The organism is Pseudomonas brassicacearum, assembly GCF_003732265.1.
GTDB lineage: Bacteria > Pseudomonadota > Gammaproteobacteria > Pseudomonadales > Pseudomonadaceae > Aquipseudomonas > Aquipseudomonas brassicacearum_D.
The window spans coordinates 1,219,500-1,277,170 of sequence record NZ_MOBK01000001.1; the positions used below are offsets into that span (position 1 = coordinate 1,219,500).

30 protein-coding genes and 1 pseudogene (1 of these 31 only partly in view) are annotated in these 57,671 nt (G+C 61.8%); 15 read left to right on the forward strand and 16 right to left on the reverse strand.

Annotated features, from left to right (window positions below):
- Nucleotides 1–166: 166 nt before the first annotated feature.
- Both BK660_RS32565 and codA read left to right on the forward strand, forming a co-directional pair.
- Nucleotides 167–343, forward strand: a complete 177-nt coding sequence (locus BK660_RS32565; protein WP_185044974.1) for a hypothetical protein — start codon at nucleotides 167–169, stop codon at nucleotides 341–343.
- 210 nt (nucleotides 344–553) lie between these two features.
- Nucleotides 554–1,798, forward strand: coding sequence for a cytosine deaminase (gene codA, locus BK660_RS05825; RefSeq protein WP_123432467.1), 1,245 nt, complete (start codon nucleotides 554–556; stop codon nucleotides 1,796–1,798).
- Nucleotides 1,799–1,918: 120 nt separating this feature from the next.
- Here the strand turns inward: codA and BK660_RS05830 are convergent, their stop codons facing one another.
- Complete coding sequence (locus BK660_RS05830) at nucleotides 1,919–2,911, reverse strand: diaminopimelate epimerase (RefSeq protein WP_123432468.1); 993 nt, start codon at nucleotides 2,909–2,911, stop codon at nucleotides 1,919–1,921.
- A 165-nt stretch (nucleotides 2,912–3,076) separates the two neighbouring features.
- Between BK660_RS05830 and BK660_RS05835 the strand changes: the two genes are divergently transcribed.
- Complete coding sequence (locus BK660_RS05835; protein WP_123432469.1) at nucleotides 3,077–4,228, forward strand: MFS transporter; 1,152 nt, start codon at nucleotides 3,077–3,079, stop codon at nucleotides 4,226–4,228.
- Nucleotides 4,229–4,325: 97 nt separating this feature from the next.
- On the opposite strand, the gene BK660_RS05840 is transcribed toward BK660_RS05835, so the two are convergent.
- The 4 genes from BK660_RS05840 to BK660_RS05855 form a co-directional block, all read right to left on the reverse strand.
- Nucleotides 4,326–6,749 (reverse strand): TonB-dependent siderophore receptor, encoded by a 2,424-nt coding sequence (locus BK660_RS05840; protein ID WP_123432470.1) that lies wholly within the window; start codon nucleotides 6,747–6,749, stop codon nucleotides 4,326–4,328.
- Nucleotides 6,750–6,857: 108 nt separating this feature from the next.
- A complete protein-coding gene (locus tag BK660_RS05845; RefSeq protein WP_123432471.1) occupies nucleotides 6,858–7,832 on the reverse strand; it encodes a FecR family protein in 975 nt (324 codons plus the stop codon).
- A 40-nt stretch (nucleotides 7,833–7,872) separates the two neighbouring features.
- Nucleotides 7,873–8,373, reverse strand: coding sequence for a sigma-70 family RNA polymerase sigma factor (locus BK660_RS05850; protein WP_123432472.1), 501 nt, complete (start codon nucleotides 8,371–8,373; stop codon nucleotides 7,873–7,875).
- A gap of 255 nt (nucleotides 8,374–8,628) precedes the next feature.
- Nucleotides 8,629–8,991 (reverse strand): DUF6124 family protein, encoded by a 363-nt coding sequence (locus BK660_RS05855; RefSeq protein ID WP_123432473.1) that lies wholly within the window; start codon nucleotides 8,989–8,991, stop codon nucleotides 8,629–8,631.
- 586 nt (nucleotides 8,992–9,577) lie between these two features.
- On the opposite strand from BK660_RS05855, the gene BK660_RS05860 reads away from it, so the two are divergent.
- From BK660_RS05860 to BK660_RS05875, 4 genes are all read left to right on the forward strand, one after another.
- Nucleotides 9,578–10,162, forward strand: a complete 585-nt coding sequence (locus BK660_RS05860) for a hypothetical protein (RefSeq protein WP_123432474.1) — start codon at nucleotides 9,578–9,580, stop codon at nucleotides 10,160–10,162.
- Between the two features lie 199 nt (nucleotides 10,163–10,361).
- The gene (locus BK660_RS05865) at nucleotides 10,362–11,711 is read left to right on the forward strand and encodes a GntT/GntP/DsdX family permease (protein ID WP_027925460.1); all 1,350 of its coding nucleotides are present in this window, start codon (nucleotides 10,362–10,364) and stop codon (nucleotides 11,709–11,711) included.
- Between the two features lie 140 nt (nucleotides 11,712–11,851).
- A complete protein-coding gene (locus BK660_RS05870; RefSeq protein WP_123432475.1) occupies nucleotides 11,852–13,177 on the forward strand; it encodes an OprD family porin in 1,326 nt (441 codons plus the stop codon).
- A 366-nt stretch (nucleotides 13,178–13,543) separates the two neighbouring features.
- On the forward strand, nucleotides 13,544–15,220 hold the full coding sequence (locus tag BK660_RS05875) for an MFS transporter (protein WP_123432476.1): 1,677 nt from the start codon (nucleotides 13,544–13,546) through the stop codon (nucleotides 15,218–15,220).
- Nucleotides 15,221–15,263: 43 nt separating this feature from the next.
- Here the strand turns inward: BK660_RS05875 and BK660_RS05880 are convergent, their stop codons facing one another.
- The 5 genes from BK660_RS05880 to BK660_RS05900 all read right to left on the reverse strand — a co-directional run bounded on the left by BK660_RS05880 (nucleotide 15,264) and on the right by BK660_RS05900 (nucleotide 20,949).
- Complete coding sequence (locus tag BK660_RS05880) at nucleotides 15,264–16,277, reverse strand: GlxA family transcriptional regulator (protein WP_185044976.1); 1,014 nt, start codon at nucleotides 16,275–16,277, stop codon at nucleotides 15,264–15,266.
- 121 nt (nucleotides 16,278–16,398) lie between these two features.
- Nucleotides 16,399–17,172: a hypothetical protein gene (locus BK660_RS05885; RefSeq protein ID WP_123432478.1), complete on the reverse strand. Its 774-nt coding sequence runs from the start codon at nucleotides 17,170–17,172 to the stop codon at nucleotides 16,399–16,401.
- Between the two features lie 337 nt (nucleotides 17,173–17,509).
- The gene (locus tag BK660_RS05890; protein WP_123432479.1) at nucleotides 17,510–18,397 is read right to left on the reverse strand and encodes a helix-turn-helix transcriptional regulator; all 888 of its coding nucleotides are present in this window, start codon (nucleotides 18,395–18,397) and stop codon (nucleotides 17,510–17,512) included.
- Nucleotides 18,394–19,812, reverse strand: a complete 1,419-nt coding sequence (locus tag BK660_RS05895; RefSeq protein WP_123432480.1) for an aminotransferase — start codon at nucleotides 19,810–19,812, stop codon at nucleotides 18,394–18,396. The genes BK660_RS05890 and BK660_RS05895 overlap by 4 nt, the downstream gene beginning before the upstream one ends.
- Before the next feature lie 30 nt (nucleotides 19,813–19,842).
- Nucleotides 19,843–20,949: a polyamine ABC transporter substrate-binding protein gene (locus tag BK660_RS05900; protein WP_123432481.1), complete on the reverse strand. Its 1,107-nt coding sequence runs from the start codon at nucleotides 20,947–20,949 to the stop codon at nucleotides 19,843–19,845.
- Between the two features lie 229 nt (nucleotides 20,950–21,178).
- Between BK660_RS05900 and BK660_RS05905 the strand changes: the two genes are divergently transcribed.
- Together BK660_RS05905 and BK660_RS05910 are read left to right on the forward strand one after the other, a co-directional pair.
- Nucleotides 21,179–21,958 (forward strand): enoyl-CoA hydratase, encoded by a 780-nt coding sequence (locus BK660_RS05905; RefSeq protein ID WP_123432482.1) that lies wholly within the window; start codon nucleotides 21,179–21,181, stop codon nucleotides 21,956–21,958.
- Nucleotides 21,958–23,139: an acetyl-CoA C-acyltransferase family protein gene (locus BK660_RS05910; protein ID WP_123432483.1), complete on the forward strand. Its 1,182-nt coding sequence runs from the start codon at nucleotides 21,958–21,960 to the stop codon at nucleotides 23,137–23,139. The genes BK660_RS05905 and BK660_RS05910 overlap by 1 nt, the downstream gene beginning before the upstream one ends.
- Nucleotides 23,140–23,227: 88 nt before the next feature.
- Here BK660_RS05910 and BK660_RS05915 read toward each other — a convergent pair whose 3' ends face one another.
- The gene (locus BK660_RS05915) at nucleotides 23,228–24,349 is read right to left on the reverse strand and encodes an MFS transporter (protein ID WP_123432484.1); all 1,122 of its coding nucleotides are present in this window, start codon (nucleotides 24,347–24,349) and stop codon (nucleotides 23,228–23,230) included.
- A gap of 99 nt (nucleotides 24,350–24,448) precedes the next feature.
- Between BK660_RS05915 and BK660_RS05920 the strand changes: the two genes are divergently transcribed.
- The 3 genes and pseudogenes from BK660_RS05920 (at nucleotide 24,449) to BK660_RS05930 (ending at nucleotide 27,806) form a co-directional block, all read left to right on the forward strand.
- Nucleotides 24,449–25,213 (forward strand): AraC family transcriptional regulator, encoded by a 765-nt coding sequence (locus BK660_RS05920; RefSeq protein ID WP_123432485.1) that lies wholly within the window; start codon nucleotides 24,449–24,451, stop codon nucleotides 25,211–25,213.
- Between the two features lie 96 nt (nucleotides 25,214–25,309).
- Nucleotides 25,310–25,507 (forward strand): annotated as a pseudogene (locus BK660_RS05925) (HlyD family secretion protein); the annotation flags it as partial.
- A complete protein-coding gene (locus BK660_RS05930) occupies nucleotides 25,482–27,806 on the forward strand; it encodes a TonB-dependent siderophore receptor (RefSeq protein WP_259698482.1) in 2,325 nt (774 codons plus the stop codon). The pseudogene BK660_RS05925 and the gene BK660_RS05930, both read left to right, overlap by 26 nt.
- Nucleotides 27,807–28,055: 249 nt before the next feature.
- Here BK660_RS05930 and BK660_RS05940 read toward each other — a convergent pair whose 3' ends face one another.
- The 5 genes from BK660_RS05940 to BK660_RS05960 form a co-directional block, all read right to left on the reverse strand.
- On the reverse strand, nucleotides 28,056–29,012 hold the full coding sequence (locus BK660_RS05940) for an alpha/beta hydrolase (protein WP_123432488.1): 957 nt from the start codon (nucleotides 29,010–29,012) through the stop codon (nucleotides 28,056–28,058).
- 133 nt (nucleotides 29,013–29,145) lie between these two features.
- Nucleotides 29,146–40,908: a non-ribosomal peptide synthetase gene (locus tag BK660_RS05945; RefSeq protein ID WP_123432489.1), complete on the reverse strand. Its 11,763-nt coding sequence runs from the start codon at nucleotides 40,906–40,908 to the stop codon at nucleotides 29,146–29,148.
- Nucleotides 40,908–51,875, reverse strand: coding sequence for a non-ribosomal peptide synthetase (locus BK660_RS05950; protein WP_123432490.1), 10,968 nt, complete (start codon nucleotides 51,873–51,875; stop codon nucleotides 40,908–40,910). Before BK660_RS05950 ends, BK660_RS05945 begins: the two co-directional genes overlap by 1 nt.
- Nucleotides 51,876–52,149: 274 nt before the next feature.
- The gene (locus BK660_RS05955; protein ID WP_123432491.1) at nucleotides 52,150–52,884 is read right to left on the reverse strand and encodes a thioesterase II family protein; all 735 of its coding nucleotides are present in this window, start codon (nucleotides 52,882–52,884) and stop codon (nucleotides 52,150–52,152) included.
- Nucleotides 52,885–53,055: 171 nt separating this feature from the next.
- Nucleotides 53,056–54,228, reverse strand: a complete 1,173-nt coding sequence (locus BK660_RS05960) for an MFS transporter (RefSeq protein ID WP_123432492.1) — start codon at nucleotides 54,226–54,228, stop codon at nucleotides 53,056–53,058.
- A 256-nt stretch (nucleotides 54,229–54,484) separates the two neighbouring features.
- On the opposite strand from BK660_RS05960, the gene BK660_RS05965 reads away from it, so the two are divergent.
- The 3 genes from BK660_RS05965 to BK660_RS05975 form a co-directional block, all read left to right on the forward strand.
- A complete protein-coding gene (locus BK660_RS05965) occupies nucleotides 54,485–56,323 on the forward strand; it encodes a glycoside hydrolase family 15 protein (RefSeq protein WP_259698483.1) in 1,839 nt (612 codons plus the stop codon).
- A gap of 404 nt (nucleotides 56,324–56,727) precedes the next feature.
- Complete coding sequence (locus BK660_RS05970; RefSeq protein WP_123432493.1) at nucleotides 56,728–57,117, forward strand: hypothetical protein; 390 nt, start codon at nucleotides 56,728–56,730, stop codon at nucleotides 57,115–57,117.
- 46 nt (nucleotides 57,118–57,163) lie between these two features.
- A protein-coding gene (locus tag BK660_RS05975; RefSeq protein WP_123432494.1) for an alpha/beta fold hydrolase crosses the window boundary here: on the forward strand, nucleotides 57,164–57,671 show its 5' portion. The gene runs 395 nt beyond the window's last position; the window shows 508 of its 903 coding nt (coding positions 1–508); its start codon is at nucleotides 57,164–57,166; its stop codon lies beyond the right edge, outside the window.

Consider the following 57,671-nt stretch of genomic DNA (forward strand, 5'->3'; position numbering starts at 1 on the left):
TCGCGAAAGCGGTGTGTCAGATACCAATGATGTTGACTGACACACCGCTTTCGCGAGCAAGCCCGCTCCCACATTGGAACTGCGTTTTGTCAGTGAATGATCAAGCCACCTTCAGCGGTGGCTTTTTTATGCCTATGCTTTTTGCCTCGCCCAAGAGGACACGCACATGGCTGACTGGCTGCTGGACCGCCAATACCGCTTCAACGGGCACCGCATTCACTACGCCGTGCACGGCGACGGCCCGACGCCAAGGATTACCGCAGCCTGTGCAGCCGTGGCTGGGAGAGCCGAGGCCATCGTCGCGGCATTATTACGGTTCCTGCCCCTACACCATTCCCCCTGAAGAAACCGGATCAAATGTGGGAGCGGGCTTGCTCGCGAAGGCGGTATAACAGTCGACATATTTATTCAATGTCAGACCGCATTCGCGAGCAAGTCGGATCGCCGCACCGCCGCTCCCACATTAGGGCTGTGTCGTGTTTCGTCACACGGCACTGGCAAGGATCGCCACTGCCGCGCTAATTTAGAGTCATCAACCCAAAGGACTCGCCTCATGCACATCATCAACGCCCGCCTGCGCAACCAAGATGGCCTGCATGAGTTGCACCTGGAAGACGGCCTGATCCGCACCATCGCCCGACAGACCGAAGCCCCGACCCTGGGCCCCGAGGATCTGGACGCCGGCGGCAACCTGGTGGTGCCGCCCTTCGTCGAGCCGCACATTCACCTCGACGCCACCCTGACCGCTGGCGAGCCGCGCTGGAACATGAGCGGCACGCTGTTCGAAGGCATCGAGTGCTGGGGCGAGCGCAAGGTCACGATCACCGAAGAAGACACCAAGACCCGGGCCAAGAAAACCATCCAGACCCTCGCCGCCCACGGCATCCAGCATGTGCGCACCCACGTCGACGTCACCGACCCGCAGCTGACTGCACTCAAGGCGATGCTCGAAGTGCGCGAGGAAAGCCGTCACCTGATCGACATGCAAATCGTCGCGTTCCCGCAGGAAGGCATCGAGTCGTACCGCAATGGCCGCGAGCTGATGGAAGAAGCCATTCGCATGGGCGCCGATGTGGTCGGCGGCATTCCGCACTTCGAGTACACCCGCGATCAAGGTGTCAGTTCAGTGAAGTTCCTGATGGACCTGGCCGAGCGCACCGGTTGCCTGGTGGACGTGCACTGCGACGAAACCGACGACCCACATTCACGCTTCCTCGAAGTGCTGGCCGAAGAGGCGCGGAGCCGCGACATGGGTTCGCGGGTCACCGCCAGCCATACCACGGCAATGGGCTCTTACGACAACGCTTACTGCGCCAAACTGTTCCGTTTGCTCGGGCATTCGGGGATCAGTTTTGTCTCCTGCCCCACTGAAAGCATTCACCTGCAAGGACGCTTCGACAATTTCCCGAAACGCCGTGGCGTGACCCGGGTCAACGAGCTGCTTGAGGCGGGGATGAACGTGTGTTTCGGCCAGGACTCGATCGTCGACCCGTGGTATCCGCTGGGTAACGGCAACATCCTGCGAGTGCTCGAAGCCGGGCTGCACATTTGCCACATGCTCGGGTATCGCAACCTGCAAAGTGCGCTGGACCTGGTGACCGACAACAGCGCCAAGGCGATGAACCTCGGCGAGCGTTATGGCCTGGAAGCGGGACGGCCGGCGAACTTGCTGGTGCTGTCGGCGGACAGTGATTACGAGGTGATCCGCAGCCAAGGCTTGCCGCTGTATTCGGTGCGCGGGGGCAAGTTGCTGATGAAGCGGACGATGCCGGTGGTGGAGTTCAGTGGTCTGAACTGAAATCTTTATCGAATGTTATGGCCCCTTCGCGAGCAAGCCCGCTCCCACATTTGACCGCATTCTTCTGGGAGAACTCGGTCAAATGTGGGAGCGGGCTTGCTCGCGAAGGCGGTCTGACAGTCAACCCATCAACCGAGCCGCACCAAACAGCCTGACACGACTCAATTCCCCCTCCACTTCCTCCAGCAAAATCGGCGCCGTGCCGCCCGGCATCACCACTTTCACCTCCCCCGCCGAGACCCAACCGACCCGCCAGGCCGCACACGCCACCGCACTGGCACTGGTGCCCGACGACGCCGTCGGCCCCTCCCCGCGCTCAAACACCCGCGCAACGACCAGGCCTTCGGATTCAAGCATCGCCCACTGCACATTCACCCCCGCCGGACACGGTTTACCGGCCCCGGCCGGCATGGCGTAAGCAATCCGCAGCAACCCTTCAGCCAGTGGTGATTCACGCATCTGCGCATTGTTCGGCAACGCAGCAGCGTCCGCTACCAGCGTCACGCAATGTGGATTGCCGACACGCACAAACTGGCTGTGGTTCCAGGCCGGGTCCAGCGCCGACAATGGCGCGACATGGCTGACGTCCCGACCGTTCAACAGAACATCTTCAACTCCCCGCGCGCCCACGGCTTGCGGCCCGAACGTTGGCTTTCCCAGGTCCAGCCAAAACCCTTGCACGCCCTCAATCCCGGCCGGTTTCACGGACGTTTCCCCCGGCGAAACCGTGTCTGTCTTGTCGTGATGAACCCGCAGCAGGCACGCCCCCTCCTCCGGCATCAATCCCTGCTCACTGAGCGACTGGGAGAAAATCGTCAGCCCATTGCCACTGCGCTCGGCCAACGTGCCGTCGGTATTGACGATCAGCAGGTCATAGGGTGGCGCCGATTGAAACGGTCCGACCAGTAAACCATCGCTACGATGGTCCTTGCTGCCGGGCGGCTGGGTGCCGGGGGCCCAGGCACAGAACGCCTCGATCGCGGCCAAGGCCCACTGCTCGCGGGTTTGCGCGGCAAGGTCAGCCTGTTCAGGCAAATCAATGCCGCTATCGCGCACGGCCTCAGGCGCCACGACGATATAAATATTGCCCCGTGCATCGTAAATCCGCGTCATGTCGCCTCCTGTCTGGACAATCAATTGGTCGACGATATCGCGAAACCGCGACAGGCCGTGCAAGGATGTAGCCCTGCCTCACCGCGAATTGCTGCGGACACTGATCGAACCCGAGGGATCATTCAGTGTCCTTGGGGAACGCGACGTTTTTTGCCAAGGATTGATATGACCAGCCTCAAGACCCCAACCTCATTTGTTCCCGGCCGTCTGGAGCAGATGTCCACCCGCATCGCCTTCTTCATCGCCGGTCTCGGCATCGCCGCCTGGGCGCCGCTGGTGCCTTACGCCAAGGCTCGGGCCGGGCTGGATGAAGGGACGCTCGGTCTGCTGCTGTTGTGCCTCGGGGTCGGGTCGATTCTGGCGATGCCGATGGCCGGGTTGCTGTCATCACGCTTCGGCTGCCGGCGCGTGGCGGCGGGTGGGACGTTGCTGATCTGTGCAGCTTTGCCGTTGTTGGCGACGGTGTCGTCAGTGCCGGCGTTGATCGCCACGTTGTTCATGTTCGGCGCCGGGCTCGGTACGGTGGATTCGACGGTGAACCTGCAAGCGGTGATCGTCGAACGGGCCAGCGGCAAGAACATGATGTCGGGGTTTCACGGGATGTTCAGCCTCGGCGGGATCGTCGGCGCGGCGGGGGTCAGTGGCTTGCTCGGCCTTGGAATTTCACCACTGGGCGCGATGTTGGTGGTGATTGCCGTGCTGCTGCTGGCCCTGCTGAAAGCGGCGCCACACCTGTTGCCTTACGGCAGCGAAAGCACCGGCCCGGCGTTTGCGGTGCCCCATGGCATCGTGCTGTTTATCGGCGGAATGTGCTTCATCGTGTTCCTCGCCGAAGGCGCGGCGCTCGACTGGAGTGCAGTGTTTCTGACGCAGGAGCGCGGGATCGATACGGCGTATGCGGGGCTGGGGTATGCGGCGTTTGCGTTGACCATGACGGCCGGGCGTTTGACCGGTGACCGGATTGTCAGGCGCCTGGGTTCCACGCGGGTGATGGTGTTCGGCGGGCTGACGGCTGCGGCGGGCCTGGCGTTGGCCACGTTCGCACCGGCCTGGGAGACAGCGCTGGTGGGGTATGCGTTGTTGGGTGCGGGGTGTTCGAACATTGTGCCGGTGCTGTACACCGCTGTCGGCAAACAGACAGTCATGCCCGAGCACATCGCCGTGCCGGCCATTACTACCCTTGGCTATGCGGGGATCCTCGCCGGCCCGGCGTTGATCGGGTTTATCGCCCATGGCAGCAGCTTGAGTTTTGCCTTTGGGTTGATGGCGTTGCTGCTGGTGGCGGTGGCCATTGGCGGCAAAGTGTTGAGAGCCTGATAAAGCTATCGCCAGCAGGCTGGCTCCCACACTGGTTTCGTGTCGTTCACAAATCCTGTGGGAGCCAGCGTGCTGGCGATGGGGTCACCTCGGTCTATCAGAACCCCACACTAGCCTGCACAAAAAACGTGCGCGGCGCCCCCACATACATCCCCGAGTTGTTGTCGCTGGACCGGGTGAAATACTGCTTGTCGAAGATGTTCTTCACCCCGGCACCGAGCTTCAGGTTCGACAACTGCGAACCAAAGTCATAGCCACCGCGCGCGTTCCAGGTCACGTAACCCGGAATATCACCAAACTGTCCGTCCGCCGAACCTTCGGTGATGTAGTTGCCGTTGAAGCTGCCATCGGCGTTCACACCTGTGCCCGGCGAGCGCTGCTTGGATTGCGCAAACGCATCGAGGTTATAGGTCCAGCGATTGATGTCGTAACGCAGCCCGGCGGTGGCCACCTGACGCGAGTAGAACGGCAGGTCACGGCCCTTGAAGCCCGGAATCTCACCTTCGTAAGTGGCACGGGTATAGGTGAAGCCGGCGTTGGCGGTCAGGCCATCGAGCATCGGGTTGAGCGCGGCCATGTCGTAATGCACGGAGGTTTCAATCCCCTGGTGCTTGGTCGCGCCGAGGTTAGTCCAGCCGACGTCGTTGCTGATGTATTGCAGTTCATCATCGAAGTCGATGTAGAACAGCGTCACTTCGCCGCCCCACACGTCGTTGTTGTAGCGCGTGCCGACCTCATAGGTCTTGGCCTTTTCCGGCTCCAGGCCGTTGGCGGTGTTGTCGCCGATACCGCCCTGGCCGAGCTGGAAATACTGCAGGCTGCCAAACGACGTTTCGTAGTTCGCGAACAGCTTCCACTCTTCGGACAGGTGATACATCACGCTCAGGGCCGGCAGCGGCTCGTTGCTTTCGATGCTGCGGTTCTTCTCCGGCACACGCTTGCCGGCGGTGTCGAGCACGGCGCGGTCGTGCCAGTCGGTGCTGATGTGTTCGAAGCGGATGCCCGGGGTCACGGTCCAGTTGCCGACGTCGATTTTGTTGTCGATGTACACCGAGTTGGCTTCAGTGCCGCCGGTACGGTCCTGGAACACATGACCGTCAGAGGACGGCGTCAACACCGGCTGATTGTTCACCAGCGCGACACGGCTCGATTCTTCGTGCATCGCTTCTTTCAAGTAGCGATAACCGACGCTGACTTCCTGCGTGGTCGGGCCTACGTCAAACACATGGGACACCCGTGGCTCGATGCCGAAGGTGTAGTAAGTGCGCGGGTACGAGCTAAGTGTTTTCTGATCGCGGGCGGCGATGTTGCTGCCGCGAAAACTGTCGGTGTAGTACGTCAGCACCTCGGCCTGGGTGCGGTCGTCGATCTGCCGCGCCCACTTGAACGACACGTCCTTGCGGCGGCCGCTGAAGTTGTCGTAGTCGCGCACGGACTGGAACGGATCGGCGTCGTATTGCGCCTGCGTCAGGCCGCCGGGCATGTCGGCGCTGGCGTCGTAGTAGTGAAAGTTGAGGCTGAAATCGTCGACATCGGTCGGTGCCCAATGGGTCTTGAGGATGACGTCGTCGATGTCGTTGCCGTTGTTGCTTTCGCGGTAACCGTTACCGTTGACGCCGGAATACAACAGCGCCATGCCGATGCCGTTGTCCGCCGTGCCGCCGACGAACGCGGTGTCGATGTGTTTCCAGCCACCGTGCTGCGAGGTTTCCAGGGTGGTGCCGATTTCGCCGGTGGCTTTTTCCGGGATCGCGCGCGTCACGAAGTTGATCACGCCACCGACGTTTTGTGGCCCGTAACGCACGGAACCGGCGCCACGCACCACGTCGATGCTGTCGAGGTTGCCCGAGGAAATCGGCGCCATCGACAATTGCGGCTGGCCGTACGGCGCAAACGCAGCCGGTACGCCGTCGATCAACACGGTGGAGCGTGGCGACAGGCGCGAGGTCAGGCCGCGCACGCCGACGTTCAGGGAAATATCGCTGCCGCCGGTGCCGTTGGCGTCCTGCACTTGCACGCCGGGCACACGTTTGAGCACGTCACCGACGTTCATCGCGCCCTGCTCGATCATCGCTTCGCGACGAACCACCGTTCGCGCGCCAGGATGGTTCTGCACCACGGTGGCGTCGGCATCGCCGAGCCAGTCGCCGACCACGTTGATGTCGGTCATGCCCAGTTCAATCGGGCCGTTGGCGGCGGCAGTGGCTGCCGGCGTCAGGGTCACCGAGCCTTCATTGATCTGGTAGTCCAGACCGCTGCCTTGCAGCAATTGGCGCAAGGCCTGTTCCGGCGAGATGTCGCCGTCGACGGCCGGAGCCTGTTTGCCGGCGACCAGATCAGGACTGAAGAAAACCTGCAACGAAGACTGCTGGCCCAACTCACTCAAGGCCTCACCCAATGGCTGCGCCGGAATGTGGATGCCACCGGCGGCGAACGCCTGGGGCAACGCGGCGCTGACCGCCAAGGCGAGCGCCAGCGGCAACCAATGGGATTTTTTGTTTTTGGCAGAGGTGTTATTCACGTCGAACAATGTCCTGTGGATCGCAAGCGTATGCGTTTGTTAATGCAAACCAGTTGCAGTTGGACAAGAAGACGATGAACTCGAAAAAAACCTGAATCGGTTTGGAAATTAATTGGAGATTATTTCCTGACTGCCGTCGTCGAGGGTGCGCACGGCCACCGGCAGGATGCTCGGCAAAGCCTTGAGCAGTGCGTCGGTGTTGTCGGATTTGAACACGCTGGTCAGGCGCAGATTGCCGACTTTGTCGCTGCCGACGGTGAGCGGCTTCTCGCGATAACGTGACACTTCGGCCGCCACCTCGCTGAGGCTGGCGTTGTTGAACACCAGTTTGCCGCTGCGCCACGCGGTCAGTTCTGCCGGGTTGACGGCGTAGGCTGTCGCGACAGTCCCCTGGGCGTCAATGCGCGTGCCGAGGCCGGCGCTCAGGCTGACGAAATCGGCGCCCTGCCCCTGAACCTTGACCGTGCCCTGCTCCACCGCCACTCGGGTTTCGCTGAGATCGCGGCGCACATCGAAGCGCGTACCAGTGACTGTCACCTGACCGTTACCCGCATCGATCACGAACGGCCGGCTGGTGTCGTGCTCGACGCTGAACATCGCCTCGCCCTCAATCAGCTCAACGCCGCGCCGTTCTTTTTCAAAGTTCACCTGAAGGCGGCTGCGGCTGTTCATGTCGATGATCGAACCGTCAGGCAACGCCACGTGACGACGCTCGCCCAACGCCGTGGAATATTCGGCGGTGTAAGGCGCCGGGTGATGCAAACCGCTGAACAAGCCCAGACCCAGCGCCACGGTTACCACACTCGCCGCCACCGCGTAACGCACCCACGACTGACGTGTTTTGCGGGCTGGAGGGTTTTCGCATAACGCTTGCAAGCGTGCGGCCGGCACCAGGTCCGCCGCCGTCCACAAGCCTTGAAGCACCTCGAATTCTTTTCGATGTTGAGGGTGTTCGCCGAGCCACGCCTCGAAGCGCCGGTATTCGACGACGTCCACCGCCGGTTCCTGCATCCGCACAAACCAGCGCGCCGCGTCGTCCCGAACAGTTGCATGCCCGCACGCGCAATCACGAGTATCCGTCATGGAAGGTCCTGTTGGCCTGGGGATGAGAAGGCGCTGCCGCTCATGGCTGCAATCCGTCGAGGCGATCGCGCAAGTGCCGCAACGTGCGGATCATATACTTTTCCACCATGTTCTTGGACAGACCCAGGCGTTCGGCGATTTCAGCCTGGGTCAGGCCTTCGATCTTCTGCCACACAAACACCTTGCGGCAATTGAGCGGCAGCTCGGTGAGCGCGCGCTCGATGGAATCAGCCAACTGGATCGCCTGCATGTACTGCTCCGGGTCGCCGGTCGACGACACACTGAGATCATTCGCCTGCGACTCCATGGCGCCCCGTCGATCCTCCCGCCGATAACCGTCCACCGCGATGTTGCGCGCGGTCTGGTGCAAATAGGCCCGAGGTTGCTCCACCGTCGCCGAATTCGACTCAAGCACCCGCACGAAGGTGTCGTGGGCCAGATCCTCGGCCTGCTGACGATTTCTCAGGCGACGGGTCCAGGTGCCAACCAACTCTTCGTAATGCTCGAAAAAGCCGTGTCTGCGGGGCAGCTTGGGGGTCATTGCGGTGTGCTGTGGGAACGGAGCGTGAATAGTAATGCTTCCTATTAACCGGAAGCAATGGATTCCACGTCGAACGAACGGCCGGCTGATCGGCTGAGTCAGTTAGGGGGAGTTTTGGGATCTGAACGTGTGTTGTCTGACATGCCGCCTTCGCGAGCAAGCCCGCTCCCACACTTGACCGCGTTCGTCCGGACAACTCGGTCAAATGTGGGAGCGTGGCTTGCCCGCGAAGAACGATGACGCGGTGCCCGGGTATTACTTCGGCACCTCAACGTTATCCATCATCCGGTTCGCCGCCAGTTCCGCCAGCATGATGATCTGCTGGATCGCCATGGCCGTGTGCCGATGCGGCCCTTCCAGATATGCCGCGAAATCGCTGGTCATGACACTGGCCTGGGCCAATGTCTCACAGGTGTGGGCCAACAGGTCTTCGTCTCGCAGATTCGGTGCGAGCATGAACATCGTGCTGGGTTTGCGGGTGGCCGGGGATTTGATGGCGCCGGGGTTGAGGTAGTGATCGAGGGCGCGTTCGGCGGCTTCGTGGAATTTCTTTGAATCGACTGATTCGTAGGGGGATGCCGGATCTGTGTCTGGCGGATTTGGCGTTACCTTGAACATATTTACCTTTCTTCCTTATCGGGCAGCCACGCCTCGCTACTAATACGAGGGGTGGCGGCTGTACGCAGGTTAGTAGACCGGGGAAAAAGGCAAAGCCGGCGCGCCCGAGGGCGCCCTGCGCACAGCCACCATCAAATACAGGCATGGAAATACCTGTCTGACAGACGCTTGTGCAGCCTTCATATCCTCGGGCTACTAAACCCGATCACTGGGAATCAGTGACGGGAATCAAGTTACCGAGGGCGTCCGAAGCGCACAAGCCGGCGGATTCTGGCGTAGTCGTAGGTAATGGCGCAAGGCGTTGTAGCTTTCAGGAAGTATCCTTAAACACCTTTAAACATGTGCTCGAATTTGAGACCGCCATCGCGGGCAAGCCACGCTCCCACAGGGTCGGCGGTGATCACAAAATTGTGAACCGGGCATCGCAATGACACCTGACGGGGAACGAGTGGCATTTCGGCCATTTTCCACGCTTTTTTTGCAGCCAGACTTCGTATCGCCACCCGCCTTCTAGACTCATCGAATCAAGCGCAGCCACCTTCCGTGCGCTTTTCACTACGCTGATGAAAAACAAGGAAAAAATACCTTGAAGGCTTCGGCAATCTGTTTCGCCGGCGGCGTACTGTTTTCGGTGGGCGCTTCTGCCACCGGGATCATTCCTGTCCTCGACCTCGATTTCACCCGGTCAGCCGATCAGACCTTGAAACAGCTCAATATCAACGATGCGTGCATTGTGGCGGCGCCCGACCCCGTCGCGTTCACCTATTGCCGGGAAGGCTCGACCACCCTGTGGAAGTATCAGGCTGTTGACCTGGAACAACAGTCGGCAATCCACGTGGGTGCCCGACAGCCCAATATGCAGACCGGGCAAATCAGCGTGCTGGAAGTCAACAGCGCGGCGTGCCTGGAGGAAATGGAGTCCGACACTAAACCGGCCATGATCTGCAGGGCGATACTCAGCCTGGTTGTACTGATGCTGCTGATTGGCTCGCGATACACCTACAAGGTCATTCGCCACCACTACGATCAACGCTCAGCGTTGTCGGACCCCTTCTGGCAACCACCGCTCGAGCCTGTGCCGCCGGCGCACCATGCCATGGGCAAGGCATTAGGCTCATTTGCAATCGCCGCTTTGCTGGCCCTCGTTTATTGCTGCTGCGCCTTTATCTGACGTCTACGCTGCGCAAAACCCACGCACCACAGGATGAAAATCCGCCTCTCCCAGTTTCAAAAACAACGACATCCCGTACCTCTGTGCGACAACCCTTATCCCTGCACGAAAATTACTTTCGCCTCGTTTGAAAATCACCTCTCGAAATGTTTTAAGAGTTTCACAATCCATTCGACGTGACCCTTTCGAGGAGTACCGCATGACCCTGTCCTTCGGCTATTGGCTGCTGGTGTATGCCGCCATCGCCATCATTGCGCTGATCGTGCTGATCGCCCGTTACCGACTCAATCCCTTCATCGTCATCACCCTGGTGTCCATCGGCCTGGCCTTGCTGGCCGGGATGCCGGCGTCCGGTGTGGTCGGCGCCTACGAGGCCGGGGTTGGCAAAACCCTTGGGCATATTGCGCTGGTGGTGGCGCTGGGCACCATGCTCGGGAAGATGATGGCCGAGTCCGGCGGTGCCGAGCAGGTAGCACGCACGCTGATCGACCGTTTCGGCGAGAAGAACGCGCACTGGGCGATGGTGTGCATCGCGTTCCTGGTCGGGTTGCCGCTGTTCTTCGAGGTCGGTTTTGTATTGCTGGTGCCGATTGCCTTTACCGTGGCGCGGCGTGTGGGCGTGTCGATCCTGATGGTCGGCTTGCCGATGGTCGCGGGGCTCTCGGTGGTGCACGCCTTGGTGCCGCCGCACCCGGCGGCGATGCTGGCGGTGCAGGTGTATGGGGCGTCGGTCGGGCAGACGTTGATGTACGCGATTTTGATCGGCATTCCGACGGCAATCATTGCTGGACCGCTGTATGCGAAATTCATCGTGCCACGCATTCAACTGCCGGCGGAAAACCCGCTGGAACGCCAGTTCCTCGACCGCGAACCGCGCGACAGCCTGCCGGGGTTTGGCATCACCATGGCGACCATTCTGTTGCCGGTGGTGCTGATGCTGATCGGCGGCTGGGCCAACCTGATTTCCACGCCGGGCAGTGGGTTTAACCAGTTCTTGCTGTTCATCGGCAACTCGGTGATTGCCCTGTTGCTGGCGACCCTGCTGAGCTTCTGGACCCTCGGCATCGCCCAGGGTTTCAGCCGTGAATCGATCTTGAAATTCACCAACGAATGCCTGGCACCCACCGCGAGCATCACCTTGCTGGTCGGCGCCGGCGGCGGCCTGAACCGGATTCTGGTGGACGCCGGCGTCACCGACCAGATCGTCAGCCTGGCCCACGAATTTCATTTGTCGCCGCTGATCATGGGCTGGTTGTTCGCCGCGTTGATGCGCATTGCCACCGGTTCCGCGACAGTGGCGATGACCACGGCCTCGGGGATTGTCGCGCCGGTGGCGATTGGTCTGGGCTATCCGCACCCGGAATTGCTGGTGCTGGCGACCGGTGCCGGCTCGGTGATTTTTTCCCACGTCAACGACGGCGGGTTCTGGTTGATCAAGGAATACTTCAACATGACCGTGGCCCAGACCTTCAAGACCTGGACCGTGCTCGAGACCATCATTTCCGTGGTCGCTTTCGGTCTGACCGTGGGCCTTTCCTACCTGATTTAACCGCGCGTTATTCGACTCAAAAAAATACGTCACCCCGACGGCCTGATGCTCAGGTCGCTCATCGGGCGCGCCCTTCTGCGCGCCGGTTTCGGGGTGGCGGCGACTCTCCAAAAATCATAAGAAATCATCAGGAGCACCGTATGTTCAAACGAGCCGTCCCCACCGCCCTCTTGCTGGCTGCCAGTTCCCTGTGCGCGCAGGCCGCAGACACCGCCGCGCACGGCTTTCTGGAAGACAGTAAAGCCACCCTGTCGATGCGCACCTTGTACTTCAACAGCGACAACCGCGACGGCACCGCCGCGCCTTCGAAAACCGAAGAAACCGCTCAGGGTTTTGTGCTGCGTTATGAGTCGGGGTTCACTCAAGGTCCGGTAGGGTTCGGGCTGGATGCGCAGGCGCTGCTCGGGATCACGCTGGACAGTGGCGATGGCCGCCACGTCGGCAGCGGCATGATCCCCACCGACGGCGAGGGTGCGGTGGGTGCCTGGAGCAGCTTCGGCCCGACGGCGAAGATGCGCATTTCCAAGACAGAATTTCGCTATGGCACCTTGCTGCCTAAATTGCCGATCCTCATCGCCAACGATGCGCGCCTGTTGCCGCAGTCATTCACTGGCGCCCAGATCACTTCGAACGACATCGAAAACCTGACCTTGACCAGCGGCGTGCTTGAACATGCCGTCGGCCGCGCTTCGACGGACCGGACCGGTCTGTCGGTCCCCGGTGCAACGCAGGACAGCAACAAGTTCTACTACGCCGGTGGTGACTACACCATCACCAAGGATTTGAAGGCGCAGTACTACTTCGCGCAGCTGGAAGAGTTCTACAACCAGAACTTCCTCGGGCTGGTCCATGTCCTGCCGATTGACGGCAACAGCTCCCTCACCACTGACCTGCGCTACTTCAACACCACGTCGACCGGCGCCAACAGCAGCGCCGCCGGCCGGGCCCGAGGCTACGGCATGTCGGGTTACACCGAGGACAACAACGGCGAGATCGACAACAACACCTGGGCAGCGATGATCACCTACGTGAACGGCGGCCATTCGGTGTCGCTGGGGCATCAACAGGTGAGCGATGGCAGCAACTTCGTCCAGCCGAACCAGGGCAGCCTGGTGGACAAAGGCGCTGGTGGCGGCAGCGTTTACCTGCCCACGGACAAGATGATCCAGAACTTTGCCCGCGCCGGTGAACAGACCAACTTCGGTCAGTACACCTATGACTTCGCGCCCTTGGGCGTGCCGGGGTTGAAGGCGTCGGTGGTGTACCTCAAGGGCACGGATATCAAGGCCCGCAACGCCAGCGATCAGTCCGAGTGGGAGCGCGACATGACCCTGGACTACGTGCTGCAATCGGGCACGCTCAAGGGGCTCGGGTTCACTGTGCGTAACGCCAAGTCCAACACCGATGCCGGGCGCAACGTCGATCAAAACCGGTTTATCGTCAACTACACGATCTCGCTGTTGTAACCACCCTTAAGAAACACATGCCCCCTGTAGCAGCTGCCGAAGGCTGCGTCCGGCTGCGCAGCAGTCGTAAATCCTAACGGCGCGGATTTCCTGAAATACCGCATCGTCTGATTTTACGTCTGCTTCGCAGCCGGACGCAGCCTTCGGCAGCTGCTACAGGGGTTCGCGTTTCGGTCATTGATTGGGGGGCTGTGTGATGGCGAGTGGATATCTGCACGAAGCTGATTATGCTTCAAGTAATCCGGCAGAAATGCCGGCGCCCTGCTTCGTGCAATATGCAATCCGACGACATCAGCCCCAGGGCCTGGGTGCGGCAATTGATGAGAGGTACTCCGGCCTATAACAAGAGCAAGACGGAGAACACTCATGGCCGTAATCGACACTACCACCACGGGCCGCGCGCCCGGGCACGGCATCACCAAGGAGGAGCGCAAAGTCATTTTCGCTTCGTCCCTGGGCACCGTATTCGAATGGTATGACTTCTACCTTTACGGCTCTCTCGCCGCGATCATCGCCAAGCACTTCTTTGCCGGCGTCAACGAGACCACGGCGTTCATCTTCGCCCTGCTCGCCTTCGCCGCGGGCTTCGCCGTGAGGCCTTTCGGCGCCATCGTGTTTGGCCGGTTGGGCGACATGATCGGGCGCAAGCACACCTTCCTCATCACCATTGTCATCATGGGCATCTCCACCGCCATCGTCGGCTTCCTGCCCGGCTACGCCACCATCGGCGTGGCGGCGCCCGTCATCCTGATCACCCTGCGCCTGTTGCAAGGCCTGGCGCTGGGCGGTGAATACGGCGGCGCGGCGACGTACGTGGCTGAACATGCGCCGCCCGGCAGGCGTGGTTACTTCACCTCGTGGATTCAGACTACCGCGACTCTCGGCCTGTTTCTGTCGCTGCTGGTGATTCTTGCCTGCCGCACCCTGCTCGGCACTGAAGCGTTCGAAGCCTGGGGCTGGCGGATTCCGTTCCTGCTGTCGATCCTGCTGCTGATTGTCTCGGTGTACATCCGCCTGCAACTCAGTGAGTCGCCGGTGTTCAAGAAAATGAAGGAAGAAGGCAAGGCGTCGAAGGCGCCGCTGACCGAGTCTTTCGCCCGTTGGGGCAACTTGAAAATCGTCATCATGGCGTTGCTCGGCGGGACGGCCGGCCAGGCCGTGGTCTGGTACACCGGGCAGTTCTATGCACTGTTTTTCCTGCTGCAAACCCTGAAAATCGACCCGCAAACCGCCAACCTGTTGATTGCCGGTTCGCTGCTGATCGGTACGCCGTTCTTCGTGATATTTGGCAGCCTGTCCGACCGCATCGGCCGCAAGGGCATCATCATGGCCGGCTGCATCCTGGCGGCGCTGACCTATTTCCCGATCTTCCACGCGTTGACCCAGTACGGTAACCCCGACGTGTTCGTGGCGCAGGAGAAGAACCCGGTCACAGTGATCGCCGACCCGGGCCAGTGTTCGTTCCAGTTCGACCCGGTGGGCAAGGCTAGATTCACCAGTTCCTGCGACCTCGCCAAGACCCTGCTGGCGAAGCGGGCCATCCCCTACAAAAACCAGAAGGCTGAACCGGGCACCGTCGCGCAGGTACGCATCGGCGACAAAGTGGTCCAGAGTTTCGAGGGCACGACCCTGCCGGCCGCCGACTTCAAGACCCGCAACGACGCCTTCACCGCCACCCTCGCCACAGCCCTGAAGGAAGCCGGGTACCCCGAGAAAGCTGACCCGGCGAAGACCAACTACCCGATGGTGTTGCTGCTGCTGACCGTCCTCGTGATCTACGTGACCATGGTCTACGGGCCTATCGCCGCGTGGCTGGTGGAACTGTTCCCGGCGCGCATCCGCTACACCTCGATGTCGCTGCCGTACCACATCGGCAACGGCTGGTTCGGCGGGTTCCTGCCGACGGTGGCCTTCGCCATGGTCGCGGCCACCGGCGACATCTATTACGGGTTGTGGTATCCGATCGTGATCGCGGTGATGACGGCGATTCTCGGCACGTTTTTCCTGCCGGAAACCAAGGACCGCGAGCTTCATCACACCTGAGATGAGCCGCCGCCCTCTCCTGCCGGGAGAGGGCGTAGCGGGTTCATTTGACCAGCCGTTTTTCCTTGGACGGCCGGTAGCCGAAGTACGAGCTGTAGCACTTGCTGAAATGGCTCGGCGAGACAAACCCGCACGCCACCAGCACGTCCACTTGGGACAGTTCGGTGTGCTGCAGCAGCCGACGCGCCTCGGTGATGCGCAGTTCCATGTAATAGCGCTGCGGCGTGGTGCCCAGTTGCTCCTTGAACAGGCGCTCCAGTTGTCGACGTGAGCGGCCGGCGTAGACCGCCAGCTGTTCCAGCTCCAGCGGTTCTTCGAGGTTGGCGTCCATCAGCTTGACCACCTCGCGCAACGGCGCGCTGACGCAGATGTTTTCCGCCGGTTTGATCCGCCGGTAGCGCGACTCTTCAAACGCCAGAATGTCTTCGATGCCCTCGACCAGGGCTTTGTCGTGCAGCCCTTTGATCCAGTCCAGCGCCATGTGGAAAGCCCCCGCAGGGCTCGACGCCGTGAGGCGGTCGCGATCAATCACATAGGGTTCGCTGGTGACCTGCGCCGCTTTGGACACTTCCGCCAGTGCCGGCCGATGCTCGGGGTGAATGGCGCAACGATAACCGTCCAGCAGGCCGGCGCTGCCGAGGAACCAGGCGCCATTCCACAGCCCGGCGAGGGTGACGCCGCGCTCTGCCGCCGCTCTGAGCAAGTGGACGAAGTCATCGCCGGCCTTCAGCTCCGTGCGGTAGCCGCCACACACCACCAGCAGGTCCAGTTGCTGAATTGCCGCGGCATCGAAACGCGCGTCAGGCCGAATCACCAGGCCCAGGTCACTGACCACCTCGCCGTCATGTAAGCCAAACGTTCGGGACGTAAACAAGCCGGGGCGCAGCAGATTCGCGGTGACGATCGTGTCCAGCGCCTGGGTGAACGCCGGCAGCGAGAAGTGTTCGAGCAGCAAAAAGCCCGTGCGCGTCATCGGCACAGGCTTGTCCGCAGGTTCGTTGAGATAGCGGAGGTTTTTACCTTTCATGCCGCCGCTGAATTGCCGTCGTTCGATCAATGTCCGACCCACTCGATGAAAGTCAAAACCCGTGGAGCCATTATGCGACAGATCAGGCGGGCTGGAAGCCGGTCGACGTCATGTTGGCGAGGCGGCGTGCCTTTTTGTCCGCTGACCGTCTTCAGAGATTGCGCGACAGCGCCCGGCGTACGCTGTCGCTGTTCAGCGCAGGGCTTTGTGCCGGAGTATCGACGCTGCTCTGAACCGCTTTCGCTTCGTCAACAGGGCTTTCTTCCTCAATCACAACGTCTGCCTCGACAAAGAGCTCTACCTGTGCAGAAGGTTGCACCACGTGGGCAGGACTTGGCGCCCGGCTGCGGTTACCGGCCTGGGTGTCCAGTTTGTCGATGTAGGCATTCAAATCGCTGACCAGCAGTTTCTTGCGCTGGGAGCCCTGGTACCACGCGTAGCAAAAATAGCCCGCCCCCGCCAGGATACCCAGCCCGCCTGTAGCCAGACCCGCGACGCACAACCCGGACACGATCATCACGGTCTTCCAGTTGAAGGGCGCCAGCTCCAGCTCGGTATGCAGCGCGTTGGCGTCACGCAACACCCAACGTTTGGACGCCGTGTGATTCTGCAGAATGGTGTGCAAGGGCGAACCATCCTTTTTCAACGCACTGATCAACGAGACTTCCTGACCCGTGCGTAATGGAATGTCCACGCCACGCAGCTTTACATCGTGCTCGACGCCGTCCGGGGTCTTGACCCAGAACTCATGAGTGATGATCGACACCGAACTGATACGCACCGGCGTTACTTCACTGTCCTTGCCGTTCACATGAACGCCACCGGTGGACGTCACGCGGGTTTCGCTGAGCTTTTCGCTGCCCACCACTTCACCGCTCAAGACTGTGAAAACAACGGTTGTATCGCCATGGGTGAAGGTGTGCATTTTCGATTCCTTGAAAGGTCCGCGTCGGTCGACGTACAGGAGAAAGATACGTAGGCGGCGGATGCTACTAAGCAGCCATCAGGCTGTCCAGAAATCGCCGATGCTGCTTACGCGGACCGAACGGCGATTATGCCGTCACGATTCTCAAGAAATTTCCAAGAACTGGTGGCCAGTTACGACATTTTGACTCTGGTCGTTAAACGCGAGGACTAAGCGATTCTGTAGGAGTGAGCCTGCTCGCGATGCAAACAACTCGGTGCAACCGGAAGACCGAGGTGATGCTATCGCGAGCAGGCTCACTCCTACAGGGGGTTTTGGGTGGGTTGTAGATTTGGGTTTAGTGCTGGCGCAGCCACTCGATAAACAGCGCAAACAATTCCGACTGCGACCCGACTTCCAGTTTCAGATACAGGTTCTTGCGGTGCATGCGCACTGTCTCCGGCGAGATGCTCATCTGGCTGGCCGTGGATTTCACCGAATGCCCCCGAAGCACCATGTGCGCCACTTCCCGCTCGCGCTCGGTCAGCACGTCGCAGCCAAAGTTTTCGAAGGCGGACTGCACGCGTTGCTTCAGATCGTCACTTTCAGTGACTGCGCTTTGCGCCAGGCCACGACGGCCAAACTCGCTGATGAATTCCCGAACCAACGGCTCAACCGCGCGCAACAGATTCAGCTGCTCCGCCCGCAGGCTTTCCCCGCCAAACCCCTGAAACAGACTGACCGACACCTGGCTGTCATGGCCGGTATCGATCAGGTAAAAGCTGTCCTCCGAACACCCGGCCTTCAAGTAGTAGGTCTTGTAGTAATCCGTGTCGAAGAAGTTGTCCGGGGCGATTTCCTCCAGGTGATAAAACCCTTCGGCCAGCCCCTGCTCCACCGCCAGGCAAAACGGGTCGAGCAAGTAGCCACCGGAAAAATAGCGGTCGATGATCGAGTCCCGGTACTGCTCCGGGATACCGCGCTGGTACAGTAACTGCGGCGCGCGGTCCTTGTGTTCGAGGCTGATCATCACCGATTCGATGGACACCAGATGCCCGAACGCCGACGCCAGGTAGTGCAGCGCGTCAGGCGCGTCGACATGGGCGAATGCCTCGCGCATGTCGCCGTGCCATTTGTGCAAGGCCCCGAAGGGCAATGCGATCAGCGTATCGTCATTGGGTTTGCTCATGCCCCGCAGTCTAGCGGGAGAACCGACGCCGGGTAACCGCCGATTGATCGAACTCATTGCCCGACGTACTGGCCGCTTTTCTCAAGCTCGGCCGCCACTTCAAGAATGCACACCCGCAGGATCTCGACGATTTCATCGACCTGGGCGCACGTCAGGATCAGCGGTGGCGACATCACATTAAGGTGCATGATCGGCCGCACCAGCAAGCCTCGGGCCTGGGCCCGGGAGTGAATCATCTCGCCAATGTTGACCTCATCGGCGAACAACGCCTTGGTGCGTTTGTCGGCCACGAACTCCACGCAGGCCATGAACTTCTGGCAGCGCACATCGCCCACCAGCGGCAAGTCGCTGAGGGTCGCCAGGCGTTCTTCGAGGTACGTGCCAACCACCTCGACATGCTCCAGCAGGTTTTCGCGCTCGATGATCTCGATGTTTTTCAGCGCCGCGGTGCAGCACACCGGGTGGCCGCTGTAGGTGAAGCCGTGGGTAAAGCAGCGGCCCTTGCCGGGCTCGGCGATGACTTTCCAGATACGGTCGGAAAAGATGCACGCGCCCAACGGCAAGTAAGCCGAGGTCAGGCCTTTGGCCGTGGTGATGATGTCCGGCTGCACATCGAACAGATCATAGGAGGCGAAGAACTTGCCCAGACGCCCGAACGAGGTCACCACTTCATCGGCGACAAACAGAATGTCGTAGCGCTGGCAGACTTCCCACATGCGTTTCAGGTAACCCTTGGGCGGGATAATCACCCCGCCCGATCCCATGATCGGCTCGGCAAAGAAGCCCGCGACCTTGTCCGCGCCGATGGCCAGGATCTTGTCTTCGAACTCCTTGATCAGAAATTCGAGAAACTGCGCTTCGTCCATGCCGTCCGGTGCGCGGTACGGGTTCGGGTTGGAGACGTGGTGAATCCTGTCGTTGGCGTAATCGAATTCCGGCACACGGTCGGCGGCCTTGTTGCCGATCGACATCGTCAGCGTGGTGGAACCGTGATACGCGTTGAACCGGGCGATGACGTGCTTCTTTTCCGGTTTGCCGCGGCAGTTCTGATAGTACTGAATCAGCCGGTACGCGGTGTCGACGGCCGTGGAGCCGCCGGTGGTCAGGAACACATGATCGAGATCGCCCGGCGCCAGGCTGGCGAGTTTTTCGCACAACTGGATGGCGACGTTGTTGGACATGTCGGAAAACGGATTCGAATACGCCAGTTGCCGCACCTGATCGGCAATCGCCAGGGCCATTTCCTCACGGCCCAAGCCGATATTGGTGCACCACATGCCGCCGACCGCATCGAGAAAACGGTTGCCGTGAGCGTCGTAAATATAGGCGCCGTCACCGGCCACGATGTTCAGCGCGCCCTGTTCGGCGTGCTCGTCGAACACGTGGTAGCCGTGCATGTAGTGGGCTTTGTCAGCCTTGATCAACTGGGCGTCATCAACGGCCGGCAGTGCTTTCAACGTTGGAGTAGCCATACAAAAACCTCAAACCGAAGGGTTAAACGATCAAATCCCGCTCTTAACCGTGCTCCAGACGCGGGTGATGGCGCGCATTTCCTTGGCGTCCTGAGTCTTTTGCGGAAACAGGCGCTGGCGGGTTTCTTCATCGGGGTAGATCGCCGGATTGCTGCGCACATCGGCATTGAGCAACGGCGTGGCCGCCGCGTTGCTGTTGGCGTAGTGGATGTAGTCGGTGACGTCCGCCATCACTTGTGGCTGCATCAGGTACTCGAGGAACTTGTGCGCGTTGGCCACGTGCGGCGCATCGGCCGGGATGTACATGTTGTCGAACCAGATCAGCGAACCTTCCTTGGGAATGAAATAGGCCAGTTTGATCTTCAACTTGGCTTCTTCGGCGCGGGCCATGGCGGTGGCGTAGTCGCCCGACCAGGTCATGGCCATGCACACATCGCCGTTGGGCAGGCTGGTCAGGTAGTTCACCGAGTCGAACTTCTTGATGTACGGCCGAACGGACAGCAACAAGTCCTGCGCGGCTTTCAAGTCTTCAGGCGAAGCGCTTCGCGGGTCTCGCCCCAGGTACTTCAAGGCCAGGGGGATCACTTCAGTGGGCGCATCGACCAAGGTCACCCCGCAGTCGGCGAAGCGCGAGACGATTTTCGGATCGAAGATCATCGCCAGCGAACCAATCGGCGCGTCCGGCATGCGTTCCTTGATCTTGTCGACGTTGTAGGTAATACCGTTGCTGCCCCAGGTGTACGGCGCGGAATACACGGTGCCGGCGTCAAAGCCCTGCAAGTCCTGCAAGACTTTCGGGTCAAGGTTGGTCCAGCCCGGCAGCAATTTCTTGTCCAGCGGCTGGAACACTTTGGCCTTGATCAAGGGCGGCGCAAGGGAGGCGTTCAGCACCACCAGATCGTAACCGGAGTGCCCGGTCAGCAACTTCGCCTGGACGGTTTCGTAGGCATCAAAGGTGTCGTAAATCACCTTGATCCCGGAGGCTTTCTCAAAGTCGGCAATGGTCTTTTCGCCGATGTAGTCCGCCCAGTTGTACAACCGGAGCGTATTGTTTTCGTTCACGTCAGTGGCGGCGTGCACATTGAGTGTCAGCGGAACTAGCAACAGACTGGAAATCACCATGAGGGCCTTGCGCATAGCAAATTCACCTTATCAAGCGAAGTCGGTTCTGGACGACCGGTTGATGCCACTATTGAGCGATCGGGCCAACCGCACCATACCCCGAATGGGTGTGTGAACCGTTTTGCCAGCCAGCGCGGCGGCTAAACATGGCAAAAAGCAGCAGTTGCGTTGACTCGTTTTGTCATAGCTCCCATGCCGGCCGGGCGCTTAGAGTGGCTGCCGGACAAAACAGGCGGGGCATTCGATGACTGAGCTGATCAAACAACAACGAAACGAAGGCGTTTTGACGCTCACGCTCGACCGCCCCGACAAGCTCAACGCGCTGAACAACAGCCTGTACACGCAGTTGGCCGACCAGTTGCTGGCGGCGGATGAAGACGCAGACGTCGGCGTGATCGTGATCACCGGCGGCACCACGTGCTTTACCAGTGGCAACGATCTGGCGGATTTTCTCGAGCACCCGCCGACGCATCTGGACAGCCCGGCGTTTCGCTTGATGAACGTCGTCATTCACCTGCAAACACCGTTGATCGCCGCCGTCAGCGGGGCAGCCATCGGCATTGGCACCACCCTGCTGCTGCATTGCGACCAGGTGCTGGTGACGCGAAACGCCAAGCTGCGCGTGCCGTTCGTCAACCTGGGCCTGTGCCCGGAGTTCGGTGCGAGCCTGTTGTTGCCGCGTCTGATCGGTCACGCCCGCGCCGCCCGTTTGCTGCTGTGGGGCGACAGCCTCGATGGCGCTGCGGCGGTTGCCTGCGGCCTGGCCAACGAGCTGTTCGACGACGGCCAACAGTGCCTGGACGCCGCGCAAAACCTGGCCCGACGCCTGCTCGCCTTGCCGCAGGATTCACTACGGCAGACCCGACAATTGCTCAAACAGGCGTCATTGCCGGAGCTGCAAGCCACTATTCGTCAGGAAAACCTGTTGTTCATCGAGCGCCTCAAGACACCTGAAGCGCAAACAGCGTTGACCGCCCTACTCAATCGCAGTACAGAAAAGCATTCACCAAGAGGAAAGCCGTAATGAACACCCCGGATATTTTTGTTGTCAGCGCCGCACGTACCGCCATCGGCACCTTTGGCGGTTCGCTCAAAGACGTTCCGCTGGTCGACCTGGCGACCACGGCCGTCAAGGCCGCCCTGCAACGCTCCGGCGTAGACCCGGCGCAAGTTGGCCATCTGGTGATGGGCAGCGTGATCCCGACCGAAACCCGCGACGCCTACATCTCCCGCGTTGCCGCGATGAACGCCGGCATCCCGAAAGAGACCCCGGCCTACAACGTCAACCGCCTGTGCGGTTCCGGCCTGCAAGCGATCATCAATGCCGCACAAACCCTGATGCTGGGCGATGCCGACATCGTCGTCGGTGCCGGTGCCGAATCCATGAGCCGTGGGCCTTACATCATGCCGGCCGCCCGTTGGGGTGCGCGCATGGGCAACATCCAGGCCATCGACTACATGCTGGGCATCCTGCATGACCCGTTCCACGGCATCCACATGGGCATCACCGCCGAGAACGTCGCCGAACGCAACGGCATCACCCGTGAAATGCAAGACGCCCTGGCCCTGGAAGACCAGAAACGCGCAGCCTTCGCCATCGCCAATGGCTACTTCAGCGAGCAAATCGTTGGCGTGGAAATCCGTGATCGCAAAGAGACCAAGCTGTTCAGCGTCGACGAACACCCACGCGCCACCTCGCTTGAGCAACTGGCGGGCATGAAGCCAGCGTTCAAGAAAGACGGTTCGGTGACGGCCGGCAACGCTTCCGGCCTGAACGACGGCGCCGCTGCGCTGGTCATGGCCACTGGTGCCGCCGTGCAGAGCAACAATCTGCGCCCGCTGGCCCGTCTGGTCAGCTACGCCCACGCCGGGGTTGAACCGGAGCTGATGGGGCTCGGCCCGGTGCCGGCCACCCGCTTGGCGCTCAAGCGTGCTGGCCTGACCGTCGCCGACATGGATGTGATCGAAGCCAACATCGCCTTCGCCGCCCAGGCCTGTGCCGTCAGCCAGGAACTGGACCTCGACCCGGCCAAGGTCAACCCGAACGGCTCGGGTATTTCCCTGGGTCACCCGGTCGGCGCAACCGGCGCGATCATCGCCACCAAAGCCATCCACGAACTGCACCGCACCAACGGCCGTTATGCGCTGGTGACCATGTGCATCGGTGGCGGCCAAGGAATTGCAGCGATTTTCGAACGCGTTTAAGTGTCAACGCGATGCCCGGTGCAATGCCGGGCATCGCAGCCGCTTGATGCCGCAATTTACGCGATGCAGCCACCCTGGCGGTCAATACTCACAGTCTTACTACCGCCAGCAGCAATGCCACAGCACCGCACAGCAACAAGGTCTCGCCCAACGCTTGGCCCCACGCCGCCAGCATCAGACCACCGCCTATCAAGAGGTAATACAGCAATCCGAACAGCGCACCGGCGGTACCCAGTCGATCGCCGTAATTCACCAGCGCCGAACCGAGAATATTCGGGATCGCCATGCCGAACGCCAGGACCACCACCAGCATCGCCAACACAAACAGGGCACTGTTCTCCAACAGCCATACACCACTGGCACCCACCAACATCAATGCACCCGCTATCTGTACCATTTGTGTCCCAATCAAACCGCGATGCAGCAACCGTTTGTTGAGCCACGCGCCAAGTCCGGAACCCAAGGCCAGGATCACGCCGCTGTAGCCGAACCATTGCGCACCCAAACCCAGTCGCTGAAACACAAACGGCCCCAGGCTGTAGTAGCTGAACAATGCAATGTTGAACACCGCCACCAACAGCGTCGACCGCCAGATATCGCGATCTTGCAGCATCCGCCACAGCGTCTCCAATAACGCGGCTGTCTTCACGTTTTGCGGGCGGGTTTCCGGCAAGGTTCGCAGGCACCACAACCAAAGTGCAGAGGACAACAGCAGCAGACAGCCCAAAACGCCTTGATAGCCGAAGGCTTGTACCAGACTCGCCCCGGTGAATAATCCGATTGCCGGACTGACCGCCAGCGCGATGCCCATGACGGAAAACACCTGTGCCAGTTCCGCCCCCTTGAAGCGGTCGCGCAACAGGGTTTGCGTGACCACCGAGCCCACCGCCGCACCGAATGCAGCCAGTGCCTGGGCCAGCAACAGCCCATCAAACGTTCGGACATTCAGCGCCAGCACCGATGCCCCCGCGTACAACGCCAGCCCGGCGAGCATCGAGAGACGCCGACCGATCCGGTCGCACATCCGGCCCCACACCACCACGCCAAAGGCGAACGCCAGGAAATACACCGACAGGGTTTGTGCCGCCTGCTGCGGGCCAACCGCAAAGGCCTGGCCGATGTTCGCCAACGCCGGGCTGTAGAGGGTCTGGGCAATCTGCGGGAACATAAGCAACGCGATCGCCAATACCAATAAGCTTTTTGAATTCATCACCGCTGCTCTTTTCAGGGAAACCGGCGAGCAGCTTAAAGAGCCGTAGCTGACGTATTATCCAGACCCTGCCAACTTATCGTTGAAATCGGACAACCCATGGCCTGGCTTGATGCCCACACGAAATTCAATCCAGACCGCTATCCAGCGTCGGTCATCGGCATCGCCGCAACGCTGGGTGATCATGATTCCGGGTTACATCGGCATGAGCGCGGGCAGTTGCTGTTCACCCGCCAGGGCTGCACGCGCATCACCCTCGCCCAGCAGTTGTGCCTCTTGCCACCGTCGCGTGCCGCATGGATTCCGCCGGGCGTGGAACACCGCGCCGTCATGCAGCAGAGCGTCGACTACCGCTCCATTTATCTGACGCAAGCGTTGTGCGCCGAACTGCCGCCACAGGTCTGCGTGATTGAAGTCAGCCCCTTGCTGCGGGCAGTGCTGGAACCCATCGCCCTCGCCGATTTCGACACCGATTGGCAGCAGGGCAAATTCGTTCATCTGCTTGGGCTTTGCCTGAGCGAAATTCGCGACGCCGTTCATCAACCGATGCTCTTGCCCCTGCCGTGGGACAAGCGCCTGGCACCGTTGCTGGCTTGGCCTGAGCAACTGCCACCGGAACTTCACGTGCTGGAACAACAGATTGGCGCCAGCGGCCGAACCATCGGGCGAATCTTCCAGCGCGAAACCGGCATGAGTTATCAGCAATGGCGCCAGCAGTGGCGTTTGATGCGCGCCATCGAACTGCTGTCTACCGGGCGCTGCATCAGCTACAGCGCTTTCGAATCAGGTTTCGCCAGCGACAGCGCGTTCATTGCGTTCTTCAAAGACATGACCGGTATTACCCCTGGCCATTGGCTCAAATAGACACCTGACGACCGGCAGCAAAAATCAATTGCCACCAAATATTACATACGTCATATTACCTGCGTAATAAACACCCGTTTCCTACAGGTAAACCCCATGACCAGCATGCCCAGCCTTGAAACCGACCAAGCTGTCCCGGTGAGCACACCCAAGCCACCCCTGCTCAAACGGTTGATCCTGCTGACAGCGGTTGTCGCCGCCCTGGTTGCGGGCGGGCTGTATGCCTCTCACTGGTGGACAGCCGGTCGTTTCATTGAGGAAACCGACGATGCCTACATCGGCGGCGACGTCACTGGGCATGCAGACCAACCTGCAGATCCTCTACAGCCCGGACCAGGTGGCCGGCATCAAGTCCCGTGCGGTGTCCGGCTCGCTGGAACCGTCTGATGCCCTGAAGACCCTGCTGCAAGGCACCGGCATTTCGTTCCAGATCAACGGCAACACCGTGACCCTGATGTCCGGTGGCGGTTCGGGCCTGCAACTGGGCGCGACCACCATTTCCGGCCAGGCCCTGGGCCTGACCACCGAAGACACCGGTTCTTACACCACCGGCGCCACCGCCTCCGCGACCGGGCTGCCGCTGAGCATTCGTGAAACCCCGCAATCGGTCACCGTGGTGACGCGCCAGCAGATGGACGATCGCGGTGTACAGAGTGTGTCTGACGCCTTGCGCAACACCCCTGGCGTCACAATGCAGAAGTACGACAGTGACCGCACCGAGTTTTCCGCCCGTGGCTTTGCCATCACCAACTTCCAGTACGACGGCGTCAACATTCCCTACGATGGCGTGTACGGTGAAAACCCGAACAACGGCGACGACGCGGCCAGCCTCGACCGCATCGAAGTCGTCAAAGGCGCTACCGGCCTGATGACCGGCGCCGGCGACCCGTCTGCCACCGTCAACCTGATCCGCAAGAAACCGACCAAGGAATTCAAGGCCTCGGTCAGCGCCACCGCCGGTTCCTGGGACAACTACCGCACCGAAGGCGACATCTCCGGTTCGCTGACCGATACCGGCAACGTCCGGGGTCGCTTCGTTGGCGCCTACCAGGACAAAGACTCGTACATCGACCACTACAGCCAGAAAAAAGACATCTTCTACGGCATCCTCGAAGCCGACCTGACGGACGACACCTTGCTGACGTTTGGTATCGACAAGTCCAGCGTCACTCCGCGCGGCAGCACCTGGACCGGTAACGCCCCGTACTTCACCGACGGCAGCCGTACCGACTTCTCGCGCAGCTTCAACCCGGGTGCCGACTGGAGCCGCCGCGATTTCGACAGCACGACTTACTTCGCCTCGCTTGAACAAGCGTTGGCCAATGGCTGGAAATTCAAGGCCAGCTTCGACCAGAAAACCACCGATCACGACACCCAACTGGCCTCGGCCAGCGGTGGCTCGGCAGACCCTGTCACGGGCGAAGGCAACTTCCTGTACTGGGGTCGTTGGGAAGGTCATCGCGTGCAGAACTCAGGTGACGTGAACATCTCCGGTCCGTTCTCGCTGGGGGGGCGCGAACATGAACTGGTCGCCGGTTTCATGGCGGCCCACTCGCGCCAGACCGGTGCGACCTACGACACCAGCGCGTTCGAACTGGTGCCAGGCAGCATCTTCGACTGGAACGGTCACCTGCCGAAACAGGAATTCCCGAAAAACGGCAAGTACGAACGCACCCAAAGCCAGAACGGTATCTACATGGCCACGCGCCTGCGTCCGACCGACGACCTGTCGTTCATCCTCGGCGGCCGTTTGAGCACCTTCAAGTACAACGAAGATTACTCGTATTATCCGGGGGCAGCCCTGACCGACACCCATGCCAGCTACAAGGAACATGGCGTTGTCACGCCGTACGCCGGTGTGGTCTATGACCTGAACGATACGTACTCGGTGTATGCCAGCTACACCAAGATCTACCAGCCACAAATCTACCTGGACGCCAGCGGCTCGACCCTCGACCCGGTTGAAGGCGACAGCTACGAGACGGGCCTGAAAGCGGCTTACTTCGACGGCAAACTGAACGCCACCTTTGCTTTGTTCCAGATCAATCAGGACAACGTTGCCCAGTACGTCACCACCGATGTCGGCACCGGTCGAGACGTCTATGAAGCCATCTCCGGCGCCACCACCAAAGGCGTGGAAATGGAACTGGCCGGCGAACTGGCCGAGGGCTGGAACCTGTCAGCCGGCTACACCTACGCCCGTACCCGCGACAAGGACGAGCAACGTATCTACGGTTTCCCGCTGGCCTCCAGCAAACCGGAACACGTCGTGCGCACCTTCACCACCTACCGCCTGCCGGGCGCGCTGGACCAGTTCACCGTCGGTGGCGGTATCAGCTGGCAGAGCGCGTTCTACGGCCAGAGCTTCAGCCCGAACGTGGGTAACGGCGAAGGTGGCAGCACCCTGCTCAAGCAAGGCGGCTACACCCTCGTCGACCTGATGACCCGCTACCAATACGACGAGCACCTGAGCTTCACCGCCAATGCCAACAACGTCTTTGACAAGAAGTACATGTCTGGCCTGGGCAACTTCGGTACGACGTTCTACGGCGAGCCGCGCAACCTGCAGCTCACGGCCAAGTATGATTTCTGAGGTGTGAGCTGATGTGAAAAATGCCCGTGTCGTGAGATGCGGGTATTTTTTTGTCCGGGATATTTGTGTTGGATGTCAGGCCGCCTTCGCGAGCAAGCCCGCTCCCACATTCGACCGAATTCTCATATGAGAGTGAGGCCGAATGTGGGAGCGGGCTTGCTCGCGAAGGCGATAGTGGCTACACCAGAGATCCAGGCACAAAAAAACCGCCACCCCTGATCCAGGCATGGCGGTTTTTTTCAGTTCATCTCAAACCCGCGAACGCACCCACCCCGCCACTTCCGCATGAATCCCTTCAACCTCCCCCAACAACCCCGCCATGCGCATAAAGTCATGGGTCATCCCGGGCTGCTCCAGCAACGTCACCTCATTCCCCGCCGCACGCAGCCGATCAGCATAGGCCAGCCCTTCGTCATGCAACGGATCATGCCCCGCCAGGTACACCAGCGCCGGGGTCACACCGGATAGATCCGCCGCCAGCAATGGCGAGCAGCGCCAGTCCGCGAGGTCCTGCGGTGTGCGCCCGTAATGCGCATAGAACCAGTCCAGCGTTGGCGTTTCCAGCAGATAACCCTCGGCGAAATCCCGATGCGAGGCACGTTGGGTCGTTGCATCCGTCACCGGGTACAGCAACACCTGCGCCTTGGGTTTCAACGCCAGCTCCTCAGGCTCACGCACCGCCATGATCGACAACACCGTGGCCAATGTCGCGCCCACGCTGTCACCGACCAATGCCACCCGATGGGCATCCAACCCTCGTGCCGCGCCTTCACGCACCAGCCAGTTGCCGGCGTCGCAGGCGTCCTGCACGGGTGTCGGGAAACGCCACTCCGGCGCCAGTCGATAATCCACGGTCAGCAACGCAAAACCACCCTGCGAGGCCAGGCGTCGACACAACGCATCGTGGGAATCGAGGCTGCCGACCACATAGCCGCCACCATGGAAGTACAACACCACCGGCTGCAAGCCCTCGACTGTTTGCCCGTCGCGATACAAGCGCGCCGACAGGCTATGGCCGTCGCGGGCAGCGATAGTGAAATGTTCACAGGCCACGGTCTCCAGCGGCACATCGAGAAACCCCGACGACGCTTCAAAATCGATCCGCGCCTGTTGCGGCGATTGCTCATGCATCGCGCGGCTTTTGCCGGTCATCCGGCCGAACTCGGCGAGTTCTAAAAATGCTTCAAGTTCTGGCAATACGGCCATGGGGATGAGTCCTTTAAACAGAGAGATCAATAATCGGGCACTACAAAACCCTGGAGCTGATGAGAATCCTGTGGCGAGGGGGCTTGCCCCCTCGCCACAAAAGCTCCCTCGCCACAGGGTGTTCATCGATCCTTTAGGCAAGGGTCAATCGGCGTTCCAGCAGGTCTTCCAGCTCATCCAGCAACTCGTCACCGCGCAGCAATTTGTAATGCCCGCCGGCCAACAGGCGATCGACGCCCTGGGTGCCGACCTGCGCCTCGAACACCCGGCGCTCGTCGTCACGCTCGGCCACCCACCAGCGATGCGCCGAAGCTTGAATCACCGGCAGTTGCCGATGCGCCAGCGCCAGTTGCTTGAGGCGTGAACCCGTCGCGAAGATCTGCGTCAGTTCCCCCGCGCCCAACGTGGCGTGTTCACTGGAACCGTGCATCGCCGCCTCGATCACTGCGGTGGAACCCTCGCACTCGTTCAAGTCAGCGGCTTTCAGCGCGATCAATGCCTGCGCCTCATCGGCCGGCAACCCGAGCACAAACTTCAGGTAGTCGCCCAGATCCTCGCGCCAGTCCCCCGCTTCTGCCGTGCCCGCCACGTAACTGTCGACTAGCCCGGCAAACGCAACCGTTTCACCCTGGGACTCCAGTTCGTGTGCGACCAGTTGCGTCAACGCACCGCCCAACGACCAGCCCAACAGGTAATACGGCCCCTTGGCCTGCTGACCGCGAATCCGCTGCGCATAGGCTTGCGCCATGGCCAGCAGCGATTCGTCCTGCCATTGCGGATCAAGCAACATCCGGCATTGCACGCCGTACACCGTGCGCCGTCCTTCCAGACGCCGCGCCAGCGGTTCGTAGTCGAACACCGTGCCAAAACCGGCGTGCAGGCAGAACAACGCCGGCACGTTGGGGATTCGCGCATTCAGCGCCAGCAACGGGTCCGGTGCAGACGCTGGTTCAGCCACCTGATAGCCGCTGAGCTCAGCAATGCACGGTTTCTGCATCAGATCCCGCAGCTTCAATTCGAAGCCCAATTGCGGCTGACTGCGCACCCGCGAAATGACTTTGAGCACCTGCAACGAATCGCCACCGAGTTCGAAGAAGTTGTCGTCGATGCCCACTTGCGGCACGCCAAGCACCTCTTGCCAGATCGCTGTCAGTGCCGTTTCCAGCGGGTTGCGCGGCGCGCGATAGCCGCCAAGCGCCCATTCCGGCGTCGGCAGTGCGCGACGATCGAGCTTGCCGTTGGCCGACAGCGGGAAGCGTTCCACCACCATGATCCGCGCCGGCACCATGTAATCCGGCAGTTGCGCTTGCAGTTCAGACTTCAAGCGACGATCCAGACCGACCGCGCCGGGCGCCACCACATAACCGACCAATTGCTTGCCGGTCGGCGTGTCATGGACCACCACGGCGGCATCCAGCACGCCCGCGCACTCACGCAGACGCGCTTCGATTTCGCCCGGTTCGATACGGAAACCACGGATCTTCACTTGCTGGTCGAGGCGTCCCAGGTAGTCGATCAACCCGCACTCGCGCTGGCGCACCAGGTCGCCGGTGCGGTACATGCGGCCGCCGGCCTCGAACGGATCGGGGATGAAACGCTCGGCGCTCATGCCGGGACGCTGGTGATAACCCCGCGCCAGGCATTCGCCGCCCAAATACAACTCGCCGCTGACGCCCACCGGCAACGGATTGAAGTCGGCATCGAGCACGTACAAGCCACGCCCGGCCACACCGCGACCAATCGGCGCATACGCCGCATCGCAGGTTTCGCTGACCTCGGCACGCCACAACAAAGGCGTGACCACGGTTTCGGTCGGGCCGTAACCGTTGACCAGACGCTGCGGACGCAGTGCCCGTTTGACCTGCTCGAAACTGGCCTCCGGCACCGCATCACCGCCAAAACAATACACCTCGACCGCCGGTGGATTGCCCAGACGTTCAGCCACCTCGGCCATCTGTTGCAGGTACGCCGGCGGGAAGCAGGCGACGGTGACGGCGTGACGATGCAACACTTGCAGGGTCTGTTCCGGGGTCCACACATTGTCCTCGCGAATCACCAGACTGCCGCCGGCCAACAGCACACTCAGCCAGCGTTCCTGAGCGCCGTCGAAGGCGAACGACATGAAGTGCAATTCACGGCTGCGCGGCGCCAGTTCGTAGAGCTCGATGATGCCGCGGCAATGCCGGGCAATCGGCCCGCGTTCCACGGCCACGCCTTTCGGTTGGCCGGTGGAGCCGGAGGTGTAGATCAGGTACGCCAGATGCCCCGGCAACGGGTTGGAAACCGGGCACGGCACGTTGTCGGCAACGCGCAACTGATCGAGCAGCAGGCGTGGAGGGCTATCCGCCAACGGCAGTCGTTCGCCCAGATCGCTGTCGCAGAGCAACAGACTGGCAGCCGAATCGCTCAACATATAAGCCAGCCGTTCGGCCGGGTACGCCAGGTCCAAAGGCAAGTAAGCCGCCCCTGCTTTCAGCACCGCGAGGAACGCGACAATCGTGCGTTCCGAACGCGGCAACGCTACCGCTACCAGACTTTCCGCGCCGATGCCCCGGTCGATCAATTGCTGCGCCAGCCCATTGGCCTGCGCCTCAAGCTCGGCGTAACTGACTTGCCGATCCTCACAGATCAAGGCGATCTTCTGCGGCTGCATCTGCACATGCTGATTGAACGCATGCAGCACATCGGCGCTGTCGGTCGACGCTCGCGGCAGGCTGATGCGCGATTCAGGCAGGCCAATATTGCCGAGCAGACACGTCGCGTCCTCCGGCAACGCACGCAGCAACCCTTCAAGCTGCGCCCGAATCCGCTCTACTTCCACGTCACTGAAGCGATCACGCAGGAACAGGTACTCGACTTCCAGGCCTTCTTCGTTGGCGCTGACCATCAAGTCCATCGGGAAGTTGGTCACGCCACCGCTGCCGACTTCGGCAAAGCGCAGCTCACCTTCCTCGCCACCGCGTAATGCACGGTCCACCGGATGGTTTTCAAACACGATGATGCTGTCGAACAAGCCCTGGCCACCCTGCCCGGCCCAGCGCTGGATGTCCGACAACGGCGTGTGTTCGTAATCGCGGACCATCAGGTTGTAGTCCTGCAACTCGCGCAACCACTCGCCCAACGGCTGTTGCGGATCAAGCGTCTGGATCACTGGCAAGGTGTTGATGAACAGGCCGAGCATGTCTTGTGCCCCGGCCAATCCGGTCGGACGCCCCGCCACCGTGGCGCCGAACGCGACGCTGCGCTGGCCGCTGTGGCGTTGCAACAACAGCAGCCACGCGCCTTGCACCAGGGTGTTCAGCGTCACGCGTTGACGCTTGGCGAAGGTGTGCAGTTTGCGCGTCGCCTCGCTGTCGAGGTTGCTGTACATCACGCCGTGACCGGAACCGGCGGAACCCGAGGCCTTGGCCAGAATCGTCGGCTCTTCGAGCAATGCCAGGCGTTCGCGCCAGAAGCCTTCGGCCTGTGCCCCGTCCTGACGTTGCAGCCAGGCGATGTAATCGGCGTAGCGACCGGTCAGGCTCGGCAACGTGTCGTTGTGGTACAGGCGCAGCATGTCGCCCAACAGACGCGAGGCGCTCCAGCCGTCGAGCAGCAAGTGGTGGTAAATCCAGATCATCTGGTAACGGTCATCACCGAGACGCACCAGGATGAAACGCATCAGCGGCGGACAGCTCAGGTCGAAACCCTTGGCCTGTTCCGCGGCGGCCAGTTCCTTCAGTGCCTGTTCGTTGTCGGTGCGCTCACGCCAGTCGAGTTCTTCGATGGGCAACTCGACGTCGGCGAACACCGCTTGCAGCGGATCGGCCAGGCCATCGCGCCAGCGGAACGCCGCACGCAGCACTTCATGACGCTTGACCAGGGTCTGCCACGCCGCGCGGAAACGCGGCACCTGCAAACCGTCCACCGCCACGCTCAACTGGTTGACGTAGGGGTTGAGCTCCGGTGAATCGAGGCAATGGAACAACATGCCTTGCTGCATCGGCGACAGCGGATACAGGTCTTGCAGACCTTCACGGGCGGCAACGTCGATGTGTGGCACCAGCGCAAAGGCCGGGACTGTCGGCGCATCAACCCACTTCGCTTCACGACTGCTGGCCACCGAGGCCAATGCGCGGATGGTCTGCTGTTCGAACAGTTGCTTCGGACTGAACACCAACCCGCGCTGCCCGGCACGGCTCACCGCTTGCAGCGAAATGATCGAGTCCCCGCCCAATTCAAAGAAGTTTTCAGTGACGCCCACCGACTCCAGCCCCAGCAGTTCCTGCCAGATCTCCACCAGCAACACTTCGGCCGGGGTCGCGGCGGCGACGTGATCGTGGTGCTGCCGTGTGGCTTCCGGCGCCGGCAGCCCTTGACGATCCAGCTTGCCGTTCGGCGTCAGCGGCAACGCCGCCAGGCACATCAAATGCGCCGGCAGCATGTGCGCCGGCAAGCGGCTGCGCAGGTGAGCGGTCAGCGCTTCACGCAGGTCCTGCTCATCGGCGAGCGGATCGCGCGGCACCACGTAACCGACCAATTGGCGGCTGACCGGGCCGTCGCGGTCGATCACGAAGGCTTCACGCACGCCTTCATGTTCAAGCAGGCAGGCTTCGATTTCGCCGAGTTCAATCCGGAACCCGCGAATCTTCACTTGCTGGTCGATCCGCCCAAGGTATTCAACTACGCCATCGGCACGGAACCGCGCGAGGTCACCGCTGCGGTACAAACGCGCGCCCGGTACGAACGGATCCGGCACGAAGCGTTCAGCGGTCAAATCGGGACGTTGATGGTAACCCCGAGCGACGCCCTCGCCGCCCAGGTACAACTCACCCGCGACGCCGACCGGCAGCGGCTGCAAACCGCCGTCCAGAATATAGGCACTACGATTGCCCACTGGCCGGCCAATCGGCATGAACGCCGAGTCAAATTCGGTATCCGGGTACGCCAGCCAGATCAGCGGCGTGATCACTGTTTCGGTCGGGCCGTAGCCGTTGATCAGCCGCTTGGGTTGCAGCACCTGCTGCACTTCATCGAAGGCATGCTTGGCCATGCCTTCACCGCACGGGGTGTAGGAGCGGATCGGCAGATCACGCCCCGCCTCGCCCATGAAGTCGGCGATCTGCGCCAGGTAGCTCGGGGTGAAACAGGCGATGGTGATGCCGTGCTTTTCGATCTCGGCACAGGTGCGCTCGACACTCCACAACTCATCGTCACGGGGCATCACCGCCGAACCGAACACCAACGGTGTCAGCCAGCGTTCGTGGGCGCCGTCGAAGCTGATCGAGGCGAATTGCAGCTCGCGGTCGTCCGGGGTCATGCCGTACAGCTCACCAATCGACAGGCAATGCATGGCCAGCGGACCGTGGGCCACACTGACGCCTTTCGGCCGCCCGGTGGAGCCTGAGGTGTAAATCAGGTACGCGAGGTTTTCGCCACAGGTCAGGTTGACCGGGTTGGTCTCAGCCATCGATTCCAGTGGTTCGCGGTCGACTTCCAGCACCGCCAGACCTTGCGGCAGCGGCAGTTTTTCCCGCAGCCACGACTGGCTGATCAGCAGCGCAATGCCGCTGTCTTCCATCAGATAGCGCAGGCGTTCAGCCGGGTACGCCGGGTCCAGAGGCACGTAGGCGCCGCCGGCCTTGAGGATCGCCAGCAGGCCGATGATCATTGCAGGCGTTCGCTGCATCGCCAGGCCGACCCGCACTTCCGGGCCGATACCCAGTGCGCGCAAGCGATGGGCCAACTGGTTGGCGCGACGATTGAGTTGGTCGAAGCTCAATTCCAGGTCGTTGAAGATCAGCGCGGTGGCGTCCGGTCGGATGACCGCTTGGGCCTCGATCAACTGATGCACGCAGAGCGGGTTTTCCGCCGCGGTAAATGCGGGATTCCACTCCACCAACTGTTGCGCACGTTCCGGCGCGGTCAGCAGCTCCAGTTCACTCAATGCCGCATTCGGAGCGGCGACCATCGCCGTCAGCAGCGCGGCCAGATGCTCGCTCATGCGGGCAATCGCCTCGGCGCTGAAGTGAGCGCACTGGTAGCTCCAGTTCAGGCTGAGCTGGCTTTCGGCAGTGGCCGCCAGGGTCAGCGGGAAATTGGTGCGTTCATGGTTCTGCGGGATCGAGAAGCTCAACCCGGCCGGTGCGCCCTGTTGCAGCGCTTCGGCTACCGGGAAGTTTTCGAACACCAGCAGGCTGTCGAACAGCGGCTCGCCGGTGCGTCCGGCCCAGCGCTGAATGTCGCCCAATGCGGTGAATTCATGCTCACGCAATTCGAGGTTCTGCGCCTGCAAGCGAGTCAACCAGTGGCCGACGCTTTCAAGCGCATCCGGCGTGCTGATCACCGGCAAGGTGTTGATGAACAGCCCGAGCTGGCTTTCGGCCCCCGGCAAATCCACCGGCCGCCCCGCCACGGTCGCGCCGAACGCCACGCTGCGCTGACCGCTGTAGCGTTGCAACAGCAGCGCCCACGCGCCTTGCACCAAGGTGTTGAGCGTCACTTTTTGCTGACGGGCAAAGTCGCTGAAGCGTTGGCTGGAGGCAACATCGAACGTCTGGCGATGATCAGCGAACGCTGCCGTCGACAGGTGTTTACCACCGCCATGGGCCAGGCTCTGCGCCAGCAGCGTCGGGTTGTCGAGGTTGGCCAGTTGCTCGCGCCAGAACAATTCATCAGCTTGCGCATCCTGACGTTGCAGCCAGCCAATGTAGTCGGCGAAACGTCCGGTTGGCGCCTGCACGTCCTGCCCGGCATAGCGCTGCAAGACTTCGCTCAGCAGCAGCGAATTGCTCCAGCCATCCAGCAACAGGTGATGGTGGGTGTAGATCAGTTGCTGGCGCTCATCGTCGAGTCGCACCAGGGTCAAGCGCATCAACGGCGCCCGGGTCGGGTCGAGTTGCAGGCGTTCGTCATCAATCAATTGAATCAACGCTTCGGCCTGATCGCTGCGGTCGCGCCAGTCGAGACAGGTCATCGGCAGTTGCAGATGACGATGGACCAACTGCACCGGCGCTTCGAAGCCCTCCGGGAAGTGGAAACTGCTGCGCAGGATCGGATGGGTGTCGAGCACCGCTTGCCACGCGCGGCCCAGTCGTTCGGCATCCAGCCCTCGGACTTCGACGCTGAGCTGGTTCACGTACGCGCCGGACTCCGCCTCATACAAGCTGTGGAACAGCAAACCAGCCTGCATCGGCGACAGCGGATACACGTCTTCGATCTGCGCCGGCGGCACCGGCAGGCCATCGAGTTGTGCCTGAGTCAGCCGCGCCAACGGGAAGTCCGCCGGGGTCACGCCGCCCGCGCCATCGCTCAGGCAATGGGCGATCAGCGTCAGCAATTCATCACGGAAATCTGCGGCCAGCGTTTCGATTTCACGCAGGTCGAAGCATTCGCGGCTGAAGGTCCAGTCAAGTTTGAGCTCACCGCCATAGACCTGACCGTCCACCGACAGCCAGTTCGGCAACGGTGCGTCGGCCGATTGTGCGGCGCCGCTGGATTCGCGGGCCGGGGTGAACAGTGCGTCTTCGGCAAAGCTCTGGTCGAACTGGCCGAGGTAGTTGAACGTCACCCGCGCTTGCGGCAACGCGGCCAATGCCGCTTGGGTCGACGCGTCGCCCATGTAGCGCAACAGGCCGTAGCCCACGCCTTTGCCGGGAATCTCGCGCAGTTGTTGCTTGATCGCCTTGATCGAACCGCCAAGGTCGGCGGTCGGCGTCAGGCGCACGGGGAACAGGCTGGAGAACCAGCCAACGGTGCGGGTCAGGTCAATGTCGTCGAACAGTTCTTCGCGACCATGGCCTTCGAGCTGAATCAGCGCCGATTGGTCGCCGGTCCAGCGGCTGAGGGTGCGGGCCAGTGCGGTCAGCAGCAGGTCGTTGACTTGCGTGCGGTAGATCGCGGGCGCCTGTTGCAGCAATTGACGGGTTTGTTTGCGGTCCAGACCGATGCTGACGCCCTGGCGCAGATGCCCGGCCTGACTGGCGTGGGCATTGGCCGCCGGCAACCAATCATTCGCCACGCTGAGCTGAGCCTGCCACCAACCCAGTTCGGCGGTGGCGGCTTCGGAGCGTGCATAGGCGTCGAGTTTCTCGGCCCACGCCTGCAAAGCGCTGGTCTTCGGCGGCAGGTCTTGCCCAAGGTAGGCTGCCTGCAGATCTTCCAGCAGCACCCGCCACGACACACCGTCCACCGCCAAGTGGTGAATCACCAGGAGCAAACGCTGGGAGCCATCGGCTTGGGCGATCAGTGCCACGCGCAGCAATGGCCCGTCTTGCAAACTGAGGCTGCGTTGCGCTTCATCGCACACCGATTCCAGCGAGGCATCACTGGCCACGCGGGCGGTCCAGAGCATGTCGATCACATCGGCGCTGTCGGCCCCGACATAACGCGCCGACCATTGGCCGTCGACCTGACTGAAGCGCAAACGCAGGGCATCGTGCTGCTTGAGCAGGCGTTGCAGCGCGGCTTGCAGACGCGGCAGTTCGAGGGTTTCACGCGGCGTCAGCAATACCGCCTGATTCCAGTGCGCGCGTTGCGGAATGGGTTCGGCGAAGAACCAGCGCTGGATCGGCGTGAGCGTTTGCACGCCGTCCACCGGCCCTTGTTGCGCCAGCGGTGCGGCCTGTTCTTTGACCACCGCGGCCAGCGCTTGCAAGGTCTGCTGCTGGAACAGGTCACGCGGTTGCAGGCTCAGACCCGCACGGCGCGCCCGGCTGACCAGTTGAATCGAGATGATCGAATCGCCGCCCAGTTCAAAGAAGTTGTCCTGACGCCCGACCTGCTCCACGCCCAACACGTCTTGCCAGATCTGCGCCAGCACCTGTTCGTGCGCGCTGCGCGGTGCTTCGAAAGCGCGTTGGCTGACCTGCGCGGTGGGCATGGGCAGGCGTTTACGGTCAAGTTTGCCGTTGGGACTCAGCGGCATCTGCTCGATCAGCACGGTCTGCGCTGGCACCATGTAATCCGGCAGGCTGGCGAGCAGATGGCTTTTCAGGGTTTCGCGCCACGCGCCTTGTTGTTCGGAATTGGCCTCCAGCAGTGCATCATCCTGCGGCACCAGGTACGCGACCAATTGCTTGCCGCTCGGGCCGTCGAGGGCCAGCACCACGGCGTCCTGCACGTCGGCATGTTCTTGCAGGCGCGCTTCGATTTCGCCCAGTTCGATGCGCAAACCGCGAATCTTCACTTGATGGTCGATGCGCCCGCAGTAGTCGATGGCGCCGTCGGCGCGATAACGCGCCAGGTCGCCGGTGCGGTACAGGCGCTCGCCGCTGCCGAACGGATCGACCACAAAACGCTCGGCGGTCAGCGCGCCGCGACGGTGATAACCGCGCGCCAGGCCGACGCCACCGAGGTACAACTCGCCCACCGCGCCCAACGGCAACGGTTGCAGTTCGCTGTCGAGGATGCAGGTGCGCAGGTTGGCGATCGGGCGACCAATCGGCACGCTGTCGCAGCCTTCTTCCACGCAGGTCCAGTGGGTCACGTCGATGGCCGCTTCGGTCGGGCCATAGAGGTTGTAGAGGTTGGCTTGCGGCAGGCTTCGCAAGGTCTGGCGTTGCAGTTCCATCGGCAGCGCTTCACCGCTGCAAATGATCCGTGTCAGCGAGGTGCAGGTCAATGATTCGTCGGCGCCGATGAAGGCGGAAAGCATCGACGGCACGAAGTGCAGCGTGGTGATTGCTTGCTCGACGATCAACGCAGCGAGGCGTTGCGGATCGCGATGTTCGCCCGGTGCGGCGATTACCAGGGTGGCGCCTTTCATCAGCGGCCAGAAAAACTCCCACACCGACACGTCGAAACTGAACGGCGTTTTTTGCAGCACGCGGTCGGTCGGCAGCAGGTTGTAGGCGTCCTGCATCCATTCCAGACGGTTATGTAGCGCGACGTGGCGGTTGCCTGCGCCTTTGGGTTTGCCAGTGGAGCCGGAGGTGTAGATCACGTAGGCGAGGTTTTCTGCCACGGCGAAGTTCGGTAGATCGTTGCCCGGCAGTTCGCTCAGCCAGTCGGCCTCGGCGCGCAGGCACAAGGTCCGCACGTTATCGGGGGTCGGCAATTGCGCCAGCAGATGTTCCTGAGTCAGCAGCAATGCAATGCCGCTGTCTTCGATCATGTAGCTCAGGCGATCCAGCGGGTATTCCGGGTCCAGCGGCACATACGCGCCACCGGCCTTGAGAATCGCCAACAGGCCGACGACCATTTCAAACGAGCGGTCGCAGGCGATCCCCACCAGCACTTCCGGGCCGACGCCCTGGGCGCGCAGGTAATGAGCCAGGCGGTTGGCGCGCAGGTTCAGTTCGGCGTAGCTCAGGGTCTGACCCTGGAACACCAGCGCCGTCGCGTTACCGTCTTCAACTACGCGTTCTTCGAAATGGCGCTGCACGCAGACTTCGCCCGGATAAGCCCGAGTCGTGTCGTTGAGGTCATCGAGAATGCGCAGACGCTCGTCGGCATCGAGCAGCGGCAACTCGGCGAGTGGGCATTGCGGGTTCGCCAGCACGCCGGCCAACAGGTTTCGCCAATGGCGGGCCAAATGCTCGATGCGCTCAGCGTCGAACAGGTCGGTGGCATACGTCAGGCTGGCGAAAAATTTGTCGCCCTCCTCCTGCGTGTCCAGTTGCAGGTCGAATTGCGTGGTGTGCGCCGTGGCGTTCAGCGCTTCGACCCGCAGGCCGGCGAGCAAGCCGCTGACCGCTGCCGGTTTGGCTTGCTGGTGGTTGAACATCACCTGGAACAACGGGCTGTGGCTGAGGCTGCGTTCACCTTGCAGCGCCTGTACCAGACGTTCGAACGGCAAGTCCTGATAATCCTGGGCGTCCAGCGACGCGGCGCGGGTCTGGTCGAGCAATTGGCTGAATGACAGACGTCCGTCGAGTTCGGCGCGCATCACCTGGGTGTTGACGAAGAAGCCGATCAGGCCACGGGTTTCCACACGATTACGGTTGGCAATCGGCACGCCTACGCGCACGTCGGACTGACCGCTGTAGCGGTAGAGCAAGGCCTGGAAGCTGGTCAGCAACAGCATGAACGGCGTGACGCCGCGCTGTTTGGCCAGGGTCATCAGGCCGCTGGCCAAGGTTGCATCGAGGGCGAAATCCAGGCGCGCGCCGCGCTGGCTCGGTTGCGCCGGGCGTGGGCGATCAGTCGGCAATTCCAGCAGCGGTTGTTCGCTGCCCAACGTGTCACGCCACCAGTTGAGCTGGCGCTCCAGTTCGCCCGCTTCCATCCAGCGACGCTGCCACAGGGCGTAATCGCAATACTGGATCGGCAGCGGCTCAAGTGCTGCGTTTTGCCCCTGGCAATGCGCGGCATAGAGCCGAGAGAACTCCTCCACCAACACGCCCATCGACCAGCCATCGGTGACGATGTGGTGCAGGGTCAGCAGCAGCACATGGTCTTCGGCATCCAGTTGCAACAGGCTGACCCGCAACAGCGGACCGTGTTGCAGATCGAATGGGCGGGCGATTTCCAACTCGACGTTTTTCATCGCGAGATCGAGGCGATGTACCTGAGGCTCGTCGCGCAGATCGATGTGTTTGATCGCCAGCGATGTGAACTCGGCCAGCGTCTGAACGACTTGACCGTCATCCTCGACAAAACGACTGCGCAGGCTTTGATGCCGCTCCAGCAACACATCAAAACTCTGCTGCAACGCCGCGACATTCAGCGGCCCGTGCAAGCGCAACGCCGCCGGGATGTTGTACGCCGAGCTCTGCGGATCAAGCCGCCAGAGGAACCATTGGCGCTGCTGCGCATACGACAGTTCGAAGCGGGTTTGCGCCTCGGCAGCCGGCGGAATCGGCAATTGGCCAAAGCTCACGCCCTGCTCTTGCATGCGCCTCAGAAACTCGAGGCGTTTGTCGGCGGGCAGGCCGGCGAAGCGGCTGGCGATACGCTGGGCAGTGGTGTGTTCCATCAGTTGATCTCCATCTCGTCGAGAAGCGACTCAAGCGCATCAAGACGTGCATCGTTGTCAGCCGGGGCGTGTTGCCCGGCCATGGCGGCATAAGCCTGCAGGTCGGTGGATTCGAACAGCGCGCGCAGCGGCAGCTCGATGCCCAGTTCCAGCTCCACACGGGCACTGGCCTGGGCGGCGAGCAACGAATGCCCGCCCAGTTCAAAGAAGTTGTCACGCCGGCCGATCTGCGCCACGCCCAGCACCTCGGCCCAGATCGCCGACAGTTGCTGTTCGAGGGTGCCCTCGGGGGCTTCGAAGGGACGTTGCCAGTCCTCGGCGTCCGGCACTGGCAAGGCCTTGCGGTCGAGCTTGCCGTTGCCGGTCAGTGGCAAGGCGTCGAGCAGCAGCCAGTGGCTTGGCACCATGTAGTCCGGCAGATCGACCTTGAGCGCGGTGCGCAGGTGATCGCGCCAGGCGATCGGGTCGTGCGGGGCTTGGTCGGCCACGACGTAGGCGCACAACTGCGGTCCGCCGTCGTCGTGATGAACGTTTAATACCGCTTGGCGCACGCCCGGTTGGGCCAGCAGCGCGGCTTCGATTTCGCCGAGTTCGATGCGGAAACCGCGAATCTTCACTTGCTGGTCGATGCGGCCGAGGTAATCGATGCTGCCGTCGGCGCGCTGGCGGGCCAGGTCGCCACTGCGATAGAGGCGCTGCGAAACGTCGAACGGGCTCGGCACAAAACGCTCGGCGGTCAGGCCGAAACGCCCGTGATAACCGCGCGCCAGACCAGCACCGGCGATGTACAACTCGCCCGCAACCCCCACCGGGACCGGTTGCAGCTGACTGTCGAGCAAGTACCAGCGCAGGTCGCGGATCGGCAGGCCAATCGGGCTCTGGGCCTTGCCGTCGAGGTCGGCCAGACGAATCGCGCGGTAGGTCACGTGCACCGTGGTTTCGGTGATGCCGTACATGTTGACCAGGGTGGGTTGCTGGTCGCCAAAGCGTTCGAACCAGGGACGCAGGCTGGCGACTTCGAGAGCCTCGCCACCGAAAATCACCTGCCGCAGGGCCATGCTCCGCGGGCTGGCGCAGGCAATCGGCAACAGTTGGTGGAACGCGCTCGGGGTCTGGTTCAGCACCGTGACGCCTTCATCGCAGAGCAAGCGGTGAAACGCTTGCGGCTCGCGGCTGATGTCATGCGGCACGATCACCAGACGCCCGCCAGTGCACAGCGAGCCAAACAGCTCCCACACCGAGAAGTCGAAGGCGTAGGAATGGAACAGCGTCCAGACATCGTTCGCGCCGAAGTTGAACTCGGCGGCGGTGGCGCTCAGCAGACGCCCGACGTTGGCATGGCTGAGCAAGGCGCCCTTCGGCCGCCCGGTAGAACCGGAGGTGTAGATCACGTACGCGAGGTTGTCCGGGGTCGCCAGCGGCGGCAGGTTGTCGTCGCTGAAGGCGTCCAGTTCCAGCGATTCCAGGCTCAGCACCTGCACGCCCTCACGGGAGGGCAAACCGTCGATCAACTGTTGTTGGGTCAACAGCAGCGTGAGGCCGCTGTCTTCGATCATGTAGCTCAGGCGCTCGGCCGGGTAGTGCGGATCGAGCGGCACGTAGGCGCCGCCGGCCTTGAGAATCGCCAGCAAGCCGACCACCAGCGGCATCGCCCGCTCAGCGGCGATGCCAACGCGCACTTCCGGGCCGACGCCCTGCTCTCGCAGTTTGCGCGCCAGTCTATTGGCCTGGGCGTTGAGCGCGGCGTAGGTCAGTTGCTCGCCTGCGTAGACCAACGCAACGGCGTTCGGCTGTTGCGCAGCCTGAGCTTCAAACAACTGGTGCAAGGTTGGCGACAAGGGTTGCGCCGCGAATGCCGGGTTCCAGTGCTGGATCAACGCGTCGGATTGTGGCGCGTGCAGCAGCGGCAATTCGGCGACGCGTTGTTGTGGATCATTGACCACCGCGCGCAGCAGGTTCAGCCACTGCTCGGCGAGGCGTTGCATGGACGCCTCGTCGTACAGATCCGTGGCATACGTCAGGCTGGCATCGAGCGCATCGCCCTGTTCCTGGGTGTCGAGTACCAGATCAAACTGGGTGGTCTGCTGCTGCCAGTGCAAACGCTCAACCTGCAAACCGGCCACGCTGCGCTCGACGCTGGCGCCCAACTGTTGCTGATGGTTGTAGAGCACCTGGAACAACGGGCTGTGATTGAGGCTTCGATCCGGTTGCAAGGCGTCGACCAATTGCTCGAATGGCACGTCCTGATGGGCTTGCGCATCCAAGGCAACCTGTTTGACCTGTTGCAGCAACGCACAGAACGGTTGCTGCCCGTCGATCTGCGTGCGCAGCACCTGGGTGTTGATGAAAAAGCCGATCAGGCCTTCGGTTTCGAGACGCGAACGCCCGGCGCTCGGCACGCCGACGCTGATGCTCGACTGCCCGCTCTGGCGATGCAACAAGGTCTGGAAACTCGCCAGCAACAGCATGAACAACGTCACTTGCTGCTCTTGGGCACGTTGGCGCAAACCGGCCAGCAGCCCGCGATCAACGTTCAGCATCAGGCTGGCGCCGCGTTCGCTGCGACGGGCCGGACGGCTCAGTTCACTCGGCAACTCCAGCGGGGTCTGGCTGCCGGCCAGTTGTTCGCCCCACCATGCCAATTGCCGTGCGCCCTCGCCGGCTTCCAGCCAGTCGCGCTGCCAGCGGGCGTAGTCGCTGTAGTTCACCGGCAGGCTGGGCAAACCGGCGGCGCGACCGTCGACTGCCGCCTGATACAACGCACTGAACTCATCGACCATGACCTGCATCGACCAGCCATCGGCGGCGATGTGGTGCACGGTCAGCACCAGCACGTGTTCGTCGGTGTTCACTTGCAGCAGCAAGACACGCCACAGCGGACCGTTGCGCAGGTCGAACGGTCGGGCGTTTTCTTCCGCCACCGCGCTGTCGACCGACGATTGATCGAGCGTGCGCTGTTCCAGTTGCAGCGCCAGCGTCTCATGCAGCACCGGACGCGCCTGCTGGCCATCCTGTTCGAACGTCGTGCGCAGGGTTTGGTGACGGGCCTGCAATTGCGCGAAGGCTTTGTGCAGGGCATCGAAGTTGAGCGAACCCTTGAGGCGCAACGCGGCGGGAATGTTGTAGGCCGGGCTTTGCGGGTCCAGCTGCCAGAGAATCCATTGGCGTTGTTGGGCGTACGACAGCATCGGCGGTTGATCGACTGGCGCAGGTTGCAGGAGCGGTTGGCCGCTGATGTTTGCCAGCGCTGCACGCTCGGCAAATTCCGCCAGAGTCGCGGCCGAGAACAGGCTGCTCACCGACAGTTCGAGGTGCAATTGCTGACGCACCCGCGAGATCACCTGAAGCACCAGCAACGAGTGACCGCCCAGCGCAAAGAAGTTGTCGTTGCGCCCTACTCGCTCAACCTGCAAGACGTCCTGCCAGATCAGCGCCAGCTGCGATTCCAGCCCTTGGGCCGGAGCCACGAAGTCACGTTGTGCGTCGCTGGCCTCAATACGCGGCAAGGCTCTGCGATCGAGTTTGCCGTTGTTGTTGAGCGGTAATCTGGCCAGCAGGATCAGGTGGCTCGGCACCATGTATTCCGGCAACGACTGACGCAAATCGGTTTTGAGACGTTCCAGATAGTCAGTTTCAGAAACCAGCGCATCGTTGGCCACGACATACGCCACCAATTGCGTCCCGTCCTGAGCGATGACCGCCGCTTCACGCACGTCATCGCGAGCTTGCAGGCAGGCTTCGATCTCGCCCATTTCAATGCGGAAACCGCGAATCTTCACTTGGTGGTCGATACGGCCGACGTATTCCAGATTGCCGTCAGCGTTGTAACGCGCCAGGTCGCCGCTGCGGTAAAGCCGCGCACCCGGCTCACGGGCGAACGGGTCCGGCAGGAAGCGTTCGGCGGTCAGCGCCGGGCGATCGAAGTAGCTTTGCGCGAGGCAGGTCGGTGCGCCGATGCACAGCTCGCCAACGCCGCCGTAGGGCAGCAAATGACCGGACGCATCCAGCACGTACAACGCACGCCCGGCGATGGCGCGACCAATCGGGATACCAAACGCATCGCTGGCATCCTCAAGACGGCATTCATGCACGCTGGACACCACCGTCGCTTCCGTCGGGCCGTAGGTGTTGAGCAGTCGTACGTGGCTCAATCCAGCCTGATGCCACAAACGCAAACCTTCGACCGACATCGCTTCGCCGCCGACATGCACCTGACGCAAATCGCCGAGATCGCGCACCACGCCGCTCGCGCAGTCGCGGGCCAGCAAGTACCAGTAAGCCGCTGGCAAGTCCGCGACGGTCACGCCTTGCTCGACGATTTCAGCCGCCAGTCGCCCGGCATCCCACAACTCATCGCCGCGCATGATCAACGCGGCGCCGACGCACAACGCCGGGAAGCACTGTTCGACGAAGCCATCGAAGCTGAAGGTCGCAAACTGCAACACGCGGTCCGCCGCCGACAGCACCGAGTAGTCAGCGGCGGATTGGCAGAACTCGCGCAACGCGGCATGGGCGATGGCAACGCCTTTGGGTTGGCCCGTGGAGCCTGAGGTGTAGATGACGTAGGCCAGATCTTCGGCAACCGCATGGTTTTGCGGATCGCTTTCAGGGAAACCGACGTTGTCGTCAAGGCTGAGACGGCGCACGCCTTGTGAATTGTCCAGCAGACCGGATTCACACAGCAGCACGTCGAGGCGGCTGTCGTCGATCATGTGGCGCAGGCGTTCGGCTGGGTAGCTCGGGTCCAGCGGCACATATGCCGCGCCGCTTTTCAGCACCGCCAGCAGGCTGACGATCAGTTGCGGCCCACGGTGCAGCGCCAGCCCGACACGCGAGCCTGGGCCGGCACCGTTTGCAATCAGGCGATGGGCCAGGCGGTTGGCCTGGGTATTCAGCTCCATGTAGCTCAGGGATTGGCCGACAACCTGCAATGCCAGTGCATTCGGCGTGGCGGCAGCCTGAGCGGCGATTTGTTCGTGGACCAACAGGGTTGTGGATAACTGAACCGGGGCCGGTTGGCTGAGCGCAAGCAGCGCATTTTTGCCCTCGACATCGAGCAACTCCAGCGCACCCAATGCCGCGTCCGGCAGCGCCATCAATTGCATCAGCAGATGCTGCAGGTTGGCCGACAACTCAGCGACCTGTGCCGCACTGAACCGTGCCGCGTCGTAGCTGAAGTCCAGGTTCAATCCTTCGCCCAGTTCGATGCCGAGGGTCAGGGGATAGTGCGTGCGCTCGTGGTTGTGCAGGTTGCCGAACGACAATCCGGCCGGCGCGCCCTGCTTCAGCGCTTCGGCGACCGGGAAGTTTTCGAACACCAGCAGGCTGTCGAACAGCGCCGAACCCTGCTGCCCTGCCCAGCCCTGAATGTGGTAAAGCGGCACGTGCTCGAACTCGCGCATGGCCAGGTTCAGCCCTTGCAGCTCGCCCAGCCATTGGCTGACCGTTTGCTCAGGCTTCATCGCGCAGACCAGCGGCAGCGTGTTGATGAACAGCCCGAGTTGTTCTTCGATCCCCGGCAACGGCGCCGAACGACCGGCGACAGTGGCCCCGAAGACCACGCAGTCCTGACCGGTGTAGCGGTGCAGTAACAGGCTCCACGCCGCTTGCAGCACGGTGTTGAGGGTGACTTTCTGTTGCCGGGCGAAGTCGGCCAGACGCTGGGTGGCGCGGCGGTCGATGGCTACTCGATAGGCTTCGCTGCCCTCGGCGCCCACGGGCGGACGCAAGGCTTCGGCGAGCAAGGTGGGTGCTTCCAACGGCGCCAACGCGGCTTTCCAGAATTGCTCGCCAGCGACGGCGGATTGCTGCTGTAACCAGCCCAGATAATCGCGGTATTGCCCGGTCGGTGCCGGCAGCGATTGCCCGGTGGCGTAATGCTGGATCACTTCGGCCAGCAACTGCGCGTTGCTCCAGCCGTCCATCAAAATGTGGTGGCTGGTGTAGATCAGGTGCCAGGCGTCAGTGTCGGTACGCACCAGCTTCAAGCGGAACAGCGGCGCGCTACCCAATTCGAAACCTTTGGCACGCTCGGCATCGGCCAGCGCATCGGTGTCGGTCGCTTCCAGCACCTCAAGCGGCAATGCAACCTGACGGACAATTGCCTGATGCGCGGTGTCGAGACCTTGCCAGTGGAAACTGCTGCGCAGGATGTCGTGGCGTTGCAGTGCGGTCTGCCAGGCGTGGGCAAAACGCTGCGGATCGAGGCCTTGGATGTCCAGGCGCAACTGACTGATGTAGGCGCCGACCTGCGGTTCGTAGAGCGTGTGGAACAGCATGCCCTGCTGCATCGGCGACAGCGGATACAGGTCTTCAAGGGTTTCGACCGGCAATGCGTCGAGTTGCGTCTGGCTGATGCGCGCCAGCGGGAAGTCCGACGGCGTGGTTTGTGGCACTTCAACAGCGCAGCAGTGATCGATCAGCGCTTTGAGCTCCTGCGCGTAGTCGTCCGCCAGACCCTGGATGGTCGCGGTGGCGAACATCTCGCGGCTGAAACCCCAGCTCAGCGACAACTCGCCGCCGTAGACCTGGCCTTCGACGGTCAGCCAGTTACCCAGCGGCGCCGACGGATCCTGGGCCACGCCGCTACCTTCGGTGGACGGCACGAACAGCGCGGCGTCGTCGAACTGACGGTCAAACTGCCCAAGGTAATTGAAGGTAATGCGCGGTTGCGGCAACGCGGCGAGTTCGGCGCGCATTTGCGGTGTACCGAGGTAACGCAATGCGCCGTAGCCGAGGCCCTTGTCCGGCACGCCGCGCAGGTGTTCCTTGATGGTTTTGATCGATGCGCCGAGATCGCTCGACGGCACCAGATTCACCGGGAACAGGCTGGTGAACCAGCCCACGGTGCGGGTCAGGTCGATGTCGTCAAACAGGTCTTCGCGGCCATGGCCTTCGAGCTGGATCAGCGCGCTACCCTGCCCGCTCCAGCGACAAACCGCTCGCGCCAGTGCGGTCAGCAGCAAGTCGTTGACCTGGGTGCGATAGGCCGCCGGTGCCTGTTGCAGCAGTTTGCGGGTGTGTTCGGCGTTGAGCTTGAGCTCGATTTTGTGTTCGAAACGGTTTTCCAGCGCGCCGTTCGGGTGGTCACAGGGCAGATCATTCGCTGCGCTTTTCAGTTCTGTCAGCCAATAACCGAGGCAGTTTTCAAAGGCTGGAAGATGATCTTGCAGACGGGCGACCCAGCGCTGATAGGTGCTGGTTTTAGCCAACGACACCTTGTTGCCGCTGTAGAACTGCTGAAGATCTTCCAGCAGCACGCGCCAGGAAACGCCGTCCACCGCCAAGTGATGAATCACCAGCAACAGGCGTTGAGTACCGTCAGCCATCGCCACCAGCAGCGCGCGCATCAGCGGGCCATTGTGCAGATCGAGACTGCGTTGGGCTTCGTCGCACAGCGCGTTGAGTGCTTCGACGGAGTGCGCCTGACGCTGCCACAGCACCGACTCCGTGGTCGGCGCGGCGTAGGTTTGCTGCCAGCCGTCAGCGGTGTGTTCATAACGCAGGCGCAAGCTGTCGTGGTGGGTCAGCAATTGCTCAAGGGCACGGTCCAGCGCCTCGGCGTTCAACGCCTCGCGTGGCACCAGCAGCAGCGACTGGTTCCAGTGCTGGCGCTGCGGGATTACCTGTTCGAAAAACCATTGTTGCACCGGCGCCAACGCCACCGCGCCGATGGCCGGGCCTTGGTCGATCAACACCTGTTCGCCGCTGCGGGCTGCTTGGGCGAGGCTGCGGAGGGTCTGGTGCTGGAACAGGTCCTTGGGGCTCAACACAATCCCGGCCTGGCGCGCGCGGCTGACCACTTGCATGGACACGATGGAATCGCCGCCCAGTTCGAAGAAGTTGTCTTCCAGACCGACGTTGTCGACGGCCAGTACGTCTTGCCAGATCGCGGCGAGGGATTTTTCCAGTGCGCTGCGTGGCGCGACGTGTTCGCGTTGTTGCTGTGAACCATCGACCGCCGGCAAGGCTTTGCGGTCGAGTTTGCCGTTGGGGGTCAGTGGCAGATGATCGAGGAACAGCAGGAACGCCGGCACCATGTAATCCGGCAGATGCTGGCGCAGAGCGGCTTTCAACGTTTCACGCTGAGTCGCTTGCGCGTCGATATCGCCGAGTAACGCGGGATCGTTCGGCACGATGTAGGCCACCAATTGCTGGCCGTTGACCCCGTCCTGCGCCAGCACCGCCAGTTCGCGCACGGCGTCCTGTTGCAACAGCCGCGCTTCGATTTCACCCAGCTCGATGCGAAAGCCCCGGACCTTGACCTGATGGTCGATGCGCCCGACGTATTGCAGCCTGCCGTCGGCCTGATAGCGGGTCAGGTCGCCGCTGCGGTAGAGGCGCTCGCCGTTGCTGGCGAACGGGTTCGGCACATACTTTTCGGCGGTTATGCCCGGCCGCGCAAGGTAACCACGGGTGATGCCCGCGCCGCTCAGGTACAGCTCGGCAGAGACGCCTTGCGGTGCCGGTTGCAACTCGGCATCCAGCACATAGCTGGCGGTGTGTTTCAGCGGACGACCGATGTTCGCGCGGCCACCGGCCTCGCGTCGGGTCCAGGTCGAATAGGTGGTGTCTTCCGACGGGCCGTACAGGTCGTAGACGTGTTCGACGGTGGATTGCTGATACAGCGCGTCCACCAGACTCTGTTTCAGCGGCTCCCCGGCGAGGTTGATGATGCGCACACTCGGCGGGATCTGCCCGTCGTGCTGCAAGGCATTGATAGCCGACGGCACGGTGTTGATCAGGCGCACCTGATCCCGCGCTGGCAGTTGCGGCAATTCCAGGGCATTGCGGGCGATGATCAGCGAGCCGCCGTTGGCCAGGGTCACAAACAATTCCCACACCGACAGGTCGAAGCACACCGAGGTCGAGGCCAGTACGCCTTGGATGTCTTCGCGGCTGTAGACCGATGCAGACCAGTCGATCAGCGCCAGCACGTTGCGGTGGGCGATGGCCACGCCTTTGGGTTTGCCGGTGGAGCCGGAGGTGTAGATTACGTAAGCAAGGTTGTCCGGCGTGACGCCGGTTTCAGGGGCGTTTTCCGGGTACTCAGCCCACGTGTTGTCGTCCAGCAGCAACACTTGCGTATCGGCTGTGACGGTCAATGTCGCGGCCATCGACTGTTCCGTCAGCAACACCAAGGCGCGGCTGTCTTCAATCATGTAGGCAACGCGTTCATCCGGGTAATCCGGGTCCAGCGGCACGTAGGCACCGCCTGCCTTGAGTACCGCGAGCAATGCCACCAGCAGGTTTTCCGAACGCTGCATCGCTACGCCGACCCGGACTTCCGGGCCGACACCCAACTCGATCAGTTTGTGCGCCAGTCTATTGGCCTGAATCTCGAGTTCGGCATAAGTCAGCTGCTTGGTGCCGAAGGTCACCGCCAATGCATTCGGACTGGCCGTGACTTGCTGGCTGATCAGTTCATGAATGCACAGGTCTTGCGGGTAGGTTTCATCGGCGCGATTCCAGTCATGCACGATGCGCTGGTATTCCGCGCGTTCCAGCAGCGGCAAATCGCTGATGCGCTGCGTCGGATCGCTGACCATGCCATGCAACAACCGCGTCCAGTGCTGCGCCATGCGCGTGATGGTGTCGGCGTCGAACAGGTCGTTGGCGTACGTCAGCGCCGCATGCAGCTTGCCACCCTTTTCATAGGTGTCGAGGGTCAGGTCGAACTGCGTGGTGCGCCCTTCCCACTCGATCACGCCCAGCGCCAGGCCGGACGCCGTGCTGACCGTGGCAATGTCCGCGACGTGAGGCTGGTGGTTGTACATCACCTGGAACAGCGGCGTGTGGCTGAGGCTGCGTTCCAGTTTCAGCGCTTCGACCAGACGCTCGAACGGCAAGTCCTGATGGGCCTGGGCGCCGAGCGCGGTTTCCTTGATGGCGCGCAGCAAATCGTCGACGCGGGTCTGGCCGTCGAGTTGCGTGCGCAGCACCTGGGTGTTGACGAAGAAGCCGATCAGGCCTTCGATCTCGGCGCGATTGCGGCTGGCAATCGGCACGCCGACGCGGATGTCGGTTTGCCCGGTGTAGCGATGCAGCAGTGCATTGAAGGCGCCGAGCAACAGCATGAACAAGGTGATGTTGTGTTTCTGCGCGGTGGTGCGCAGTTGCTCGGCTAGTTGCGCGTCGACAGCAAATTCGTAGCGAGTACCGCGATAGCTCGGCATCGCCGGGCGCGGGTGGTCGGTGGGCAGTTCCAGCACCGGGTGCTCGTTGCCCAGTTGCGCTTGCCAGTAATCGAGTTGGCGCGCCTGCTCGCCCGCTTCCAGCCAGCGGCGCTGCCACAAGGCGTAGTCGCTGTACTGGATCGGTAAAGGCGCGAGTTGCGGCTGAGCGCCAACGTCGAAGGCGTCGTAGCAGCGGATGAATTCGTCGATCAGCACGTTCATCGACCAGCCGTCGGACACGATGTGGTGCAGGGTCAGCAGCAGCACGTGTTCCTGCTCGGCGAGTTTGAGCAAGGTGACGCGCAGCAACGGACCGACTGACAGATCGAACGGCAGCACCGATTGCTGCTCGGCCGCTTGCGCAACAGCGAGTTCGCGCTCCGTGGTCGGGAGCGCGCTGAGATCCACCTGATCGATCACCAGCGGCGCGCTGGCCGGCACTTGCAGCAAGCTGTCGTCGGCCTGGCGCTGGAACACCGTGCGCAGGGTTTCGTGACGCTCAACGAGGCTGGCGAATGCTTGTTCCAGCGCGGGCAGGTTCAAACGCCCGGTCAGGCGCACCGCACCCGGCAGGTTGTACGCGCCGCTGTGGGGGTCCAGTTGCCAGAGAAACCACATGCGTTGCTGGGCATAGGACAACGCGTGGCGATCCTCAGCCTCCACGCCGGCCGGGATGGGAAACCGGGCGAAATCGACGCCCTCCTTGTGCAAGGCCGCAAGGAACATCTGGCGCTTTTCCAGGGGCAACCCGATAAACCGGCGAGCAAGTTTCAAGGAGTCTTCAGCATTCATTTCTAAGCATCCGGATCAGTGGCGGGAAGCACAAAGGCACGTCGTCCCTATAAAACGAATGCACACCGGAAAAATTAACGAATGAGAACAAGTATCAGGAAGGAGATAAAACGCGGAGTCTGAGGATGCCAAAAATCCAATTGTGGGAGTGGCGGTGCGGCGATCCGACTTGCTCGCGAATGCGGTGGGTCAGCCAACATCAATGTTGAATGTTAAACCGCATTCGCGAGCAAGCCCGCTCCCACAGGGGTTCAGGGGGAATTTGGGGATCGTGTCATGCGCTGGCAGCCATGGCGTGGCGGCGATGATGGATGTCGAGCTGATCCTTGATCACCCGCAGCACCTTGGCCTCGTGCTCATGGATGAAGAAGTGACCACCGCCGAGCATGTCCACGGAAAAACTGCCGTGGGTTTCTTTGCGCCAGCCGATCAACTGTTCCGTGGTCGCGCGATCAGCCTTGCCGCCGAGCACGTGCACCGGGCAGTTGAGCAAGGGACGCTGCTGCGGTTCGAAGCGTCCGCACAGCAGGAAGTCCGCGCGCAAAACCGGCAACGTCAGGCTCATCAGCTCGTCGTTGGCCAACACTTCTTCGCTGGTGCCGTTGAGCGTGCGCAGTTGTTCGATCAGCTCGGCATCGGTTTTCGGTTCGGCAAAACCGCGATCGTAGTCAGCGCGCATCGTCGGCGCGGCGGTGCCTGAAGCGAACAGCGCAACCGGCTCCGGGCAACCGAGCGAGCGCAACGCATGGGCCATTTCACAGGCGAGCAAGGCACCCAGGCTATGGCCGAATATTGCGTAAGGGGTTTTGAGCGTGGCGATGTGCTCCTGCGCGAGTTGCAGCGCCAGGCGCCGCATGTCGGTGTGCAACGGCTCGCCAAAACGCGCACCACGGCCGGGCAGTTCCACCGGTTGCAGTTTTAGCCACTCAGGCAGTTTGCGCCGCCAGCGGCTGTAAACCATGGCACTCGCGCCTGAATAGGGCAGGCACAGCAATGTCAGCTGGGTCACCGGGCGTACCTCGAAAAGTTGTCTATCAAGAGAACGGATGAGCGCCGCGGCGAATTAGTCGTACACATACCCCTTGTAGGAGTGAGCCTGCTCGCGATAGCGGTATGTCAGTCAACTTGATGGTGACTGTTACACCGCTATCGCGAGCAGGCTCACTCCTACAGGGGGGCCTTATTTCAAGTGACGGAAGCTTTGGACGGCGGAAAAAAGGACCACCAGGCCGGCAGCTATCGCCACCCAAAACCCGCTACGCGCCCCGAACGCATCCACCAGCCACCCCGAACTCGCCGCGCCAATCGCCACGCCGATGCTCAACCCGGTCACCAGCCAGGTCAGGCCTTCCGTCAGCTTGGCCGGCGGCACGATGCGCTCCACCAGGGCCATGGCGACAATCAAGGTCGGCGCAAAAAACAGCCCGGCCACGAACACCGCCAGCGACAGCCCGAGGATGTTGCTCGCCAGCAACAACGGCAGCGTCGTCACCGCCGTCGCCACGCCGCCGTACAGGAACAATCGCGGCAACGGCACCTTCGAGCGCAAGGCCCCGAACGCCAGCCCGGCCATGCATGAACCAATCGCATACACCGATAACACAATACTCGCCGCCGCCGGTTGCCCCTGCTGCTGGGCGAAGGCCACGCTGACCACATCGACCACGCCAACAATGGTGCCCATGGCGACCATCAACAGCATCAGCCACTGAATCTCGACGGAACGAATGATCGAGCCTTGATGGTGTTCTTCATGGGGATGAATGGCCGGTTCGGTGTCGCGTTGCAGGACGAATGCCGTGACGCCAATCGCCAACATCAACAACGCCGCGAGCGGCCCGGCCTCGGGGAACGCCACCACGCACAAGCCCACCGACATTGGCGGCCCGACGATAAAGCAGACCTCGTCCAGCACCGATTCCAGGGCATAGGCGGTTTGCAGTTCGGGCTGGCCGCGATAGACCTCGGTCCAGCGTGCCCGCACCATCGCCGACATGCTCGGCATGCAACCGGCAAGCGCGGCGAACACAAACAGCGTCCAGTGCGGCGCCTGCAAACGGGTGCACAGCAACACCAGCAACAACGCCCCGCCACCGATCAGCGCCGAAATCGGCAAGATCCGGCGCTGCCCGTAACGATCGACCAACCGTGAGACCTGCGGCGCGCAAAAAGCTGTGGCCAAGGCAAAGGTCGCCGCCACGGCACCCGCCAACCCGTAACCGCCCTGCAATTGCGAAAGCATGGTGATCAGGCCGATGCCGGTCATGGAAATCGGCATGCGCGCGATCATGCCGGCCAGCACGAAGGCTCGGCTGCCGGGGGCTTTGAACAGGTCGCGGTAAGGGTTGGCCATGGGGTGCGGGTCTCGACAAGGAGTGCAAATTGCCATAAGGCTGATTGAGGGGAAAGCGCCCAATTGTTGGTTGAATGTGAAGGCCCCTTCGCGAGCAAGCCCGCTCCCACAGGGATTTGCGTCGTACACACATCCAATGTGGGAGCGGGCTTGCTCGCGAAGAGCCGGTACAGACAACCTACAATTCAGGCAAATGAACTCCAACCCCCAAAAACCAGTCAGCTAGTTAGGCCCTCACCGCAAGGCGCTAACCTTCATGCCGATTTCCCTCCACCCGCTACTTCACGAACGACAAAGCGCCATCGACGCCCACGGCATCATCGGCGACATGCGCAGCGCAGCGCTGGTCAACGACAAGGGCAGCGTGGACTTTTTCTGCTGGCCGGAATTCGACAGCCCGTCGATTTTCTGCTCGCTGCTGGACACGCCCGAGGCCGGTATCTTCCAGTTGACGCCGGACTTGCCCGACGCCCGCCGTGAGCAGATTTACCTGCCGGACACCAACGTGCTGCAAACCCGTTGGCTGAGTGATCGCGCGGTGGTCGAAGTCACCGACCTGCTGCCCATCGGCGACACTGAGGACGATCTGCCGCTGTTGATACGAAGGGTACGGGTGGTCAGCGGTGAGGCGACGTTTCACATGCACTGCGCCGTGCGTCATGACTACGCTCGCGCCAGGACCCGTGCGCGGCTGGATAAAAAAGACGTGACGTTCGAGGCCGCCGATCAACCGTCCATGCGCCTGTCTTCGAATCAGGCATTACGGGTTGATGGCGATGCAGCGGTAGCCGAATTCACCCTGAAGCAAGATGAGAGTGCACAGTTCCTGCTCGGTGGACTTGACGATCCGCGTTTCAAGGAAGGTGCAGCCGACCTTTGCCTGGAGCGCACGCTGAAGTTCTGGCGCGACTGGATCGGTCAGTCCAACTATCGCGGCCGCTGGCGGGAAATGGTCAACCGCTCGGCCCTCGCCCTGAAGCTGCTGACCTCGCGCAAACACGGCGCGATTCTCGCCGCCGCCACGTTCGGCCTGCCGGAAACACCGGGCGGCGAACGCAATTGGGATTATCGCTACACCTGGATCCGCGACGCGTCGTTTACCGTCTACGCGTTCATGCGGTTGGGGTTCGTCCAGGAAGCCAACGACTACATGCGCTGGCTGCGCGGGCGGGTCAGCGATTGTCACGGCAAGTCGATGAAGCTCAACATTCTCTATGCCATGGACGGTCGCCAGGAACTGCCGGAAGTCGAACTGTCGCACCTGTCCGGCCACGGCGGCGCGACGCCTGTGCGCATCGGCAACGGGGCCTACGATCAGGTCCAGCTCGACATCTTTGGCGAGCTGATGGACGCGATCTACCTGGTCAACAAGTACGGCGAGGCGATCTCCCACGAGGGCTGGAAACACACCGTGGAAGTGGTCGATCAGGTGTGCGAAACCTGGCAGCAGGCAGACGTCGGCATCTGGGAAATGCGTGGCGAACAGCATCACTTCCTGCACTCGCGACTGATGTGTTGGGTCGCGCTGGACCGCGCCATTCGTCTTGCCTCGAAACGCTCACTGCCCGCCCCGTTCGCCCGCTGGGACCAGATGCGCCAGGCCATCTACGCCGACATTTGGGAAAATTTCTGGAACGAAGAACGCGGGCATTTCGTCCAGTACATCGGCGGCACTGCCCTCGACGGTTCGATGTTGCTGATGCCGCTGGTACGCTTCGTCAGCGCCAAGGACCCGCGCTGGCTCGCCACCCTCCAGGCCATCGAAAAAAACCTGGTGCGTGACGGCATGGTCTACCGCTATCGCAACGACGACACCCGTATCGACGGCCTCGACGGCACCGAAGGCGCGTTCGCCGCGTGTTCGTTCTGGTACGTCGAATGCCTGGCGCGGGCCGGTCAGGTGGAAAAGGCCCATCTGGAGTTTGAACAGTTGCTGAGGTATGCCAACCCGCTGGGCCTGTATGCCGAAGAACTGGACAGTCATGCCCGGCATCTGGGGAATACGCCGCAAGCGCTGACGCACCTGGCGTTAATCAGCGCGGCGAGTTTTCTCGATCGGAAATTGGGGGGTGAGAAGAGTTTTTGGCAGCCTTGAGACCAAGGCGCCGCCATCGCAAGCAGGCTCACTCCCACAGGGGGGCAAACGGTAATCCCATGTGGGAGCGAGCCTGCTCGCGAAGAGGCCATCAGCCACAACACCACTTGCCGACAAAGCCCGTCAGAAATTTCTCGTTTTGCGCTGCCGCTTGTAGGAACGAAGCTTACTCACACCAGGCTTAAACACACTCCCAGAACATACCAACCCAACGCTGGCGAGCATTTTCGGGCACTTGGGCCAAACCTCCTACAAAAAATAAACAAACATTGCCCTTTCACCCCAGCACACCCCATTCCTACAGCCTGAAATACCTTGTTGCCAGTCGTTACATCCCCCCCTAACATCCAGCAACAACGGGTACAGCGGAGCTGTCCAACAAAACCCGAATTCAAGGAACCTGAATGAGCCAGCGCATCCACCGCAGCATCGACTCTCCCCTTCGGTCCGGCCTGAACCGCGATGAACTGTGGGAAGGCCCGGACAAAGGCCTGATCAAATGCTGGGAAATCGGCCGCCAACGCGCCGCCCGCTTCCCCAACCTCGCCCAACGCAGCCTTGCCGGCGAGCTACCGGTTCTGGGCTGGAAGGGTGGCGTCAGTCGCAGCCTGAAAAAACTCGAAAAATACGGATCTCTCAAATACCTGGCGCAGTGGCAGGGTTTGCGCGGGGAGGATCTGGATGTTGATTTGGCGCAAGAGCGGGCGTTGGAATGTTCCCGGACCGGGATGGTGGTGACGTTTACGCCGGATCGATCGAAGTACTTTAATCAGGTGGCGGAAGTGGAAGCGTAGGGACGTTGGCTTCAAGCCACTCGAAACAACCGCACTGGAGTATCGAATGACCGATGACGCGCTGATCCACTATGCCCAGACCCCAAGCCTGAACATCGCGTACGAGGAACACGGCCCGACTACCGGCGATCCCGTGATCCTGCTCCACGGCTTCCCCTACTCCCCGCGCGCCTATGACGAAATCGCTCCAGCCCTCGCCGCCGAGGGCTACCGCGCCATCGTCCCGTACCTGCGCGGTTACGGCCCGACACGCTTCAACAGCCCCGACACCTTGCGCTCCGGCCAGCAGGCTGCTCTCGCCCAGGATTTGCTGGACTTGATGGACGCGCTCGCCATCCCGCAAGCCGCGCTGTGCGGCTACGACTGGGGCGGTCGCGCCGCGTGCATCGTCGCGGCGTTGTGGCCGGAGCGGGTGCGTTGCCTGGTGACGGGGGATGGTTATAACGTGCAGAACATCCCGCACTCCACCGAACCGCGGGACCCGGAGACTGAACATCGCCTGTGGTATCAGTACTATTTCCACACCCCGCGCGGGGTAGAAGGCCTGACGAAAA

Excerpts from the sequence above, each read along its gene's own strand:
- BK660_RS05920 (WP_123432485.1), top strand. The coding sequence starts at position 24,449 with ATGGCCTGGCTTGATGCCCACACGAAATTCAATCCAGACCGCTATCCA.
- BK660_RS05835 (WP_123432469.1), top strand. The coding sequence starts at position 3,077 with ATGACCAGCCTCAAGACCCCAACCTCATTTGTTCCCGGCCGTCTGGAG.
- BK660_RS05970 (WP_123432493.1), top strand. The coding sequence starts at position 56,728 with ATGAGCCAGCGCATCCACCGCAGCATCGACTCTCCCCTTCGGTCCGGC.
- BK660_RS05915 (WP_123432484.1), bottom strand. The coding sequence starts at position 24,349 with ATGAATTCAAAAAGCTTATTGGTATTGGCGATCGCGTTGCTTATGTTC.
- BK660_RS05895 (WP_123432480.1), bottom strand. The coding sequence starts at position 19,812 with ATGGCTACTCCAACGTTGAAAGCACTGCCGGCCGTTGATGACGCCCAG.
- BK660_RS05870 (WP_123432475.1), top strand. The coding sequence starts at position 11,852 with ATGTTCAAACGAGCCGTCCCCACCGCCCTCTTGCTGGCTGCCAGTTCC.
- BK660_RS05855 (WP_123432473.1), bottom strand. The coding sequence starts at position 8,991 with ATGTTCAAGGTAACGCCAAATCCGCCAGACACAGATCCGGCATCCCCC.
- BK660_RS05905 (WP_123432482.1), top strand. The coding sequence starts at position 21,179 with ATGACTGAGCTGATCAAACAACAACGAAACGAAGGCGTTTTGACGCTC.
- BK660_RS05965 (WP_259698483.1), top strand. The coding sequence starts at position 54,485 with ATGCCGATTTCCCTCCACCCGCTACTTCACGAACGACAAAGCGCCATC.
- BK660_RS05940 (WP_123432488.1), bottom strand. The coding sequence starts at position 29,012 with ATGGCCGTATTGCCAGAACTTGAAGCATTTTTAGAACTCGCCGAGTTC.
- BK660_RS05900 (WP_123432481.1), bottom strand. The coding sequence starts at position 20,949 with ATGCGCAAGGCCCTCATGGTGATTTCCAGTCTGTTGCTAGTTCCGCTG.
- BK660_RS05890 (WP_123432479.1), bottom strand. The coding sequence starts at position 18,397 with ATGAGTTCGATCAATCGGCGGTTACCCGGCGTCGGTTCTCCCGCTAGA.
- BK660_RS05960 (WP_123432492.1), bottom strand. The coding sequence starts at position 54,228 with ATGGCCAACCCTTACCGCGACCTGTTCAAAGCCCCCGGCAGCCGAGCC.
- BK660_RS05830 (WP_123432468.1), bottom strand. The coding sequence starts at position 2,911 with ATGACGCGGATTTACGATGCACGGGGCAATATTTATATCGTCGTGGCG.
- BK660_RS05850 (WP_123432472.1), bottom strand. The coding sequence starts at position 8,373 with ATGACCCCCAAGCTGCCCCGCAGACACGGCTTTTTCGAGCATTACGAA.
- codA (WP_123432467.1), top strand. The coding sequence starts at position 554 with ATGCACATCATCAACGCCCGCCTGCGCAACCAAGATGGCCTGCATGAG.
- BK660_RS05945 (WP_123432489.1), bottom strand. The coding sequence starts at position 40,908 with ATGGAACACACCACTGCCCAGCGTATCGCCAGCCGCTTCGCCGGCCTG.
- BK660_RS05930 (WP_259698482.1), top strand. The coding sequence starts at position 25,482 with ATGCCTACATCGGCGGCGACGTCACTGGGCATGCAGACCAACCTGCAG.
- BK660_RS05875 (WP_123432476.1), top strand. The coding sequence starts at position 13,544 with ATGGCCGTAATCGACACTACCACCACGGGCCGCGCGCCCGGGCACGGC.
- BK660_RS05885 (WP_123432478.1), bottom strand. The coding sequence starts at position 17,172 with ATGCACACCTTCACCCATGGCGATACAACCGTTGTTTTCACAGTCTTG.
- BK660_RS32565 (WP_185044974.1), top strand. The coding sequence starts at position 167 with ATGGCTGACTGGCTGCTGGACCGCCAATACCGCTTCAACGGGCACCGC.
- BK660_RS05845 (WP_123432471.1), bottom strand. The coding sequence starts at position 7,832 with ATGACGGATACTCGTGATTGCGCGTGCGGGCATGCAACTGTTCGGGAC.
- BK660_RS05865 (WP_027925460.1), top strand. The coding sequence starts at position 10,362 with ATGACCCTGTCCTTCGGCTATTGGCTGCTGGTGTATGCCGCCATCGCC.
- BK660_RS05910 (WP_123432483.1), top strand. The coding sequence starts at position 21,958 with ATGAACACCCCGGATATTTTTGTTGTCAGCGCCGCACGTACCGCCATC.
- BK660_RS05950 (WP_123432490.1), bottom strand. The coding sequence starts at position 51,875 with ATGAATGCTGAAGACTCCTTGAAACTTGCTCGCCGGTTTATCGGGTTG.